General features: G+C 72.8%; 54 protein-coding genes and 1 riboswitch (1 of these 55 cut by a window edge). Of the genes, 35 read left to right on the forward strand and 19 right to left on the reverse strand.

Annotated elements, in window-relative coordinates; genetic code table 11:
• Positions 1–550: 550 nt before the first annotated feature.
• Positions 551–2,773: a primosomal protein N' gene (locus ACH4U8_RS21940; RefSeq protein WP_395779563.1), complete on the forward strand. Its 2,223-nt coding sequence runs from the start codon at positions 551–553 to the stop codon at positions 2,771–2,773.
• Positions 2,774–2,855: 82 nt separating this feature from the next.
• On the opposite strand, the gene ACH4U8_RS21945 is transcribed toward ACH4U8_RS21940, so the two are convergent.
• Entirely contained in the window at positions 2,856–3,992 is a 1,137-nt protein-coding gene (locus ACH4U8_RS21945; RefSeq protein WP_395779565.1) for a hypothetical protein, read from the reverse strand.
• Positions 3,989–4,597, reverse strand: a complete 609-nt coding sequence (locus ACH4U8_RS21950; RefSeq protein WP_360318498.1) for a sigma-70 family RNA polymerase sigma factor — start codon at positions 4,595–4,597, stop codon at positions 3,989–3,991. The genes ACH4U8_RS21945 and ACH4U8_RS21950 overlap by 4 nt, the downstream gene beginning before the upstream one ends.
• Before the next feature lie 274 nt (positions 4,598–4,871).
• Between ACH4U8_RS21950 and def the strand changes: the two genes are divergently transcribed.
• The 5 genes from def to ACH4U8_RS21975 all read left to right on the forward strand — a co-directional run bounded on the left by def (position 4,872) and on the right by ACH4U8_RS21975 (position 9,736).
• A complete protein-coding gene (gene def, locus ACH4U8_RS21955) occupies positions 4,872–5,417 on the forward strand; it encodes a peptide deformylase (protein ID WP_395779567.1) in 546 nt (181 codons plus the stop codon).
• Between the two features lie 6 nt (positions 5,418–5,423).
• Positions 5,424–6,356 (forward strand): methionyl-tRNA formyltransferase, encoded by a 933-nt coding sequence (fmt, locus tag ACH4U8_RS21960; RefSeq protein WP_360318504.1) that lies wholly within the window; start codon positions 5,424–5,426, stop codon positions 6,354–6,356.
• Entirely contained in the window at positions 6,353–7,756 is a 1,404-nt protein-coding gene (locus ACH4U8_RS21965; RefSeq protein ID WP_379989684.1) for an RsmB/NOP family class I SAM-dependent RNA methyltransferase, read from the forward strand. The genes fmt and ACH4U8_RS21965 overlap by 4 nt, the downstream gene beginning before the upstream one ends.
• A gap of 182 nt (positions 7,757–7,938) precedes the next feature.
• Positions 7,939–8,718 carry a hypothetical protein gene (locus tag ACH4U8_RS21970; protein WP_395779569.1) on the forward strand — a complete coding sequence of 260 codons (780 nt, stop codon included), beginning with the start codon at positions 7,939–7,941 and terminating at the stop codon, positions 8,716–8,718.
• A gap of 178 nt (positions 8,719–8,896) precedes the next feature.
• Complete coding sequence (locus tag ACH4U8_RS21975) at positions 8,897–9,736, forward strand: class I SAM-dependent methyltransferase (protein ID WP_360318513.1); 840 nt, start codon at positions 8,897–8,899, stop codon at positions 9,734–9,736.
• A 97-nt stretch (positions 9,737–9,833) separates the two neighbouring features.
• Here the strand turns inward: ACH4U8_RS21975 and rpe are convergent, their stop codons facing one another.
• Positions 9,834–10,508: a ribulose-phosphate 3-epimerase gene (gene rpe, locus ACH4U8_RS21980; protein WP_360318515.1), complete on the reverse strand. Its 675-nt coding sequence runs from the start codon at positions 10,506–10,508 to the stop codon at positions 9,834–9,836.
• A gap of 187 nt (positions 10,509–10,695) precedes the next feature.
• Positions 10,696–10,842, forward strand: a riboswitch (FMN riboswitch).
• A 120-nt stretch (positions 10,843–10,962) separates the two neighbouring features.
• On the opposite strand from rpe, the gene ribD reads away from it, so the two are divergent.
• The 8 genes from ribD (at position 10,963) to ACH4U8_RS22020 (ending at position 17,204) form a co-directional block, all read left to right on the forward strand.
• Positions 10,963–12,081: a bifunctional diaminohydroxyphosphoribosylaminopyrimidine deaminase/5-amino-6-(5-phosphoribosylamino)uracil reductase RibD gene (gene ribD / locus ACH4U8_RS21985; RefSeq protein WP_395779571.1), complete on the forward strand. Its 1,119-nt coding sequence runs from the start codon at positions 10,963–10,965 to the stop codon at positions 12,079–12,081.
• A 3-nt stretch (positions 12,082–12,084) separates the two neighbouring features.
• A complete protein-coding gene (locus ACH4U8_RS21990; protein WP_360318517.1) occupies positions 12,085–12,711 on the forward strand; it encodes a riboflavin synthase in 627 nt (208 codons plus the stop codon).
• Entirely contained in the window at positions 12,708–13,370 is a 663-nt protein-coding gene (locus tag ACH4U8_RS21995; RefSeq protein ID WP_360318519.1) for a nicotinamide mononucleotide transporter family protein, read from the forward strand. Before ACH4U8_RS21990 ends, ACH4U8_RS21995 begins: the two co-directional genes overlap by 4 nt.
• Entirely contained in the window at positions 13,367–14,722 is a 1,356-nt protein-coding gene (locus ACH4U8_RS22000; protein ID WP_395779573.1) for a bifunctional 3,4-dihydroxy-2-butanone-4-phosphate synthase/GTP cyclohydrolase II, read from the forward strand. Before ACH4U8_RS21995 ends, ACH4U8_RS22000 begins: the two co-directional genes overlap by 4 nt.
• A gap of 183 nt (positions 14,723–14,905) precedes the next feature.
• Positions 14,906–15,397, forward strand: coding sequence for a 6,7-dimethyl-8-ribityllumazine synthase (gene ribH / locus ACH4U8_RS22005; RefSeq protein ID WP_360318523.1), 492 nt, complete (start codon positions 14,906–14,908; stop codon positions 15,395–15,397).
• A gap of 59 nt (positions 15,398–15,456) precedes the next feature.
• The gene (locus tag ACH4U8_RS22010; protein WP_379989683.1) at positions 15,457–15,720 is read left to right on the forward strand and encodes a phosphoribosyl-ATP diphosphatase; all 264 of its coding nucleotides are present in this window, start codon (positions 15,457–15,459) and stop codon (positions 15,718–15,720) included.
• Between the two features lie 84 nt (positions 15,721–15,804).
• Positions 15,805–16,668, forward strand: a complete 864-nt coding sequence (hisG, locus tag ACH4U8_RS22015) for an ATP phosphoribosyltransferase (protein WP_360318525.1) — start codon at positions 15,805–15,807, stop codon at positions 16,666–16,668.
• A 71-nt stretch (positions 16,669–16,739) separates the two neighbouring features.
• Positions 16,740–17,204, forward strand: coding sequence for a PH domain-containing protein (locus tag ACH4U8_RS22020; protein WP_379989677.1), 465 nt, complete (start codon positions 16,740–16,742; stop codon positions 17,202–17,204).
• 18 nt (positions 17,205–17,222) lie between these two features.
• Here the strand turns inward: ACH4U8_RS22020 and ACH4U8_RS22025 are convergent, their stop codons facing one another.
• Positions 17,223–18,965, reverse strand: a complete 1,743-nt coding sequence (locus tag ACH4U8_RS22025) for a pyruvate dehydrogenase (protein ID WP_360318529.1) — start codon at positions 18,963–18,965, stop codon at positions 17,223–17,225.
• Positions 18,966–19,072: 107 nt separating this feature from the next.
• Positions 19,073–20,872: an AAA family ATPase gene (locus ACH4U8_RS22030; protein WP_395780073.1), complete on the reverse strand. Its 1,800-nt coding sequence runs from the start codon at positions 20,870–20,872 to the stop codon at positions 19,073–19,075.
• Between the two features lie 681 nt (positions 20,873–21,553).
• Here ACH4U8_RS22030 and ACH4U8_RS22035 point away from each other — a divergent pair.
• The 5 genes from ACH4U8_RS22035 to ACH4U8_RS22055 all read left to right on the forward strand — a co-directional run bounded on the left by ACH4U8_RS22035 (position 21,554) and on the right by ACH4U8_RS22055 (position 27,601).
• A complete protein-coding gene (locus ACH4U8_RS22035; protein ID WP_379989675.1) occupies positions 21,554–22,720 on the forward strand; it encodes a PucR family transcriptional regulator in 1,167 nt (388 codons plus the stop codon).
• Positions 22,721–22,855: 135 nt separating this feature from the next.
• Positions 22,856–23,965: a CaiB/BaiF CoA transferase family protein gene (locus ACH4U8_RS22040; RefSeq protein ID WP_395779575.1), complete on the forward strand. Its 1,110-nt coding sequence runs from the start codon at positions 22,856–22,858 to the stop codon at positions 23,963–23,965.
• Positions 23,966–24,222: 257 nt separating this feature from the next.
• The gene (locus tag ACH4U8_RS22045) at positions 24,223–25,080 is read left to right on the forward strand and encodes a DUF3050 domain-containing protein (RefSeq protein WP_360318536.1); all 858 of its coding nucleotides are present in this window, start codon (positions 24,223–24,225) and stop codon (positions 25,078–25,080) included.
• A gap of 48 nt (positions 25,081–25,128) precedes the next feature.
• Positions 25,129–26,244: a Xaa-Pro peptidase family protein gene (locus tag ACH4U8_RS22050; protein ID WP_360318538.1), complete on the forward strand. Its 1,116-nt coding sequence runs from the start codon at positions 25,129–25,131 to the stop codon at positions 26,242–26,244.
• Positions 26,245–26,452: 208 nt separating this feature from the next.
• A complete protein-coding gene (locus tag ACH4U8_RS22055; RefSeq protein ID WP_360318540.1) occupies positions 26,453–27,601 on the forward strand; it encodes an acyl-CoA dehydrogenase family protein in 1,149 nt (382 codons plus the stop codon).
• Here the strand turns inward: ACH4U8_RS22055 and ACH4U8_RS22060 are convergent.
• On the reverse strand, positions 27,570–27,914 hold the full coding sequence (locus ACH4U8_RS22060) for a hypothetical protein (protein ID WP_395779577.1): 345 nt from the start codon (positions 27,912–27,914) through the stop codon (positions 27,570–27,572). The two genes, ACH4U8_RS22055 and ACH4U8_RS22060, sit on opposite strands and share 32 nt — an antisense overlap.
• A 114-nt stretch (positions 27,915–28,028) precedes the next feature.
• On the opposite strand from ACH4U8_RS22060, the gene ACH4U8_RS22065 reads away from it, so the two are divergent.
• Positions 28,029–28,520: a MarR family winged helix-turn-helix transcriptional regulator gene (locus ACH4U8_RS22065; protein WP_360318544.1), complete on the forward strand. Its 492-nt coding sequence runs from the start codon at positions 28,029–28,031 to the stop codon at positions 28,518–28,520.
• A 28-nt stretch (positions 28,521–28,548) separates the two neighbouring features.
• Here the strand turns inward: ACH4U8_RS22065 and ACH4U8_RS22070 are convergent, their stop codons facing one another.
• Positions 28,549–29,451: a nitroreductase/quinone reductase family protein gene (locus tag ACH4U8_RS22070; RefSeq protein ID WP_379991485.1), complete on the reverse strand. Its 903-nt coding sequence runs from the start codon at positions 29,449–29,451 to the stop codon at positions 28,549–28,551.
• A 218-nt stretch (positions 29,452–29,669) separates the two neighbouring features.
• On the opposite strand from ACH4U8_RS22070, the gene ACH4U8_RS22075 reads away from it, so the two are divergent.
• Positions 29,670–30,191 carry a GNAT family N-acetyltransferase gene (locus tag ACH4U8_RS22075; RefSeq protein WP_395779579.1) on the forward strand — a complete coding sequence of 174 codons (522 nt, stop codon included), beginning with the start codon at positions 29,670–29,672 and terminating at the stop codon, positions 30,189–30,191.
• Between the two features lie 22 nt (positions 30,192–30,213).
• On the opposite strand, the gene ACH4U8_RS22080 is transcribed toward ACH4U8_RS22075, so the two are convergent.
• Both ACH4U8_RS22080 and ACH4U8_RS22085 read right to left on the reverse strand, forming a co-directional pair.
• Positions 30,214–30,591 carry a hypothetical protein gene (locus ACH4U8_RS22080; protein ID WP_360318551.1) on the reverse strand — a complete coding sequence of 126 codons (378 nt, stop codon included), beginning with the start codon at positions 30,589–30,591 and terminating at the stop codon, positions 30,214–30,216.
• Positions 30,592–30,774: 183 nt separating this feature from the next.
• The gene (locus ACH4U8_RS22085) at positions 30,775–31,710 is read right to left on the reverse strand and encodes a tyrosine-type recombinase/integrase (RefSeq protein WP_379991488.1); all 936 of its coding nucleotides are present in this window, start codon (positions 31,708–31,710) and stop codon (positions 30,775–30,777) included.
• A gap of 74 nt (positions 31,711–31,784) precedes the next feature.
• Between ACH4U8_RS22085 and ACH4U8_RS22090 the strand changes: the two genes are divergently transcribed.
• Both ACH4U8_RS22090 and ACH4U8_RS22095 read left to right on the forward strand, forming a co-directional pair.
• Positions 31,785–32,225, forward strand: a complete 441-nt coding sequence (locus tag ACH4U8_RS22090) for an Lrp/AsnC family transcriptional regulator (protein WP_360318556.1) — start codon at positions 31,785–31,787, stop codon at positions 32,223–32,225.
• Between the two features lie 144 nt (positions 32,226–32,369).
• Entirely contained in the window at positions 32,370–33,992 is a 1,623-nt protein-coding gene (locus ACH4U8_RS22095; RefSeq protein WP_395779581.1) for an amidohydrolase, read from the forward strand.
• Between the two features lie 34 nt (positions 33,993–34,026).
• Here ACH4U8_RS22095 and ACH4U8_RS22100 read toward each other — a convergent pair whose 3' ends face one another.
• Positions 34,027–34,635 carry a YitT family protein gene (locus tag ACH4U8_RS22100; RefSeq protein WP_395780075.1) on the reverse strand — a complete coding sequence of 203 codons (609 nt, stop codon included), beginning with the start codon at positions 34,633–34,635 and terminating at the stop codon, positions 34,027–34,029.
• Between the two features lie 168 nt (positions 34,636–34,803).
• On the opposite strand from ACH4U8_RS22100, the gene ACH4U8_RS22105 reads away from it, so the two are divergent.
• From ACH4U8_RS22105 to ACH4U8_RS22120, 4 genes are all read left to right on the forward strand, one after another.
• Positions 34,804–36,291, forward strand: a complete 1,488-nt coding sequence (locus ACH4U8_RS22105; protein ID WP_360318561.1) for a PLP-dependent aminotransferase family protein — start codon at positions 34,804–34,806, stop codon at positions 36,289–36,291.
• Between the two features lie 788 nt (positions 36,292–37,079).
• Positions 37,080–38,840 carry an apolipoprotein N-acyltransferase gene (lnt, locus tag ACH4U8_RS22110; RefSeq protein ID WP_395779583.1) on the forward strand — a complete coding sequence of 587 codons (1,761 nt, stop codon included), beginning with the start codon at positions 37,080–37,082 and terminating at the stop codon, positions 38,838–38,840.
• Positions 38,837–39,682, forward strand: coding sequence for a polyprenol monophosphomannose synthase (locus ACH4U8_RS22115; RefSeq protein ID WP_395779585.1), 846 nt, complete (start codon positions 38,837–38,839; stop codon positions 39,680–39,682). The genes lnt and ACH4U8_RS22115 overlap by 4 nt, the downstream gene beginning before the upstream one ends.
• Before the next feature lie 4 nt (positions 39,683–39,686).
• Positions 39,687–40,250, forward strand: a complete 564-nt coding sequence (locus ACH4U8_RS22120; protein ID WP_360318569.1) for an FxsA family protein — start codon at positions 39,687–39,689, stop codon at positions 40,248–40,250.
• A 126-nt stretch (positions 40,251–40,376) separates the two neighbouring features.
• Here ACH4U8_RS22120 and ACH4U8_RS22125 read toward each other — a convergent pair whose 3' ends face one another.
• From ACH4U8_RS22125 to ACH4U8_RS22145, 5 genes are all read right to left on the reverse strand, one after another.
• The gene (locus tag ACH4U8_RS22125) at positions 40,377–40,751 is read right to left on the reverse strand and encodes an RNA polymerase-binding protein RbpA (RefSeq protein WP_360318572.1); all 375 of its coding nucleotides are present in this window, start codon (positions 40,749–40,751) and stop codon (positions 40,377–40,379) included.
• A 268-nt stretch (positions 40,752–41,019) separates the two neighbouring features.
• Complete coding sequence (locus ACH4U8_RS22130) at positions 41,020–43,542, reverse strand: SpoIIE family protein phosphatase (RefSeq protein ID WP_395779587.1); 2,523 nt, start codon at positions 43,540–43,542, stop codon at positions 41,020–41,022.
• Positions 43,543–43,811: 269 nt separating this feature from the next.
• The gene (locus tag ACH4U8_RS22135; RefSeq protein WP_395779589.1) at positions 43,812–45,395 is read right to left on the reverse strand and encodes an ATP-binding protein; all 1,584 of its coding nucleotides are present in this window, start codon (positions 45,393–45,395) and stop codon (positions 43,812–43,814) included.
• Positions 45,396–45,549: 154 nt separating this feature from the next.
• Positions 45,550–45,744 (reverse strand): DUF2304 domain-containing protein, encoded by a 195-nt coding sequence (locus ACH4U8_RS22140; protein ID WP_360318579.1) that lies wholly within the window; start codon positions 45,742–45,744, stop codon positions 45,550–45,552.
• Positions 45,745–45,767: 23 nt separating this feature from the next.
• Positions 45,768–46,130, reverse strand: a complete 363-nt coding sequence (locus tag ACH4U8_RS22145; RefSeq protein WP_395779591.1) for a hypothetical protein — start codon at positions 46,128–46,130, stop codon at positions 45,768–45,770.
• Between the two features lie 325 nt (positions 46,131–46,455).
• Between ACH4U8_RS22145 and ACH4U8_RS22150 the strand changes: the two genes are divergently transcribed.
• Entirely contained in the window at positions 46,456–46,911 is a 456-nt protein-coding gene (locus tag ACH4U8_RS22150) for a flavodoxin family protein (RefSeq protein WP_395779593.1), read from the forward strand.
• Between the two features lie 521 nt (positions 46,912–47,432).
• Here the strand turns inward: ACH4U8_RS22150 and ACH4U8_RS22155 are convergent.
• Both ACH4U8_RS22155 and ACH4U8_RS22160 read right to left on the reverse strand, forming a co-directional pair.
• Complete coding sequence (locus tag ACH4U8_RS22155; protein ID WP_395779595.1) at positions 47,433–47,750, reverse strand: HK97 family phage prohead protease; 318 nt, start codon at positions 47,748–47,750, stop codon at positions 47,433–47,435.
• A gap of 48 nt (positions 47,751–47,798) precedes the next feature.
• Positions 47,799–47,948 (reverse strand): hypothetical protein, encoded by a 150-nt coding sequence (locus ACH4U8_RS22160; RefSeq protein WP_395779597.1) that lies wholly within the window; start codon positions 47,946–47,948, stop codon positions 47,799–47,801.
• Between the two features lie 50 nt (positions 47,949–47,998).
• On the opposite strand from ACH4U8_RS22160, the gene ACH4U8_RS22165 reads away from it, so the two are divergent.
• The 6 genes from ACH4U8_RS22165 to ACH4U8_RS22190 all read left to right on the forward strand — a co-directional run bounded on the left by ACH4U8_RS22165 (position 47,999) and on the right by ACH4U8_RS22190 (position 51,133).
• Positions 47,999–48,520, forward strand: a complete 522-nt coding sequence (locus ACH4U8_RS22165; RefSeq protein ID WP_395779599.1) for a hypothetical protein — start codon at positions 47,999–48,001, stop codon at positions 48,518–48,520.
• Positions 48,498–48,722, forward strand: a complete 225-nt coding sequence (locus ACH4U8_RS22170) for a DUF6879 family protein (protein ID WP_395779601.1) — start codon at positions 48,498–48,500, stop codon at positions 48,720–48,722. The genes ACH4U8_RS22165 and ACH4U8_RS22170 overlap by 23 nt, the downstream gene beginning before the upstream one ends.
• Positions 48,719–49,657 carry a helix-turn-helix domain-containing protein gene (locus ACH4U8_RS22175; RefSeq protein WP_395779603.1) on the forward strand — a complete coding sequence of 313 codons (939 nt, stop codon included), beginning with the start codon at positions 48,719–48,721 and terminating at the stop codon, positions 49,655–49,657. The genes ACH4U8_RS22170 and ACH4U8_RS22175 overlap by 4 nt, the downstream gene beginning before the upstream one ends.
• Positions 49,658–49,765: 108 nt before the next feature.
• Positions 49,766–50,326: a hypothetical protein gene (locus ACH4U8_RS22180; protein ID WP_395779605.1), complete on the forward strand. Its 561-nt coding sequence runs from the start codon at positions 49,766–49,768 to the stop codon at positions 50,324–50,326.
• 11 nt (positions 50,327–50,337) lie between these two features.
• Complete coding sequence (locus ACH4U8_RS22185) at positions 50,338–50,616, forward strand: hypothetical protein (RefSeq protein WP_395779607.1); 279 nt, start codon at positions 50,338–50,340, stop codon at positions 50,614–50,616.
• 64 nt (positions 50,617–50,680) lie between these two features.
• Positions 50,681–51,133, forward strand: coding sequence for a hypothetical protein (locus ACH4U8_RS22190; RefSeq protein ID WP_360318598.1), 453 nt, complete (start codon positions 50,681–50,683; stop codon positions 51,131–51,133).
• Positions 51,134–51,640: 507 nt separating this feature from the next.
• Here the strand turns inward: ACH4U8_RS22190 and ACH4U8_RS22195 are convergent.
• Positions 51,641–53,404, reverse strand: coding sequence for a glycosyltransferase 87 family protein (locus ACH4U8_RS22195; protein WP_395779609.1), 1,764 nt, complete (start codon positions 53,402–53,404; stop codon positions 51,641–51,643).
• 258 nt (positions 53,405–53,662) lie between these two features.
• On the opposite strand from ACH4U8_RS22195, the gene ACH4U8_RS22200 reads away from it, so the two are divergent.
• A complete protein-coding gene (locus tag ACH4U8_RS22200; RefSeq protein ID WP_395779611.1) occupies positions 53,663–54,982 on the forward strand; it encodes a bifunctional folylpolyglutamate synthase/dihydrofolate synthase in 1,320 nt (439 codons plus the stop codon).
• A 44-nt stretch (positions 54,983–55,026) separates the two neighbouring features.
• Here the strand turns inward: ACH4U8_RS22200 and ACH4U8_RS22205 are convergent, their stop codons facing one another.
• Positions 55,027–55,603 carry the 3' end of a hypothetical protein gene (locus tag ACH4U8_RS22205; protein ID WP_395779613.1) on the reverse strand. Its footprint extends 746 nt past the window's final position, so only the last 577 of its 1,323 coding nucleotides appear in the window; its start codon lies beyond the right edge, outside the window — the gene reads right to left on this strand; its stop codon occupies positions 55,027–55,029.

Below are 55,603 nucleotides of genomic sequence, written 5' to 3' on the forward strand. Positions count from 1 at the left end.
CACGAGCGAGGGGCCACTTTTTTGTGGAGGAGCCTGCGACGGAGCAAAAAAGTGGTGCCTCGCGAGCCGGCGCCGAAGGCGCCCAACTAGAAGCAGCGCTGCATCGCCGAAAGCTGCCCACCCGCTCGCTGCTCTCGCGACCCGGGTCGGTGGTGCTCGCGTCTCCGCGACCCCGGTGGGCTGAACGTGCCCCGCCCGCGACCCAGCCCGCCCCGGCCTGCCGCCCCAGACCGGGCTGTTGCGGGCTCCGCCCCGCCCACGGCACCGTCCGACCACTCTCGCCGCGCCCGCGACTTCGGCCGCCCGCGCCGGCCGCGTCCCCGATCCTGACGGGCCGCCCCCAGCCGCGCCGACGGCCCCGCCCGTGCCCGTCGAGCCCGACTCGCGAGCGCGCCGGCCTGCCGTACCCGCGACTCCGGCCGCCCCCTCCGCGCCCCAAGGCGGGAGACCGAGTCGCCCGACCACCCGCGTTCGGAGCTGCCGTGGTCTTCCCCGGCTCGGGAGCTGGGCGGATTCGTCGTAGGCGTCTGTCAGGATGCCTGGTGTGGCGATGAACGATCCGGGTGTGGGCGGCGAGGAGGAGGGGCAGCTCACGCTTGGGGTCGAGGACGCGCGGCGGGCGGTGCGGGGGGCGCGGGGGCGTAGGGCGAAGGCCAACACGGCGGCCGACTCGTTGCCGGTGGCGCGGGTCGTGGTGGACAAGGGGCTGGTGCACCTGGACCGGCTTTTCGACTATTCGGTGCCGGCCAAGCTGGCCGAGGTGGCCCAGCCCGGGGTGCGGGTGCGGGTGCGGTTCGGGGCCAAGGTCGTGGACGGCCGGCGGCAGGGCGGCGGGCTGATCGACGGGGTGATCGTCGAACGGGTCGAGCGCAGCACGTACGGCGGCCCGCTGGCGCCGTTGGCGAGCGTCACCTCGCCCGAGATCGTGCTCGCGCCGCCGATGATCGAATTGGCCCGTGCGGTCGCCGACCGGTACGCGGGAACCCTCGCCGACGTGGTCCAGATCGCCCTGCCCGCCCGGCACGCGCGCGCCGAGGCGGAGCCGTCGGGCGACCCCCTGATCCGGCCCGCGGCGCCGGCCCCCGGGCCCTGGACGCGCTATCCGGCCGGCGCCGCGCACCTGGCCGAGTTGGCCGCCGGCGAGTCGCCACGCACGGTGTGGACGGCGCTGCCCGGGCCGCACTGGCCGGACGAGATCGCCCGGGCGATGGCGGCGACCCTGGCCGGCGGCCGTGGCGCACTCGCGGTGGTCCCGGACGCCAAGTCGGTCGAGCGCGTGGACGCGGCGCTGACCGCCCTGCTCGGCCGGGGCCGGCACGTCGCGCTGACCTCGGGCCTGGGGCCGGAGGAGCGTTACCGACGCTGGTTGGCGATCAACCGCGGGAGCGTACGCGCGGTGGTCGGCACCCGGGCGGCGATGTTCGCGCCCGTGGTGGAACTGGGCCTGGCGCTGGTCTGGAACGACGGCGACGACTCGCACGCCGACCCGAACGCGCCCTACCCGCACGTGCGCGAGGTACTGGCGATGCGGGCCGCGCGCGAACACGCCGGGTTCACCGTCGGCGGGCACGCCACCACGGTCGAGGCCGCCCAATTGGTGCGCTCCGGGTGGGCCCGTCCGCTGGACGCCGGCCGCGCGGCGGTGCGCGCTGCGGCCCCGCTGGTACGCACCACCGGCAGCGATCTGGACCTGGCCCGGGACGAAGCCGCCCGCGCCGCACGGCTGCCGAGCCTGGCGTGGGACGTCGCCCGCAAGGCGCTGCAGACCGGCCCGGTGCTGGTCCAGGTCCCACGCCGGGGCTACCTGGTCCGCACCTCGTGTCTGCGCTGCCGCGAACCCGCGCGCTGCGCACACTGCTCGGGACCGCTCGAACTTCCGTCCGGAGACGGCGTGTTGACCTGCGGCTGGTGCACCCGGCCGGCGCCGCACTGGCACTGCCGGGTGTGCGGCGGCGATCGCATCCGGGCCGGTGTGATCGGCGCGCGTCGCACCGCGGAGGAACTCGGCCGGGCGTTTCCGACCGTGCCGGTGCGTACCTCCGGGCGGGACGCGATCCTGACCACCGTGCCGGACCTGCCCGCGCTGATCATCGCCACGCCCGGCGCCGAACCCGTCGCGCCCGGCGGCTACGCGGCGGCCCTGCTCCTGGACGGCTGGGCCCTGCTCACCCGACCCGACCTGCGCGCCGGCGAGCAGGCGCTGCGCCGCTGGCTGGACGCGGCGAGCCTGGTCCGGCCCGCGGGGGAGGGCGGCATGCTGGTGGTGGTCGCCGAGTCCACGCTGCGCCCGGTGCAGGCGCTGGTGCGCTGGGACCCGCAGGGGTACGCGCTGACCGAACTGGTCGAGCGGGCCGAATTGAACCTGCCGCCGGTGTCGCGGATGGCGTCGGTGACCGGTCCGCCGGCCGGCATCGCCGACTTCCTGGCGGTACTTCGGCTGCCCGACGGGGCCGACGTGCTGGGGCCGGTCCCGGTCCCGGTCGCACCGGCCGCGCCGCGCACACCGGCCGCGCCGCCGCCCAGGGCCGACCCGCGCGCCGCCGAGACCCGCGCCGAACTCACCCGCGCCCTGTTCGGCGACACCCCGCCGCCGGGCCGCCGGCAGCCCGCGCGCCCCGCCCCGCCGCCCCACCACGAACGTGTCCTGCTGCGCATCGAACCCGGCCGCGGCGCCGAGCTGGCCCACGCCCTCAAGGCGGCCCAAACCCTCCGCCTGGCCCGCGCCGCGAACGATCCGGTCCACATCAGGATCGACCCACCGGACATCGGCTGAGCCGCCCGCGGCGCGCGACGCACACCGAGGCGGCCGAGCACGCCCGGCCGCCTCGACGGAACTCTCCTTCACCCGGGGACCCTCAGCCCCAGTGCGTGCGGCTCCCGCAGGACGCGGCCGACGGAGCGTCCGCGCAGCCCAGGGATTCGCGGGCGGCGGTGCGTTCGTCGAGCAGCGTGCCGGCCGCGTCGTAGGCGCGGATCCGGGTCGGCTCGGTGTCGCTGTTCGGCACGCTCGCGAGCCACACGCCGTTGCGTACCACCGCGCCCACCGTCGTCCCGTCGGGCAACTCGACCACGACCCGCGCCACCGCGCCGGTCGTACGGCCCCACCAGGTCGTCGAGGAGAGCAGGGCGATCCGAGGCGGTTCGACCGTGGGCGGCGTCCAGGCCAGGGTCCGGCGTACCTCGAACGCCCCGGCGAGCAGGCCGTCGGCGGCCTTCGGCGTCGGAAACTCCGGCAGGGACAGTTCGCCGTGGCATACGACCAGGCCCGGCTCGCCGGCCTTGCCCAGCACGAACGGGCGCAACTCGCCGTCCCCGACCAGCTCCCACGCGGTGAAGTACGGCTTGAACGCCGTGTCCGGCTCGCGTACCTGCCACAACTTCGGATCGGGCTTGGCCGAGGCACCGGGCGGTCGCGCACTCGATCCGGGCGGTGCGATCGACCCCTGCGTCGGCCACCCCGGGGGAGTCGCGGTCGATCCCGTCGGCAGGCCCTTCTCCGGCATCCGCGTCGGCATGTCGCCGGTGTACACCGCAGAGGCCGGCGGCGTGCCCGGCGGCGGGGTGTACCCCATGCTCGGCGGCGCGGCCGTCCCGGGCGCACCCGATCCCGGCGGCGACATCGTCGGCGGTGGCGCGGTGAATCCGGTCGGCTGCGGCGGCGGGACGGCGGCCCGCCGTCCCTGTGCCAGACACGCCGTCAAGGTCCGGGTCGCCACGTCCCACGGCACCGGATCGCCCGGCTTCGCCATTTCCCTGGCCACGCCCTGGGCCGGATCCTGTCCGACCACCGGGCCGGCCGGCGTCGGATGTTGCGGGTCGCGCCACGGCTGCGCGGCCAGGATCGCGCCCGCGCACACCACGAGCACCGCCCCCGCCGCGACGCCCGGCAGCAGCGCCCTGGTCCGCGACGGCCGATCCGTGTCCAGCATCGCGAGCAGCTCGCGCCTGCGTTGTTCGTGTCCCGGCAGTCGATCCTCGCCGTACGGGCTCACCGTGCCTCCTCGATGCCTCGGTACGTACTCGCGTGCACGCCCTCTTCGGCCAGCAGGCCGCCCAATCGTTTGCGCGCCCGGTGCATCCGCGCCTTGACCGTGCCCAGCGCGACGCCGAGGGCCGTCGCGGCCGCCTGCTGGTCCAGGCCGCCCCACACGCACAACTCCACGACGTCGCGCTCGTGTCGGGGCAGCCGCGCCACCGAGCGCCGCAGCGCCCGTGCCGCGTGCTCCTCGTCGATCCGCCGGGCCACCTCGTCCGCATGGTCGGGGACGTCCCGAGGCAGCGGTACGCGCGCGGCCAGCGCCCGATAGCGCTTGAGCGCGCGGCGCCGGTTCGCGAGCGTGCGGTTGGCCGTACCCAGCAACCACGGCAGCGCGCTGTCCCGGTCGAAGGTCACCTCCGCGCGCCGGCGCCAGGCGGTCAGGAACACCGCCGACGTCAGGTCCTCGGCCTCGGCTCCGTCCCCGATCCGCCGCAGCACATGCCCATACACCGCCCCCGCGTGTCGGTCGAACACCACCGCGAACGCATCGCGATCCCCCGCCCGGACCCGGGACCACAACACGTGATCCCCGTCCTCCTGCTCCTGATCCGTCGTCACACCCCGAGAGTGTCCGCCGCGCGCCCCGAGGTTGCCGCGCCCCCGAGCCGATTCCCGGCCCGCCCCGAGCCCGCCCCGAGCCCATTCGCTCCCGCACGCCCCGGGCCGCGACGCGTGCGGGGAGCGGGCCCGGCCGCTCAGTAGACTTGCCGCTCTCCGGTTCCGCTCGACCGGCGCCACCGCGCGGCCACCGCGCCGGAACGCCGCCGCGCGCCGGCGACACACTCGGCAGTACGTCCGATCACCGCCCGACCACCGATGGGGGAGCACACCCGTGGCAGTCCAGCCGATCCGCCTGTTCGGGGATCCCGTCCTGCGGAGCAAGGCCGACCCGGTCACCGTGTTCGACAAGGAGTTGCGGCGACTGGTCGCCGACCTCACCGACACGATGCGCGACGCGCCCGGCAGCGGCCTGGCCGCGCCGCAGATCGGGGTCGCCCTGCGGGTGTTCACCTACCAGGTGGACGGCGAGGTGGGACACCTGATCAACCCCGACCTGGACCTGTCCGAGGACGAACAGGACGGCCCCGAGGGCTGCCTGTCGCTGCCGGGCCTGCGCTACGACACCAAGCGCGCGTACGGCGTGGTCGCCAAGGGCTTCAACATGCACGGCGACCCCGTCACCATCGAGGGCACCCGACTGCTCTCGCGCTGCATCCAGCACGAGACCGACCATCTCGACGGCATTCTGTTCATCGACCGGCTCGACCGCGAGCAGCGCAAGGCCGCACTGCGTGCGCTGCGCGAGGCGGAGTGGGCCGGTCGGCCCGCCCCGCAGGTCAAGTTCTCCCCCCACGGCACCTTCGGGAAGGCCCTCTAAATCCCCATGCGCCTAGTCTTCGCCGGCACCCCCGAGGTCGCCGTACCCGCGCTCGAAGCCCTGCTGGAATCCCGGCACGAGGTGGTCGCCGTCGTCACCCGGCCGGACGCGCCCGCCGGCCGCGGTCGCAAGCTCGTCGCGAGCCCGGTGGCCGAGCGCGCCGCCGAGGCCGGGATCGAGATCCTGCGCCCGGCCAGGCCGCGCGAGCCGGAGTTCCTGGCCCGGCTCGCCGAGATCGCCCCCGACTGTTGCCCCGTGGTCGCCTACGGCGCGCTGCTGCCCAAGGCCGCGCTGGAGATCCCGGCCCAGGGCTGGGTCAACCTGCACTTCTCGCTGCTGCCCGCGTGGCGTGGCGCGGCGCCCGTACAACACGCGGTGCTGGCGGGCGACGACATCACCGGCGCGTGCACCTTCCTGATCGAGCAGGGCCTGGACTCGGGCCCGGTCTACGGGACGGTCACCGACGAGATCCGCCCCACCGACACCAGCGGCGACCTGCTGGAACGGCTGTCCCGGTCCGGCGCGCGCCTGCTCGTGGCGACCATGGACGGGATCGCCGACGGCAGCCTGGAGGCCCGCCCCCAGCCGCCGCACGGGGTCACCCTCGCGCCCAAGCTGACCGTCGAGGACGCCCGGGTCGACTTCACCGCACCCGCGCTGCGGGTGGACCGGGTGGTGCGCGGCTGTACACCCGCCCCCGGCGCGTGGACCACCTTCCGCGGCGAGCGCCTCAAGCTCGCCCCGGTCCGGCTGCGCGGCGGCGACAACGCGCTGGCCCCCGGCGAGATCGCGGTGGAGAAAAAGGTGGTCCGAGTGGGTACCGGCAGCCACGCGATCGAACTCACCCAGGTCCAGCCCCAGGGCAAACGCATGATGGCCGCCACCGACTGGGCCCGGGGCGCACACCCCGAGCCCGGTGAAACCCTCGGCACGAACTGAGCACCGTGACCAACGCCCCCGCCGCACGCCCCTACCGCCGCCCGCGTCCCGACGCCGCGCGGCTGGCCGCCTACGACGTCCTGCACGCGGTCGGCGAACGCGACGCGTACGCCAACCTGGTGCTGCCCGCGCTGCTGCGCGAACGCCGGATCATCCCGCGCGACGCCGCCTTCGCGACCGAGCTCGTGCACGGCACGCTGCGCCGCCAGGGCACCTACGACCGGATCGTGGCGGCCTGTACCGACCGGCCGATCAAGGAGATCGACCCGCCGGTGCTGGACGTGCTCGCGCTCGGCGTGCACCAGTTGCTGAGCATGCGCACCCCCGTCCACGCCGCCGTCTCGGCCACCGTGGAACTGGCCCGCGCGGTGCTCGGCGACGGCCGCGCCAAGTTCGTCAACGCGATCCTGCGCCGGGTCTCCAAGCAGGACCTGGACACCTGGCTGCGGCAGATCGCGCCGCCCTACGACGAGGACCCCGAGGGCCACCTCGCGGTCCTGCACTCGCACCCGCGCTGGATCGTGCAGGCCCTGTGGGACGCGCTGGGCGCGCGCGGCAACCCGCACGACCGCGCCGCGATGGAGGCGCTGCTGGCCGCCGACAACATCGCCCCGACGATCTCCCTGGTCGCCCGCCCGGGCCGGGTCGAACTCGCCGAACTGTACGAGGCCGGCGCCACCCCCGGCCGCTGGTCGCCGTACGCGGCCACCCTCCCCGAGGGCGACCCGGCCGGGATCAAGGCGATCCGCGACGGCCGGGCCGCGGTCCAGGACGAGGGCAGCCAACTGGTCGCCACCGCGCTGGCGAACGCGGAGGTCGAGGGCACCGAGAGCCGCTGGCTGGACCTGTGCGCGGGCCCCGGCGGCAAGGCCGGCCTGCTCGCCGCGATCGCCACCGGCCGCGACGTGTCGCTGCTCGCGGTCGAGCGCCGGCAGCACCGGGCCCGCCTGGTCCGCAACGCGATCGGCCACCTGACCCACCATCAGGTGATCACCGCCGACGGCACCCGGCCCGCGTGGCAGCCCGGCGGCTTCGACCGGGTGATCGCCGACGTGCCGTGCAGCGGCCTGGGCGCGCTGCGCCGCCGACCCGAATCCCGCTGGCGCCGCAAGCCCGAGGACATCCCCGAACTGGGCGAGCTGCAACGCGCGTTGCTGCGCAGCGCGGTGGCCGCGGCCCGCCCCGGCGGGGTGATCGCGTACGTCACGTGCTCGCCGCATCCGGCGGAGACGCGCGTGGTGGTGGACGACGTGCTGCGCGCGGGCGAGGCCGAGCTGTTCGATGCCCGGCCGCTGTTCCCGGGTGTGCCGCACCTGGGCACCGGGCCGGACGTACAACTGTGGCCGCACCTGCACGGCACCGACGCGATGTACCTCGCGCTGCTTCGTCGTACCGGCTGAACCACTCGTGGGCGCGCCGCGGATCACCCGCACGAATGGGGTGATACGCGGCTGAATCACTCCAAAGTGGGGGATAACGGCGTGGGTGGTCGGCACTCCGGGCTCGACCGCACCGGTCGCCCCTCGGATCGCAGGAAATCCGAGGGCGATCGCCGGTCGTCACCGCAGGAGCCGCCGTACCCATGTCCTCGCCCGCTCGCCGTGTTCCGCGTCCCGGTCCGCTCGCCCGCACGGGGGGAGCGGTGCGCGGCGAGTGGCGCAGGCTCACCGCGGTCCCGGTGCGCGAACTGCGCGCGCACGGCCTGCTGGCCATCCCGCTCACGGTGTGCACGGTGCTGCTGACCCTCGGCTTCTGGCTCGCCTGGCGCACCGCGTGGGGCGGCGACGTGGTGCGCGTGCTCGGCGGGGTGAGCGCGGGCATCCCGCTGCCGCTCGCGTTGTTGCGGACGCCGGTGTCGCTGTTCGTGCCCGCGCCCGACCTGCCGGTGTGGGGCGCGCTGATCCAGGTGCTGATCCTGTTCGGGCTGGCCGAACTCGACCTGGGTGCCCGCCGCACGCTGGTGATCGCCTACGTGGCCACGCTGTGCGGCACGCTGTCCGCGCGGGTGATGGTCGGGCTCGGCCCGGACCACCTGCTGGGCATCGACGCCCGGGACGGCGACATCCTGGACACCGGTCCCTCGGCCGCGGTGGTCGGCCTGGTGGTGTGCATCGCGATGGTGCGCCGTGCGCCGATCCTGTTCGTCGGCGTTTGGACCCTGATGATCGCCGAGGTCGTGGTCAAACCGAACCTGGCCGGCCGCGAGCACATCGCGGCGATGACCGGCGTCACGGTGTGCACCGGCGTGTACCTGGCCCGGCAGCGCCGCCGTATCCGGCTCGACCGGGCCGGCGACCCTCCGGGCCGGCCGGACGGCGGCGACCACCCGCGACCGAAGGAAGTCGCCCGCGATCGCCGGTGATGTTCGCCGCCGATCCTCGGCGAGGATCCAGAGGAATCCGAGGAATCGGAGAGCCCCGAGGGCGCGAGGACCCGAGGATGCGAGGACCCGAGGACCAGAGGACCCTTGAAGGGTCGTCTCGTCTTCAAGTATCTTGATATCGAGATATACCGAACGCGGCTCGACCGGAAGGGCGGCCATGCCCATCGACTTCCACAGCGACGCCAACCGGCTCACCTACGCCCGGCGCACGGCCGGCGAGGAATGGGCGCGCGTGGTGCGTGAGTTGGTCCGGCCGGCCGGCGCGCGTGTGCTGGACGTGGGCTGCGGAGGCGGGGTGTACACGACGAAGTGGCTGGATCTGGGCGCGGCGAGCGCGGTCGGGGTGGACTTCTCCGCCGCGATCCTCTCCGGCGCCCGGGAGCGGGCGGGGCGGCGCCCCGGCCTGTCCTTCCACCAGGGCGACGCGTACGCCACCGGCCTGCCGGACGGCGCGGCCGACATCGTCTTCGAGCGGGCCCTGATCCACCACCTCGACGACCTGACCGGATGTTTTCGCGAGGCCCGCCGGCTGCTCGCGCCCGGCGGCACGCTGATCGTCCAGGACCGCACCCCGGCCGACGTCACCCGCCCCGGTTCGCCGACCCACCTGCGCGGCTGGTTCTTCGAGCGATACCCGGCCCTGCTGGGCATCGAAGCCGCCCGCCGACCCATCGCGGCGGCGGTCGAGGCGGCGCTGCACGCGGCCGGCTTCGGTGCCGTGCGCACCACCGCGCTGACCGAGACCCGCCGCGAGTACGCCGACGCCCACGAGGTGGCCGCCGACCTGCGCGCCCGCACCGGCCGCTCGATCCTGCACGACCTCACCGACCCCGAACTCGACGACCTGGCCGCCTACATCCAGGCCCGGCTGCCCACCCGGGGCCCCATCCACGAAACCGACCACTGGACCCTCTGGTCGACCACCCGCGAACCGAAGGCAAAGGGCCTCCCGCCCCGGCGAGGACGACGAGAGGCCCAATCCATTCACTCATTGTGACGAAGCTCGCGCGGCCCCGGGGACTCCACCCGAGCCCGAAATCCGCCGCCCGACTACCCAATGCAACGGGCGGGCGGGCACGCGGAACCCGTCCGCCCTAGTGAGCGCAGCGCTCCGCGGCCCCCGTCGCCAACGCGCGCAACCGGTCCACCGCCGCACCCGGATCGCGCCCGTCGAACACCGCCGACCCGGCCACGAACACGTCCGCGCCGGCCTCCGCGCACATCTCGATGGTCTTCGCGGACACCCCGCCGTCCACCTGGAGCCACATCTGCAGGCCGTGCTTGGCGATCAACTGCCGGGTCCGGCGGATCTTGGGCAGCATGATGTCCAGGAAGCTCTGCCCGCCGAAGCCCGGCTCGACGGTCATCACCAGGAGCATGTCCAACTCCGGCAGCAGGTCCTCGTACGGCTCGATCGGGGTGGCCGGCCGCAGGGCCATCGACGCCCGTGCGCCCTTGGCCCGCAGGTCCCGGGCGAGCTTGACCGGGGCGGTCGCGGCCTCGACGTGGAAGGTCACGCTGCCCGCGCCGGCTTCCGCGTAGGCGGGCGCCCAACGGTCCGGGTCCTCGATCATCAGGTGCATGTCGATGGGCGTTTCGGTGGCCTTGATCAGGCTCTCGACCACGGGCAGGCCGATGGTCAGGTTCGGGACGAAGTGGTTGTCCATGACATCCACGTGGAGCCAGTCGGCGTTGCGCACCTGCGCGACCTCGTCGGCGAGGCGGGCGAAGTCGGCGGACAGGATGCTCGGATTGATCTGCACGGTCATGCGCACAGAATCTCATCGTCGGGACAGTCCTTCGGCACCGCCTCGACCGTCGAGCTGACGATACGTCAGATCATCCACACCGCAGTCGCGTTCGGATATACGAACGCACCGTGACGGACGGCACAGGTTGGCCAAGGTCAACGTTGTCGGCCGCCGTGGCACACTTCGAGGTGTACGAAAGTCACGTACGCGCGCTCCGGGGTCGGTGAAAATCCGAACCGGCGGTTACAGTCCGCGACCCGGTCGATGCCCCACAGCACGTGGAGCGACGGCCGGCTGAACCGGTGGAATTCCGGTACCGACGGTTAAAGTCCGGATGGGAGGCAGCGCGCGGCGAGCGACTGCGGCATGTCCGCGTACCCACGGTGCGCCGACATCCCCGCCCGTCGATTCGTCGTGCCGTCCTGCCCGGAAACACCCCGGTGCCCCGCGTCGCAACGCGAGGAGGCACGAGGTGCAGGGCAACACCGTCCCGCCGGTCGACGAGGCCACCGCGATGCGCCGCGCCGTCGCCCTGGCAAGCCGCGCCCTCGGTCACACCAGCCCCAATCCCGTGGTCGGCTGCGTCGTGCTCGGCCCCGACGACACCGTGGTCGGCGAGGGCTTCCACACCCGCGCCGGCGCCCCGCACGCCGAGGTCGAGGCACTGCGCGCGGCCGGATCCGCGGCCCGCGGCGGCACCGCGTTCGTCACCCTCGAACCCTGCTCGCACACCGGCCGCACCGGCCCGTGCACCCAGGCCCTGATCGACGCCGGCATCCGCCGGGTGCGCTACGCGGTCGCCGACCCCAACCCGGCCGCGGCCGGCGGCGGTGCGGTGCTGCGCGCGGCGGGCATCGACGCCGAGGGCGGCCTGCTCGCCGCCGAGGCCGAGGCGGGCAACCGGGCCTGGCTGACCGCGACCCGACTCGGCCGCCCGCACGTGACCTGGAAGTACGCCGCCACCCTGGACGGGCGCAGCGCCGCCGCCGACGGCAGCAGCCGCTGGATCACCTCCGCGGCCTCGCGCGCCGACGTACACACCCTGCGGGCGAGCGTGGACGCGGTGCTGGCCGGCTCCGGCACGCTGCTCGCCGACGATCCGCACCTGGCCGTGCGCGACGTGCCCGGCGCCCGGCAACCGCTGCGGGTGGTCGTGGACACGCACGCGCGTACCCCGGCGACCGCCCGGGTCCTGGACGACGCGGCACCCACCCTGATCGCGGTCGGCCCCGACGCGGACGCCGACCACCTGCCCCGGGCCGTCGTACTGCGCGTACCGCGCGCCGAGACCGGCCTGGACCTGCCCGCGCTGCTGAAGGAGTTGTACGCGCGCGACGTGCGCGCCGTGCTGCTCGAAGGCGGCCCCACCCTCGCCGGCGCGTTCGCCGCGGCCGGCCTGATCGACACCGTCGTGGGCTATCTCGCCCCGGCCCTGCTCGGCGCCGGACCCACCGCCCTGGGCCCGGCCGGAATCGGCACCATCTGCGAGGCGTTGCGACTGGACGTCGAAGACGTCGCCCGCCTCGGCACCGACATTCGCATCACCGCCCGCACCCGGCCGGAATCCGCCGGCCGAACGAAGGAGTCCTGACGCATGTTCACCGGAATCGTTGAGGAACTCGGCGAGATCGTGGCCATCGAGCGACTGACCGACTCGGCCCGGATCACCATCCGCGGCCCGGTCGTCACCACCGGTGCCCGGCACGGCGACTCGATCGCCGTCAACGGGGTGTGTCTGACCGTCGTGGACGACAAGGTCGACCCGGCCGAGGCCACCTTCACCGCGGACGTGATGCAGGAGACGCTGGACAAGTCGAGCCTGGGCGCGCTGACCACCGGCGCGCGGGTCAACCTGGAACGCCCGATGGTGCTCGGCGGGCGACTGGGCGGCCACCTCGTCCAGGGTCACGTCGACGGCACCGGCGAGATCCTCGCCCGCACCCCCGGCGAGGAGTGGGAGATCGTCGAGATCGCGCTGCCCGCGCACCTGGCCCGCTACGTCGTGGACAAGGGCTCGATCACCGTGGACGGGATCAGTCTCACCGTCGTGCGGGCACACGACGCGAGCTTCACCGTCAGCCTGATCCCGACCACGCTCGCGCTGACCACGCTCGGCGTCAAGACGGTCGGCGACCCGGTCAACCTCGAAGTCGACATCATCGCCAAGTACGTCGAACGGCTGGGCACGCACGGGCCCGGTACACAGGTGAGGGCATCGTGATCGGCTGGCTCAACGACGCCGCGTTCACCGTCGCCGACAAGCCGGTGCCGTGGTCCGACCTGCTCGGCCAGATCGCGTCGCTGGCCACCGTGGGGCTCGCGCTGCGCCGCAACCTGTGGGCGTGGCCCGTGCAGATCCTCGGCGCGGCCCTGCTGATCGCCGCCAACACCTCGGTGCACCTGGGCGGCAGCGCGATGCGCAACGTCGTCATCATCCTCGCGGCCGCCTACGGCTGGTGGCGCTGGGCCCGCGGGCGGCGCGACAGCGGCGAGGTGGAGATCCGCTTCGGGACCGGGTACGAGCGCATCGCACTGGTCGTGCTGATGGCGGCCGGCACCGTCGGCTTCGCGCTGCTGCTCGAACACACCGGCATCTCGTGGGCGCCGTGGCCGGACGCGTACATCTTCGTCGGCTCGGTCGTGGCGATGCTCGCCCAGGCCCGCGGCCTGTTCGAGTTCTGGCTGGTGTGGATCGCGGTCGACATGGTCGGCGTACCGCTGGCCTGGCAGCACGGCCTGGTGTTCAGCGGACTGGTCTACGGCGTCTTCTTCGTGATGTGCGTCGCCGGACTCGTCGACTGGTGGAACCGCTCCCGGCGGTACCGGGACAAGGGGGCTGCCCGCGTGGCAGATCGGCACCTGGAAGGGGCAACGGCGTGAAGACCAGCAGAGAAACCACCGACATCGAGGTGCCGGCGCAGAAGGCGGCACCGGACGAACTGGTGCTCGACACGATCGAGGACGCGATCAAGGCGATGGCCGCCGGCGAGGCGATCGTGGTCGTCGACGACGAGGACCGGGAGAACGAGGGCGACCTGATCTTCGCCGGCGAGTTGGCCACGCAGGCGCTGATGGCGTTCACGATCCGCTACTCCTCGGGCGTGGTCTGCGTGCCGATGCGCGGCGCCGACCTGGACCGGCTCAAGCTGCCGCCGATGACCGCCGTCAACGAGGACCGCAAGGGCACCGCGTACTCGGTCTCGGTGGACGCCAAGGACGGCGTGGACACCGGCATCTCGGCGGCCGACCGTACGCACACCGTGCGCCTGTTGGCCGACCCGAACACCTCGGCCACCGAGCTGACCCGACCCGGCCACATCTTCCCGCTGCGCGCGGTCGAGGGCGGCGTGCTGGTGCGCCCCGGGCACACCGAGGCGGCCGTGGACCTGGCCGAGCTGGCCGGCCTGGCCCCGGTCGGGGTGATCTGCGAGGTGGTCAACGACGACGGCACGATGGCCCGGCTGCCGCAACTGGTCCCGTTCGCGCGCGAACACGGCCTCAAGATCGTCACCATCGCCGACCTGATCGCCTACCGCCGGCGCACCGAACGCACCATCGAGCGGGCCGCCGAGACCCGGCTGCCCACCGAGCACGGCACCTTCCGGGCGATCGGCTACCGCAGCACCGCCGACGGCGTCGAGCACATCGCGCTGGTGGCCGGCGACATCGGCGACGGCGAGGACGTGCTGGTGCGGGTGCACTCCGAGTGCCTGACCGGCGACGTGTTCGGCTCGCTGCGCTGCGACTGCGGTCCGCAGTTGGAGGCCGCGCTGGAGCGGGTCACCACCGAGGGCCGGGGCGTGGTGTTGTACATGCGCGGCCACGAGGGTCGCGGCATCGGGCTGATCCACAAGCTCCAGGCGTACCAACTCCAGGACGCCGGCCACGACACCGTGGACGCCAACCTGGAACTGGGCCTGCCCGCCGACGCCCGCGACTACGGCACCGGCGCGCAGATCCTGGTCGACCTGGGTGTGCGCTCGATGCGGCTGCTCACCAACAACCCGGCCAAGCGGGCCGGCCTGGAGGGCTACGGCCTGGAGATCACCGGCCGGGTCGCACTGCCGGTGCACGCGACCGCGGACAACCTGCGCTACCTGCTCACCAAGCGCGACCGGATGGGGCACGACCTGCCCTGGCTGGACCCCACCGACGAGGCCGCGACCGCGCCCTCGGTCGGCGAGGTCGCCGACGTCGTCGACGCGAAGGGCCACGCGGTCAGCACCGCCTGACCGGGCCCGACCTCACCCGTACCGGTGAAACGCGCGCGGCGCCGTCCCCGCCGCGCCGATAGGTTCGACCTGCTCGACGCGGCGGAATCGATTCGCGGAATTCGATCCGCGGAAGTTCGATCCGCAGCACTCCACCACCGCATCCAGGCTTCCAGCCGTTCCAGCCGAAGGACACCGACAGACATGAGTGGCGCAGGAGCCCCGAAACTGACCGTCGAGGGCTGCCGTGACCTGCGCGTGGGCGTGGTCGCCGCGCAGTGGCACACCACCGTGATGGACGGGCTCGTGGACGGGGCCCTCAAGGCCCTGAGCGAGCTGGGCATCACCGAACCCACGCTGATCCGCGCTCCCGGCGCGTTCGAACTGCCCGTGCTGGCCAAGGCGCTGGCCGGGCGCGGCTACGACGCGGTGATCGCGCTCGGCGTGGTCATCCGCGGCGGCACCCCGCACTTCGAGTACGTGTGCTCGGCCGCCACCGACGGCCTGACCCGGGTCGCGCTGGACACCGGCGTGCCGATCGGCTTCGGGGTGCTCACCTGCGACACCGAGGAGCAGGCCCTGGACCGGGCCGGCCTGTCCGGCTCGCACGAGGACAAGGGCCGCGAAGCGGTGGAGGCGGCCGTCGCGACGGCGATGGCGTTGCGTACGCTCTCCGAACCGTGGCGTTCGGCCTGATCGGTCGCACCGACCGGGCGTTCACCCGCCACGTCACCCACAACCACGCGATGGGCACCATGAAGACGTTTGAACAGCTTTTCGACGAGCTGCGGGCCAAGGCCGCCTCGGGCCAGGAGGGCTCGCGCACGGTCGAACTCGTCACCGCCGGCGTGCACACGATCGGCAAGAAGGTCGTCGAGGAGGCCGCCGAAGTGTGGATGGCCGCCGAGCACGAGGGCGCCGACCGCACCGCCGAGGAGATCTCCCAGCTCCTCTACCACCTCCAGGTGATGATGGTCGCTCGCGGCATCTCGCTGGAGGACGTATACGCTCACCTGTGACGGCCGCCGTCTCCGGCCCGTGGCCCGGGCCGGGGACGCCGCCGTACCCGCAACCTCGTTCGGCACTTCCCGAAGGGTCATTTCATGCTGCGCATCGCCGTCCCCAACAAGGGTTCCCTCTCCGAGCCTGCGTCGGCGATGCTCCATGAGGCCGGCTACCGCCAGCGCAAGCACTCCAAGGAACTGGTCCTCACCGACCCCGACAACAACGTCGAGTTCTTCTTCCTGCGCCCGCGCGACATCGCCATCTACGTCGGCTCCGGCCGGCTCGACGCCGGCATCACCGGGCGCGACCTGCTGATGGACTCGGGCGCCGAGGCCGAGGAGATCCTGCAACTGGGGCTGGCCCAGGCCACCTTCCGCTACGCCGCGCCCGCCGCGCTGGCACGCGAGCTGGCCGGGCAGGGCAAGAAGGGCCTGGCCGGGCTGCGGGTGGCGTCCTCCTACATCGGGATCGTCGAGCGCGACTTCGCCGAGCACGACATCGAGGCCGCCGCGCTGGTCAAGCTGGACGGCGCGGTGGAGACCGCGATCCAGCTCGGCGTCGCGGACGTGATCGCCGACGTCGTGGAGACCGGCACCACGCTCGCGCAGGCGGGCCTGGAGGTGTTCGGCGAGCCGATCCTGCGCTCGGAGGCGGTGCTCATCCGGCGCGCCGGCGCGGAGAGCTCGCCCGCGCTGGAACAACTGGTGCGCCGGCTGCGGGGCGTCCTGGTCGCACGCAGCTACGTGATGATGGACTACGACATCCGGGTCGAGCGGGTGGAGGCGGCGGTCACGCTGACCCCGGGCCTGGAGTCGCCCACGGTCAGCCCGCTGCACAACGAGGGCTGGGTCGCGGTGCGCGCGATGGTCCCGCGCAAGAACGCCCAGCAGATCATGGACGACCTGTGGGAGATCGGCGCCCGCGCGATCCTGGTCACCGGCATCCACGCCTGCCGCCTCTGAACCCGATCGGTCCGTCACCGCGTGCGGTGGCGGACCGATCACCCTCTCTCACCCCGGAGAACCGTTCCGCCATGAGCACCCCCACCCCCGCCGCCGACCTCCCGCGCACCTGGTACGCCCGGCGCAGTCGGCTCATCACCGCCGTGCTCGGCGTGGTCATCCTGGTCGGGCTCTGCGTGCTCGCGGTGATGTTGCCGGAAAAGGGCGGTTGGGGATTCGGCTCGCGGCTCGGCGTCGCGTGCACCGGGGTGCTCGGACTCGCCGCGATGATCATGCTCGGCCGGCCGAAGGTGGTCGCGGCGGCGGGCGGGGTGACCGTGGTCAACCTGCTGCGCACCACCCATCTGGAGTGGGCCCAGGTCGTCCGGGTCTACCTGCGCCAGGGCGACCCCTGGGTCTACATCGACATGTCCAACGGGGACACCCTGCCGGTGATGGGCATCCAGACCTCCAACGGCAAGGCCGAGGCGATCACCGCAGCGCGCGAGCTGCGCTCCCTGGCGGAGAAGTACGGCACCGCCCCGAGCACGGCGTAGTAGGCCCCGTCCCGCGCGCTACGGCCTGGGCACGTTGCGCAGGTTCGACCGGGCCATCTGGACCATCCGGCCGACGCCGCCGCTGAGGACCGTGCGGCCCGCGCTGAGTGCGAAGCCCTGGATCTGCTCGGCGGTGACCTTGGGCGGGATGGACAGCGCGTTCGGGTCGGTGACGATGTCGACCAGCGCCGGGCCCTTGTGCGCGAACGCGTCCCGCAACGCGGCGCGGACCTGCTTCGGCTTTTCCACCCGCACCCCGAACGCACCCGCCGCCCGGGCGATCGCGGCGAAGTCCGGGTTCTTGTTCGTCGTCCCGAACGGTTCGAGCCCCGCCACCATCATCTCCAGCTCGACCATGCCCAGCGACGAGTTGTCGAACAGCACGATCTTCACCGGCAACTCGGACTGCACCAGGGTCAACAGATCACCCATCAGCATCGAGAAGCCGCCGTCGCCGGAGATCGACACGACCTGTCGGCCCAGGTCCAGGAACTGCGCGCCGATCGCCTGCGGCAGCGCGTTGGCCATCGAGCCGTGCGAGAACGAACCGATGACCCGACGCCGCCCGTTCGGGGTCAGGTAGCGCGCCGCCCACACGTTGCACATGCCGGTGTCGACGGTGAAGATCGCGTCGTCGGCGGCCTCCTCGTCCAGGATCGAGGCGACGTACTCCGGGTGGATGGGCACATGCCTGTCCACCTTGCGGGTGTACGCCTTCACCACTCCCTCCAGGGCGTCCGCGTGCTTCTTGAGCATGCGATCCAGGAAGCGACGGTCGGTCTTCTCGCGCACCATCGGGGTCAGCGCGCGCAGCGTCTCGCGCACGTCCCCCCACACCGCGAGGTCCAGCTTGGTCCGTCGACCCAGGTGCGCGGGCCGGACGTCCACCTGCACCGTGGACACGTCCTGCGGCAGGAACGCGTTGTAGGGGAAATCGGTGCCCAGCAGGATCAGCAGATCCGCCTCGTGCATCGCCTCGTAGGCGGCGCCGTAGCCCAGCAGACCCGACATGCCCACGTCGAACGGATTGTCGTACTGGATGTGTTCCTTGCCGCGCAGCGCGTGCCCCACCGGCGCGTTGACCCGGTCGGCGAACGCCATCACCTCCTCGTGCGCGCCCGCCGTGCCCGCGCCGCAGAACAGGGTGACCCGCTCGGCCTCGTCGATCATCCGGGTCAACGTGGCCAGGTCCGCGTCACCGGGGCGCACCGCCGGCAGCGACGTGGGCAGCGCGACCTGGTACGTCCGCTCCGGCGCGGGGCGGTCCGCCACATCGCCCGGAAGGGTGACCACCGACACCCCGCCCAGGCCCACCGCGTGCTGGATCGCCGACTGGAGCACCCGGGGCATCTGCTCGGGCGTGCCGATCATCTCGCTGTAGTGGCTGCACTCGACGAAAAGGCGTTCGGGATGCGTCTCCTGGAAGAACGCGGTGCCGATCTCGCCGCTGGGGATGTGCGACGCGAGTGCCAGCACCGGCGCGTGCGAGCGGTGCGCGTCGAACAGGCCGTTGATCAGGTGCAGGTTGCCCGGGCCGCAACTGCCCGCACAGGCGGCCAGCCGACCGGTGAGCTGCGCCTCGGCGCCGGCGGCGAACGCGGCCACCTCCTCGTGCCGCACATGCACCCAGTCGATCGCGGCGTTGCGCCGAACGGCGTCCACGATCGGGTTGAGGCTGTCGCCCACCACGCCGTACAGCCGACGCACGCCGGCATGGGCGAGGATGTCCACGAACTGCTCGGCGACGCTCTGCTTGGCCACGGGAGACCCTTTCGTCCTGCTCGACCGGCGGGCCGGGCGCGTGCTGCCGCGCTCGCCCCTCGGCGGACAAACGATGACCGGATCAGCCCTACCCGCGCGCCGCCCGGCTATCCCCGGCCGTCCGCCAGATCCCCGTACGCCTGGAACAGGTCGGACAGGCGCAGCGTGGTCAACTCGGCCAGATCCGGCCCCTCCGGCAGCTCCACCAGGCGCACGTCGCGATACATACAGCACTTCTCGTACAGGGTGCGCACGAAGCGGGCGTTGCCCAACTCGTCGATCCAGCCCTGCTCGCGCACGTGGCCGGTGATGCTGCGCAGCTCGGCCGCCGCGTCCTCGTCCCACGTGTCGCCGCCGGCGGCCGCCATCACCTCGGCGATCCGGGCCAGGTCCTCGGCGCCGTAGGAGGGGAACTCGACCCGGGTGGTGAACCGCGACATCAGGCCCGGATTCGAGGTGAGCAGCCGATCCATGCCCTCCGGGTAGCCGGCCAGGATGATCACCAGCCGGTCCCGGTCGTCCTCGGCCCGCTTGAGCAGCACTTGGAGCGCCTCGTCGCCGTACGCGTCGCCCTTGGAGTAGCCCACGTTGGTCAGGCCGTACGCCTCGTCCACGAACAACACGCCGCCCAGCGCCGAGTCGATCAACTCGCTGGTCTTGACCGCGGTCTGGCCCAGGTACTCGCCGACCAGGTCGGAGCGCTGCGCCTCGACCAGACGGTCGCTTTCCAGCAGGCCCAGTGCGGCGAAGACCCGGCCGAGCAGTCGGGCGACGGTGGTCTTGCCGGTGCCGGAGGGGCCGGAGAAGACGAAGTGCCGCTTGGGGGCCTGTGCGGGCAGGCCCTGGGCCTCGCGCAATCGGGCCATCCGCATCTGCGCGGACAACGCGCGCACCTGCCGCTTGACCGGCTCCAGGCCGACCATCGACTCCAGTTCGGCCAGTACCAGGGCGAGTTCCTCGGGCGCGGCGGCCGGGCGCATCGGCGCGGATCGGCCGGCCGCGCGCACGTCCGCGTCGGGCTGCGGGTCGAGGTCGGCCTCGTCCGGGATCGGGTCCGGCTCGCGCTCGACCTCGGCGGCGGGCGGTGGGCCGGCGGGTGGGGGAGCGGTCGCGGGTATCGGCGGCAACACGTCCGGGAGCGGGCCCCGGCCGACCACGGGACCGGCCAGGCGTGCGGTCATCCCGCCGTACTCGTCCAGCGGTTCGCCGGCCGCCAGCGAGGACAACCGCGCGGCGGTGTCCATGAACGAGGGGTCCGCCTGGTGCACGGCTCGATACAGCGGCAACGCGGCCGGGGTGCGGCCGGTCTCCTCGTACGCGCGGGCGAGCCAGTAGCGCAGCTCCTTGCGCTGCGGGTGCTCCGAGCGGCAGCGCACCAGGGCGGTGGCGAGCACCTGTTCGGCCTTGGCGTACAGACCCAGGCGGACCCGGGCCATGCCGGCGAACAGGCCCGCCTCCACGCCCAGCAGCGCGTCGTCGTCCAGGCCCGCGGTGTGCCGGAGCAGTTGTTGCCAGTCCTTGCCCAGGTAGGCGCGGCAGGCGAGGAGGAAGCGGGTGGCCGCGTCCTGGTCGGCGGGCGGGCACAGGGCCAGCGCGGCGTCCAACTCGGGCAGGTGGCGCCCGTCCAACCAGTGCGAGGCGTGCGTGAGCGCCAGGTCGCGCGGGGTCTCCAGGACCAGTTGCACCCACCAGCCCAGCCAGTACCAGGAGTTGAGCGGCCGGCCGTATTTCGCGCGTTGCTCGCCGAAGCGTTCTCGATGGGTGTGCATGGCCACCACGGCGGTGGCCACCTCCACCTTGAGCGCATGCAGCCCCAGCCAGGCGTCGGCCATGCCCGGGTCGGCCTCGACCGCGGCCCGGAACTGCACCTCCGCCTGGCCGTATTCGCCGGCGACGTAGGCGTCCATGCCGCGCAACCAGGCCAGTTCGGCCGGACTTCCGGTGCGTGCGCCACGTTCGGTCTGTCCCACGGTGGACCCCCCTTCCCCCGGCCGGTCCTCTCCGCGTGCCCGTGTCCCCGAGGGGACTTCGAGAGGATGTCGGCCCGCTGCCGATGAATCCCGGTGCGTCCATTCCGCCCGATCGGCGACGCCCCTTAGAGCCTCTCCCGTTCCGCTGCCCGTCACGCCGACTCGCCGGCGGTCACGGATGGTGTCCGCGCCGCCACGCGTTCGTCCCCGCGCATCGTACCGAGCGGGACCCGGCAATCCGAGGGGCGAACGGTATTTGGGGTGGTGAGGTGTGCCCTCGGCGGCGAACGGGAGGGTGCCCGGGGACCCGAACGCCCCGGGGGCGGGCGCCGATCCGAGCGGCGCGAGACGAGGAAGCCCCCGGTCGCGGGGGAACGACCGGAGGCTTCGTCTCGACGCGGGGCCGGGGGAGGAATCGGCCTTCCGTCGGACCGCAAGCTATGGCGATCCGGACACAACGGTCAAGCACGCCACGCCGGGAAATCTCCGGACGCAATGCGAACTCCCCTGAACGGTCGACGGATCGGGGATCGTGCGCCCCGCGCACTCCGGGGGTGCACTGCCCGCACGCTCTCCGCGATGCTGACGCGCTCGTGTTCGTGACGCTACGGTCGGTGGATGGGCAACCTCGGGGACGCGGGCGGAACGGCAACCGGGGGCGAACCACCGCTTCGTCCCGGTGACAAGAGTGGCGGCGGGAGCGGCAGCGCGCGAGCGGTGGTGGCCGGCGCGGCCCCGCGCCGGCTGCCGCCGCGGCGCCGCAAGGCGGTGGGCGGCGGGGCGAGCGCACCCGAGCCGACCTCGGTGCCGCAGGCCCGGGTCGCGGGGGCGTCGACGGCGTGGGACGCGGGCGAGGACCCGCACCCGGCGTCGGGTTCGGCCGGGGGGTCGACCGGCGCCCTGGCTCCGGCGGCTCCCGCACCGGCGAAGGTCCCGCGCCCGGCCGGCCGGCCGATCGTGGAAACCGCGGTCGGGCTCGCGGGTCGACTCGCCCAGGCCGCGTCGGACGCCAAGTACCGCAGCGACCTGATGCGCGACCTGCTGACCGGACGCGGCACCGACCTCACCGGCTGGACCGCGTTGCCCGGCGGCCCGTTGCTGGTCGTGGTCGCCGAGGCCGACCCGGCCGCGGCGGGCGGCGACGCGCGGGCCGTCCGAGCCGGGCAGGAGGCACTGGCCCTGGCCTGGTCCACCGCGCTCGCCGCCCGGGCGCCCGAGGCGGCCGTCGCGGCGTATCCGCGCGAGGTGGTCGCCCTGCTCGGCGCGCCCGACGACGGGCAATCCGCCCGGCTGGTGGCCGAACTCGCGGCGGTGGTGCACGCGGAGTGCGCCGGCGTGATCCGCTCGTTCACCACCGGCATCAGCCGACCGGCGCACTCGCTGGACGCGTTGCCGACCGCGTACGAGCAGGCCCGGCGTGCGGTGGCGGCGGGCCGGCGCATCCATGGGCCCGGCGCGGTGGCGGACTTCGATCGACTGGGGGTCTTTCGGCTGCTGAGCCTGATCCCGGATCCGAGCGAGCTGGACCGCTTCGCGCGCGAGGCGCTGCGATCGTTGGCCCATCCGCGCGATCCGGAGGCGGCGGACCTGCGGAACACGTTGCAGGCACTGCTGGACACCAACCTCAACGTCGCCGAGACCGCGCGCCGGCTCTACGTGCACTACAACACGTTGCGATACCGGATCACCAAGCTGGAGCGGTTGTTGGGACCGTTCACCCAGGATCCGCATCTGCGGCTGAATCTGATGATCGCGCTGCAGATCGTGCGCATGCAAGGCGGCTGAGAGCGCCCGCAGTTGCCGCCCGTCGGGCGCCCTCGGCGTGGCCGGCCCGGTTCGTGCGCACGCGAGCGGCGCGCCGGCGACGGGTCTGCTTGACTGTGCACGATATTCGGGCACGGCGTGGTGTGGGGAGTGGGCATGGGTGCGCTGGATGGCGTCAAGGTGGTCGAGCTGGCCGGGATCGGACCCGGGCCGTTCGTCGGAATGATGTTGGCCGACGCGGGCGCCGAGATCGTTCGGGTCGATCGGCCCGGCGGCGCGACGATGCCCTCGATGGTGGTCGGGCGCGGGCGGCTGGGCACGCTGGAGGTCGACCTCAAGGATCCGGCCGCGCGGGACTCGGTGCTGCGCCTGATCGCCGGCGCCGACGTGCTCGTCGAGGGCTTCCGCCCGGGTGTCGCCGAGCGGCTCGGCCTGGGGCCGGACGTCTGTCTGGAGCGCAACCCCGCCCTCGTCTACGCCCGGATGACCGGCTGGGGGCAACACGGGCCGCTCGCGCCGCGGGCCGGGCACGACATCAACTACATCTCCATCTCCGGGGTGTTGCACTCCTTCGCGCGCACCGGCGAGCGCCCGGTGCCGCCGCTGAACCTGGTCGGGGACTACGGCGGCGGTGCGATGTTCTGCGCGTTCGGCATCCTCGCCGCGCTCGTGGCCGCGCGCACGTCCGGACGCGGCCAGGTCGTCGACGCGGCGATGACGGACGGCTCGGCGCTGCTCAGCGCGTTCATCCACGGCATGCGCGGGCTCGGCGGCTGGGCGGGCGAGCCGGGGAGCAACCTGCTCGACACCGGTGCGCCCTTCTACGACGTGTACACCACCGCCGACGGCCGGCACCTCGCCGTCGGTGCGATCGAACCGCAGTTCTACGCCCTGCTGTTGGCCGAACTCGGGCTCGCCGACGAGGAACTCCCGGAGCAGATGGACCGGGCCGGCTGGCCGCTCCTGCGCGAGCGGTTCGCCGCGGTGATCGCCGGTCGCACCCGGGACGAGTGGGCGGCGCTCTTCGAGCCGCTGGACGCGTGCGTGACGCCGGTGCTGACCTGGGAGGAGGCCGCCGAGCACCCGCACAACCGGGCCCGGGAGACCTTCGTCCGCCCCGACGGCATGCTGCAACCCGCCCCCGCGCCGCGCCTGTCCGACACCCCGTCGACCGCCGGCGTCGCCTCGGACCGCATCGACCCCGCGATCCTCGAAGCCTGGGGTCTCGCCCCGGAAGAAGCCAAGAACCTGACCCGGGGCACCTGACCCGACAAGCCTCGCGCGGGGCCGCGAGGCCCCGCTCGGCGACCCGCGGCACCCCGGCCTTCGGCCCGAAAGGCAGCGGGTGGTGCGGGCGGAAACCCCCGCCCAAGCCACCCCCCCCGGCCCACCCCAAGCCGGACCGCAACAGCGAATCATGGCACGCCCCATCGACCCGTGCCCGAAATTCCGCAACAAATGTTTCACCGCGTAGCGATCTCTCTACCATCGGTAGCCGCTGCTGCCGACCCACGCGAGGAACCATGGACACCACCGCACTCACCAGCCCCCTCGACGGGGCCTCCCTCCCGCGCCCCCGCGCAACCCCCACCGACGATCACATCGCGCGGCTGCTCGGCGAGACCGCTCCGGTACGGCAGCGCGTGCTCCGCCACACGGTCTACCGGGATCTCACCGACATCACCGCGATCCGGGTGTTCATGGAGCATCACGTGTTCGCCGTCTGGGACTTCATGTCCCTGCTCAAGAGCCTGCAACGGCGCCTGACCTGCGTCGAGATCCCCTGGGTGCCGCGCGGGGACGCGGAGATCCGGCGGATGGTCAACGAGATCGTGCTCGGCGAGGAGAGCGATACCACCTCGCTGGGCCCGCTCAGCCACTTCGAGCTCTACCTCGCCGCGATGGACGCCGCCGGCGCCGACACCCGCCCGGCCCGCCGCTTCCTGGGCCTGCTCGTCGACGCGGTCCCGGTGCCCGAGGCGGTCGCCGCGTGCGGCGCGCCCGCCGGTGCCGCCGCGTTCGTGACGCGAACCTGGCAGGTGGTCGAACACGCCCCGCTGCACTGCATCGCCGCGTCCTTCGCGCTCGGCCGCGAGGAACTCATCCCGCGCATGTTCGATCACCTCACCGCGCTGGACGACGGGTACGAGGGCCGGCTCGCGGTGTTCGGCGAATACCTGGCCCGGCACATCGAGGTGGACGGCGACGAGCACGGCCCGATGGCGCTGCGGCTGCTCGACCAACTGTGCGCCGCCACCGCCGACCCGGCCCGTGCGTGGCGGGAGAGCGCCGGCACCGTCACCGTCTCGCTGCGCGCCCGCGCCGACCTGTGGGACGCGGTCCGCGCGGCGATCGACGCGAATCGTTCTGCGGCCTGCTGATCCGGTTCCGACCGCCCGGAGCCGTGTGACGTGTCATATGTTGGGCGCGTGACCCACGACGCAGCCCTCTACCCCACAGACCGCCTCGGCCGCGCCCAGAAGGCAGCAGCCGACGCGGGACTGGACGCCCTGCTCATCTCGCCCGGCGCCGACCTGCGCTATCTCACCGGCTACGAGGCACTCCCGCTGGAGCGCCTGACCTGCCTGGTGGTGCCCGTCGGCGCCGATCCCTTCCTGGTCGTACCCGGCCTCGAGAAGCCCGCCGCCCTCGCGTCACCCGCGGGAGCGCTCGGCATCGACGTGGTCGGCTGGGCCGAGACCGACGACCCGTACGCGCTGATCGCCGACCGACTGCCCGCGGGCGTGACCCGGGTCGGCCTGGACAACCACATGTGGGCGGAGAAGGTGCTCGCCTTCCGCGCCGCCCTGCCCGCCGCCGAACAGTCGCTCGCCGGCGATGTGTTGCGCGAGCTGCGGATGCGCAAGTCCGCCGCCGAGGTGGCCGCGCTGCGCCGGGCCGGCGCCGCGATCGACCGGGTGCACGCCCGGGTGGGCGACTGGCTCCGGGCCGGCCGTACCGAGCGCGAGGTCGGCGCGGACATCGCCGACGCGATCATCGCCGAGGGCCACGTCCGAGTGGACTTCGTGATCGTCGGGTCCGGCCCGAACGCCGCGAGTCCGCACCACGAGCTGTCCGACCGGGTGATCGAGACCGGCGACGTGGTCGTGGTCGACATCGGCGGCACCACCGAGGACGGCTACTGCTCGGACGAGACCCGCACCTACAGCATCGGCGAGCCGCCCGCCGAGTTCCGCCGCTACTACGACGTGCTGGAGCGCGCCCAGGCCGCCCAACTGGCCGCGGTGCGACCGGGGTTGACCTGCGAGGCGCTCGACGCGGTCGGCCGCGACATCATCACCGAGGCGGGCTACGGCGAGTACTTCATCCACCGCACCGGCCACGGCATCGGCCTGGAGAGCCACGAGGAGCCGTACATCGTCGCGGGCAACAGCCTGCCCCTGGAGCCGGGCATGGCGTTCTCGATCGAGCCCGGGATCTACCTCCCGGGCACGCACGGCGCCCGGATCGAGGACATCGTGGTCTGCGGCGAGGAAGCCGGCGACCCGATGAACCTGCGCCCGCACGGCCTGGTCGTGTTGTAGCCGGGTGCGGCGGTCGACCCGTCCGGCCCGCGGCCGGCGCGGGTCGACCGCCGCGACGGGCGTCGGCACGGCCGCGTCGGTGCCGGGCCGGCGCGGGTGGGTCGCCGTACGATCGTGCGCAACGGCCGGGGGGTGAACCCCACCCGGTTCGCCGCCGCCGGTCTCCGCCGGGTCCGGCCACCTCCGGACCGCACGGAAGGACGTTCCCATGTCCGTCACGCGCACGTTGCCCACCGACGAGTCCCGTGCCCTGCTCGATCTCACCCGGGAGATCACCGCTCGCGAGATCGCCCCCCGGGCCGCCGCCGACGAGGCCGCCGGACGCTTCCCGCGCGAGTTGTTCGAACTCCTGGGCGCCGCCGGACTGCTGTCGCTGCCCTACGCCGAGGAATACGGCGGCGGCGCGCAGCCGTACGAGGTCTATCTGCAGGTGTTGGAGGAACTGGCCGCCGGGTGGCTGGCGATCGGCCTCGGGGTCTCGGTACACACCCTCGCCTGCCATCCGCTCGCCACGTTCGGCACGGCCGAGCAGCGGGCCGAGCACCTGCCCGCGATGTTGTCCGGCGACCTGCTCGGCGCGTACTGCCTGTCCGAGCCGCACTCGGGCTCGGACGCGGCGGCACTGAGCACCAAGGCGGTGGCCGACGCCGACGGGTACACCCTCACCGGCACCAAGGCGTGGATCACCCACGGCGGCGTGGCCGACTTCTACACCGTGCTGGCCCGTACCTCGGCGGAGGGTTCGCGCGGGATCAGCGCGTTCCTGGTCGACGCCGGGACAGCGGGCCTGGCCGCCGCCGCGCCCGAGCACAAGATGGGGATGCGCTCCTCGCCCACCGCGCAGATCCACCTGGACGGCGCCCGGGTGTCGGAGCGCCGCCGGATCGGCGCGGAGGGCCAGGGCTTCCCGATCGCGCTCGCCGCGCTCGACTGCGGCCGGCTGGGCATTGCCGCCTGTGCCACCGGAGTGGCCCAGGCCGCGCTGGAGTTGGCGAGCGACTACGCCAAGAACCGCTCGCAGTTCGGTGGCCCGATCGCCGACAAGCAGGGCATCCGCTTCATGCTCGCTGACATGGCCACCGCGATCGAGGCGGGCCGGGCGCTCTACCTGTCCGCGGCCCGACTGCGCGACGCGGGCCTGCCGTTCGGCCGCCAGGCGGCGATGGCCAAGCTGTTCTGCACGGACGCCGCGATGCGGGTGACCATCGACGCGGTGCAGATCCTCGGCGGCTACGGCTACACCACCGACTTCCCGGCGGAGCGCTACCTGCGCGAGGCCAAATGCCTCCAGATCGTCGAGGGCACCAACCAGATCCAACGCATGGTCATCGCCCGGGACCTGCTCCGCAACGGCTGAGCGCGATCAGCGCCGCGCGGCCGGTGAACCGGCCGCGCCGGCCAGGGCCCAGGCGAGGGTGAACGCGGCCAGGCCGATCCGGAACACCCGCAGGGCCCGGCCGATCCCCCGGACGCGCGCCGGTGAGCAGGCCCGCCGCGAAGGTGAGCGGGTAGCCGGCGATCGCCCATTCGAGCCGGGTGCTCGACGCGGGCAGCGCGACGTTGAGCACGCTCGCGTCGACCGGGTCCACGAGGGGCGCGGACAGGGTCGGCGCGAACGCGGCCCAGCGGTGCGGGGAGTACGCGGTCGGCGGGGGAGCGGGGGTGGGCATGGCGGTTTGTGCCTTTCGGGGGCCGGTGGCGGGGGTCGGGTACGGTTGCGGGATTCGGGGAGTCGCGCTGCGTACCCGAAGCGCGAACGGGTCGAGGGCGAGGAGGCGGCGGGCATGACGACGGAGCGCGTCGCGGGCGCCGATGCCGAGGACGGGCTGAGCACGGACGAGGCGATCCGGGCGATGTTGTTGCTGATGCCGAGGGTGGCCGCGCGGCTCAAGCGCACCCGGATCCCCGAGCGATTGCGCTCGATGAACCTGGCCCCGCGGCACCTGTCGTTGCTGGCCTATCTGCTCTTCGACGGCCCGCTGTCGGTCAATCAACTGGCCGCGCGGCTGGAGGTGGCGCCGACCACGGTCAGCCTCATGGTCAGCGACCTGGGTCGGCAGGGCGTCCTGGAGCGGCACACCGATCCCGTCGACCGGCGCCGGTCGATCGTGGCGATCACCGAGGATCCGCAGACCCGGACGGCGATCGAGAACTGGCTCGCCAACGGCGCCGACGCCTGGCGCCGAGCCTTCGACCCGCTCTCGCCGGAGCAGCGGGCGATCTTCGTGCGGACGATGGGCGCCTACGAGAACGGGGCCGTGCGCGAGCCGGAGTGACTCGCGCCCGTGGGCGAACCGCCGGCCGCTACCCGCCCAGTGCGGGCAGCAGGTGGGCCTCCTCGTAGGCGAAGTGCTCCTCCAGGCCGGCCAGCACCCGTTCGAACTCGGCGCGCAGCCGCCGCGCCGTCGCCCGGGTGCCGGCCTCCGGCGCGGCGGCCCGGTCCAGGATGGCCTCGAAGTCGACCAGGGCGCGTTCGACCAGGGCGTGCTCCGCACGCAGCCGCTCGATCGCCGGGACCAGGTGCGGGAATTCGCGCTCGAAGGCCGAGAACGCGCCGTCCTCGCGGGTGTGGTGCAGGCGCAGCGACCAGCAGAAGGTCAGGCAGTGTCGGCGCAGTTGCTCGGCCGGGTCGGTGTCCGGCCGGTCGGGGTCGGCCGGCTGTGCGGTGCCGGCGAGGACCTGTTCGAGCCGCTCCCGGACCCGCTCGATCTCGGCCCGCAGGTCCGCGTGGTGGCGTACCAGTTGCTCGCCGATCAGCCGGCCCCGCGTCGGGTCGCCGGACAGGTCGAGGGGGTGCAGCGCGACCACCGGGATGGTGCGGGCGGTCGCGGCGGCGTAGCCGCGAAACGCCGGGTCCCGGGTGCACTGGAGGTCCCACAGGTGCGCGCGCTCGTCACCGGTGAGCGGGACGGCTCGGGTGGCGAACGGCTTGACCCGGCCGTCCTCGGTGCCGATCTCCATCGTCACCTGGGGGTTGGCGAGCAGATTGAGGTACCACTGCGGATCCCGGGGCGCGCCCCCGTTCGAGCCGAAGATCACCTGCCGCGCGCCGTCGCGCAGCGCGACCACCGGGTGGGTGTGCGGGCGGCCGGTGCGCCGCCCGGCGGTGGTGATCAGCACCAGCGGCACACCTTCGAACATGCCGCCCACACGACCGTTGTGGGCCCGGAAGTCGGCGATGACCCGGGCGTTCGTGTCGTTCTTCACGGGAGTCGGCCCTTTGCAGTCGAGAACACATATATCTTTGCTTTGAAAGCAAATCTATTTGCAGGCTAGTCATCGCCCCGAAGCACTGTCAACGCCCGTGCGGGATCCCGCCGCACACCGAACACGCCTGCCGGCCGGGCCACTTCACCGCATGGGCGGACCCCACGCGGCGGCCTCGCGCGCGGAACCGTCCGAGCCCGGCGGACGTCTCGTCACCCATGACGCCATCCCAGCCGGCCGCCCGCCTGCGCCCCGCGCGGCCCGACGACCTGGACGCGATCGTCGACCTGCACACCCGCGCCCGCGCCGCCTACTACCGGACGGGGGGAGCGGCCGAGCACGAGATCGAGGACCCGACCCACCCGGACCCGCTCGCGAGCCGCCGGGACGCGTGGCGGCGGGCGGTGGACACCGACGCCCGCACGGTGGTGTGCGCGATCGCCGGCGACCGGGTGGTGGGCGTCGCGGCGATGGGCCGGGTAACCGGGCCGGCCGGCGAGCTGTACCAGATCCACGTGTCGCCGAAATGCTGGGGACAGGGCATCGGCACCGCGCTACACGCCGAGTTCGTGCGCTTCCTGGACCGGGAGCGGCTGTCCGAGGGACGCGTGGAGGCGTGGCGGCGCAACGAGCGGGCGATGGCCTTCTACGCCCGCCACGGCTGGTCCCCGAGCGGCGAACACCGGCCGGGACCCGCCGGGGGCGACTATGTCCGGATGCGGTTGACCGCGACCGGGTGACGGGACGGGCGCACCCGCCGGCTCACCCGGTGTGCGAGAACGGCTGGGCCCGCCAGTCCAGGCCCGCCGGGAGCACCGCGACCACGGGCGGAGGCGACACCGCCGGCGCCGGCGGCGGGACGGCGGCCCGATCGGCCGGGTCCGCGAACACCGCGCCCGACCCCGGACAGGCACGAATCCCGAACGGGTCCCGCGCACTGGGGCACACCGCGTGGTCCGGCACCACCGACGCGTCGTCGGCGCCGACCACGACCAGCACCACGCCGCACTGCGGGCACGCCCGGCGGACGCCGGCGACGGCGGTCGGGTCCACCTCCAGGCCGAACTCGAACGCGTCGTCGAAGTCCTCGACGAGAACCCGCGGTCGACCGCCCGCGGGCGCGTCTACGGCGATACTCATGGGGCTCCCCCTGTCGCCACAGCGCCGTGATGACGGCGCGCTCCGCCGACGATAGTGCGCCCGACCGGAACGTTGCAGTACCCATCCGAGCCCAATCGACACGATGCGGGAATCGTCCCCAATCCTCCCGCCGTTCGGGGCTTCCGCGCCCTCCCGCCGCGTCGCGTCGGGCCGGGACCGGCGCTACTCCTGCGGCGCGGCGTCCACCGCCCGGCGCAACTGCTCCAGCCGATACGGCACCGGCTCCCAACCCGGCCGCCCGGCCATGTCCACGTTCAACTGCACCACCGTGCGCGTGTACGCCCGCGCGAGGCCACGCGGCATCAGCGGCATCCCGGCGGGCCGGCGCCGGGAGTTGCCCTCCCGATCCGGCACCCCGGAGTGGTTGCCCCGGACCGACACCCACACGGCCTCGACCGATCCCTGCACGTGTCGCACCAGTTCCTCGCGAGCGTCCAACCAGCGGCCCAGCGCGGCCCGGGTGGGGCCGGACAGCGGCAGCACCTCGACGATCGCCGGATTGACCGAGCGCGCCTGCGGGCGCCGCACGATCCGCACCGTGCGTTCGTCCGGATCCAGGTCGGTGAGCCGCAGCGCGCACAACTCGCCGACCCGCGCGCCGGTGTCCAGGACCACCCCGATCAGCGCGAACAGCCGGATTCGACCCGGGTCGCCACCGCCGCGCTCGGCGTGCGCGGTCAGCCAGTCCAGCATCAGCGACCGCTGCCGGGCGCCCACCGGCGGCTTGAGCTCGGGCATCGCCGGTCGCTCCGGAAGCACGACCGGCACCGAACCCGCCCGGGCCAGGATCTCCAGGCAGTCCATCCGCACCCGCATGCTCGCGGTGGTGGAGACGCCGGTCCCCGCGGCCGCACGAGTACGCAGTCGACCGCTCTGCGCGAGGTCCAGATAGCGCCGCATCGGATCGGCCGACAACAGCTGCGCGAGCGAGCCGCGGGCCTCGGCCGGGAACCCCTCCTGGACCAGCGCGCGGCGCAACTCTCCCACCACCCAACGCAGTTGCCGAGCCCGCGCGGCCGAGGTGTCGGCCCGCGCGGTGACCCGAAGCAGGGCACGGTCGAGCTGGTCGAGCGCTGGGGCACGGTCCTGGGCGGCCATGGGGGCACTGTAACGACGGCCACCGACGCGGCACCGGGACGCCACACCCCACCCCGATGCCCTAGGTTCATCGTGTGGAGGACCTCGACCGACAGATCGTCAAACTGCTCCTGCAAGACGGGCGGATGAGCTACACCGACCTGGGCAGGGCCACCGGCCTGTCCACCTCGGCCGCACACCAACGGGTGCGCCGACTCGAACAGCGCGGCATCATCCGCGGCTACGCCGCCGTGGTCGACACCGAGGCCATCGGCCTGCCGTTGACCGCGTTCATCTCCGTCAAACCCATCGACCCCAGTGCGCCCGACGACGCGCCGGAGCGATTGGCGGACCTGGAGGAACTGGAGGCGTGTCACAGCGTGGCCGGGGACGAGAGCTACATCCTCAAGGTCCGGGTGCCGACGCCGGGGGACCTGGAGACGTTGTTGGCCCGGATCCGGCTCCAGGCGGGCGTGTCCACCCGCACGACGGTGGTGCTGTCCACCCCGTACGAGGCGCGCGCGCCCCGGTTCTGAACCGCCGACGCCGCGGCACGGGTGCGATGTCGGTCGCACCGTGCCGCCCCGCGCCCGATCCCCGGAGTGGGCGCGGCGCGCGTCACACCCCCGAAGGGGTGACCTCCGGCCGGGGGTTCGCTCGGGGCGGGCCACACTGGAGTCATGACCACGCTCCTCCTGCGCAACGGCGCGGTGCACAGTCCGGCCGATCCCTTCGCGACCGCCATGGTCGTCGAGAACGACACCATCGCCTGGATCGGCGCCGAGGGGGCCGCCGCGGCCCACGTCGACGCGGTCGACGCGGTGCTCGACCTCGCGGGCGCGCTGGTGACGCCCGCGTTCGTGGACGCGCACGTGCACGCCACCGCCACCGGCCTGGCACTGACCGGGCTCGACCTGACCGGCGCGCCGTCGTTGGCCTACGCGCTCGCCGCGCTGGAGGACCACGCCAAACGGCGCGGACTGTACGGCGCGGGCCACGTGTTGCTCGGCCACGGCTGGGACGACACAGGCTGGCCGGAGGGACGCCCGCCCACCCCGGCCGAATTGGACCGGGCCACCGGTGGTGCCACCGTCTACCTCTCCCGCACCGACGTGCACTCCGCCGCGTGTTCGCCCGCGTTGCTCGCGCTGGTCCCGGGCGAGCACGGCGACGCGCCGTTGATCGGCGCCGTGCACCACGCGGCGCGGGCCGCCGCCAACGCCGCGCTGACCCCGGCCGACCGGCTCGACGCACAGCGGGTCGCGCGGGCCCGGGCGGCGGCGCTGGGCATCGGCACGGTGCACGAGTGCGGCGGGCCGGAGATCGCCGGCGAGGCCGACTTCCGGGCGCTGCTGGGGCTGGCCCGGGACGAGGCCGGCCCGGATGTGGTCGGCTACTGGGGCGCGCTCGCCGACGACCCCGAGCACGCCCGCGCGCTGCGCGCCGACCTGGGCGCGCACGGCCTCGGCGGAGACCTGTTCGTCGACGGCTCGCTCGGCTCGCACACCGCGTGCCTGCACGCGCCCTACCTCGACGACCCGGGCGCCGGCACCGGCCTGACCCACCTCGTGGTCGAGCAGGTCGCCGCGCACCTGTCCGCGTGCACCCGGGCCGGCGTCCAGGCCGGCTTCCACGCCATCGGCGACGCCGCGATCGGCGCGGTCACCGACGCCGCCCGGGAGCTGATCCAGGGCCCGCACGGCGCGGCCTTCCGGGCGCTGCGGCACCGGGTCGAACACGCCGAACTGCTCGACGCCCAAGCGGTCGCGGCCTTCGCCGAACTGGGCCTGACCGCCTCCGTACAGCCCGCCTTCGACGCCGCGTGGGGCGGCCCGGACGGCATGTACGCCCGCCGCCTGGGCGCCGAACGCGCCGCCTGGATGAACCCGTTGGCCGCGCTCAGCGCCGCCGGCGTACCGCTCGCGTTCGGCTCGGACGCGCCGGTGACCCCGCTCGACCCGTGGGGCACCGTGCGGGCCGCCGCGTTCCACCGCACGCCCGAGCAACGCATCAGCGTGCGCGCCGCGTTCGCCGCGCACACCCGAGGCGGGCACCGGGCGGCCGGCCGGGACGACGTCGGCGTGCTGGTTCCGGGCGCACCCGCCACCTACGCGGTGTGGGACACCACGGAGTTGGTCGTTCAGGCGCCGGACGGTCGGCTGTCCGGGTGGTCCACCGACCCGCGGTCGGGCACTCCCGGACTGCCGGACCTGGGTCCGGATCTGCCGCTGCCGCAGTGTCTGCGGACCGCGGTGCGGGGCACGACGGTGTTTGCCGCGGAGGGGAGCCTCGGGCAGGAGTGATCCGGGGCGGGCCGGGGGCGCCGACGGGCCGGGGTCAGCCGAAGTGGGGCTGCTCCGCCACCGGGGCGGCCCCGCCCGCCCGGCCCGGTTCCCCGGCGGCGACCGGCGAGTGCACCGACCGTCGTTCGGGGACGGTCAGCAGGGGGAGGAAGACCTGGACCAGGGGACCGATGGTCAGGGCGTACAGCACGGTGCCCAGACCCAGTGACCCGCCCAGGAGGAAGCCGACCGCCAGGACGGTCACCTCGATGGCGGTGCGGATCAGGCGGACCGAGCGGCCGGTGATACGGACCAGGCCGGTCATCAGGCCGTCGCGGGGGCCCGGACCCAGCCGGGCACCGATGTAGGCGCCGCCGGCTATCGCGTTCAGCACCACTCCGGAGACCAGGAAGGCCAATTGCCAAGCCAGGGCGTCCGGGGCGGGCAGCCAGTGCAGGGAGGCGTCCACGGCGAGGCCGATGACGAACACGTTGCTCACCGTGCCCAGGCCCGGGCGTTGTCGCATCGGCCACCACAGGAGCAACACCGCGGCGCCGACCACGATCGTCACCACGCCGAAGCTCCAGCCGGTGCGCTCCGCGAGGCCCTGGTGGAAGACGTCCCACGGGTCCAGGCCCAACTCGGCCCGGATCATCAACGCCATGCTGAACCCGTACAACGTGAGCCCCGCGTACAACTGGAGCAATCGCCGGACCCACGACCAAGCCACCGTGCACCTCGTTCTTCACCTGACTGCCAATAAAGAGCCAACGGTGAAACAATCGCTCACACCGGATCACGGATCCATAGCCAATTCGACAGGAGTGGACTGATGAGCGCGCCTCACCTGACCGTCAGCAGCACCCGCCTCGCCGACCTCCTGCACCCCTGGACCACCACCACCCAGTCCGCGGCGCGCACCGGCCCGGCGTACCGCACGCTCGCCGAGCGCATCCGCGCGCTGCTCCTGGACGGCCGGATCCCGCTGACCGCCCGCCTGCCCGCCGAACGCGGCCTCGCCGACCGATTGGGCATCAGCCGCACCACGGTCGCCGCCGCCTACGAACTCCTGCGCACCGACGGCTACCTGACCAGCCGCCGCGGCTCCGGCAGTTGGACCACCCTGCCCGGCACGCACACCGAGATCCCCACCCGAGGGCTGAGCCCGAGCACCACCACCGGCGTGATCGACCTCGGCGTCGCGGCCCTGCCCGGCCCCGGCCGAGCCCTGCACCAGGCCGTCGCCGACGCCACCGACTCGCTGCCCACCTACACCACCGGCCACGGCTACCTGCCCGGCGGCCTGCCGGTCCTGCGCGACACACTGGCCCAGCGCTACACCCGCCGCGGCGTGCCCACCACGCCGGACCAGATCCTGGTCACCCCCGGCGCGCTGGCCGCGGTCACCCTGGTGCTGCGCACCCTGGCCGGCCCCGGCGACCGGGTCGCGGTGGAATCGCCCACCTACGCCAACGTGCTCGACGCCATCCGGCAGGCCGGGAACCGGCTGGTCCCGGTGCCGATGACGGACACCGGCTGGGACGTGCAGACCTGGCGCGACACGCTGCGCACGGCCGCGCCCCGGCTGGCCTACCTGATCCCGGACTACCAGAACCCGACCGGCCACCTCGCCGACGCCGGTGTCCGCCGCACCCTGGTGGACCTGGCCCGCAACACCGGGACCACGCTGATCGTCGACGAGACGTGCTTCGACCTGGCCCTGGACATCGACCCGGTGGACCGACCGCTGCCGATGGCCGGCTTCGACCGGACCAACAACGTGGTCACCATCGGGTCCACCTCGAAGACCTTCTGGGGCGGCCTGCGCATCGGCTGGATCCGGGCCACCCCGGACCTGGTCCGGCGGATCGCGGCCACCCGCGCGTCCTTCGACGTCGGCGCGCCCGTGCTGGACCAACTGGTCACCCACCACCTGATCACCGACCACGAGGACGCCATCCTGGAAAGCCGGCTGCCCGCGCTGCGTGCCGCCCGGGGCGCCCTCGCCGACGCGCTCGCCGACCGGTTGCCCGACTGGACGTTCGCGATGCCGGTCGGCGGCCTGTCCCTGTGGGTGCGCACCGACGGCACCTCCAGCCTGACCCTGGCCGAGGCCGCGGCCCGGCACGGCGTACGGATCGCGGCGGGCACCCACTTCGGCACGGACGGCACCTTCGAGCACCACGTGCGGCTGCCCTACGCGCACGACCCGGCGACGCTGACCGAGGCGATCCGCCGATTGGCGGCCGCCGTGGGCGAGACCGAACGCAGTCGGCCGAGCGCCTACACGGGCCTGTCCGGAGCCGCCTGCCTGGCCTGAGTCGGCGGCCGATCCCGGCCGCACTGACCGATGTGGGTGAACGCACCCCGGGTGCTCGCTCGCGCGGTGGGCCCCGACCCGTGTACAACACCATGGGAGCCCGCAACGCGCGCGACACGCCGACATCGCCGCTGCCCCGCCCCGGGCCCGATCGCCGCGCGAGCGATTCGACCCAGGGGTACGGAAGCCTCGACAAGACCCATTAGGGGAGCGATTGCGCCACCCGGCGGGCGCATACCACCCACACCAGTGCCGCACCACCCTGGCCGCTGACCTGCGCCGATACCGTATCCGTGCAGGTCAGTGCGATGTTGACACCGCGCCCGTATCGACCAGTACGTTCGACCCGGTCCACCGTAGGACGACCGGCAGGAGAACACCCTCCCCGAGCACGCGCACGCCTCCGGGCCACAGGTGGCACAGCCACCGGGCGCCAGGTCCGGAACCGACGTGACACGCGCCCGGGAGGCCGCCCCACGCGGCCACGAACGGCAGAGCGGCACCCGTGCAGCCGCCCCGCCGGACGCGAGCACACCCCGTGCCGGAAGGTGAGACCGCGGCAGAGCCCGGTCGCCCAGTAGACAACGACCACCGCGACCGACAGCCAGCCGGTCCGGGGCCGGCCCGAAGGGCGACCGAGCTCCCGCCGCCACCACCCCACCGCCGAGCACGAGCCGAAACCGAACTCCCACCTCGAACGTTGTAACGTCACTGCATCACCCGACCGGCGCAACTCCGTGCCGCGCGCGGCAGCAGCGATCGCAACGACCCGACGAGGGGGCCCCACGGTGCCGCAGCTCGACAGCACCACAGCGCCCGCGGGCAGCCCGCCCACGGCGCCGGCACCCGCTCGCAAACAGCGGCTGCGCCGCACCCGCGCGACCGCCGTGAGCATCTACCGGCGCCCCGCCCGCCCGGTCACCGCACTCGTCAGCGGCCTGCTGCTCGCCCTCGCGTTCCCGCCGTACGACCTGTGGCCGCTGAGCATCCTGGCGGTGAGCGCGCTCAGCGTCGCGGTGCACGGACAACGTACCCGCACCGGCTTCGGCTACGGCCTGCTCTTCGGCCTGCCGTTCATGTTGTGGCTGCTCAAGTGGCTGCGCGTGGTGGGGCCGGACGCGTGGATCGTGTTGTCCGTGGTGCAGGCGCTGTACATCGGCGCGTTGGCCGCCGCGCTGACCCTGATCGGCCGACTGCGACTGTGGCCGCTGTGGACCGCGTGCCTGTGGGTCGCCGAGGAACTGGTGCGCGACCGCGTCCCGTTCGGCGGCTTCCCGTGGGGCCGGCTGGCGTTCGCCAACACCGCGACGCCGTTCACCCCGATCGCCGCGCTCGCCGGCGCCCCCGGGGTGACCTTCGCCGTCGCCCTCTCCGGCGCGCTGCTCGGCTGGGCCGCGCTGCGCCTGTACGGGCTCTACGCGGGTCGTAGCGACACCTCGGCCGCCGAGCCCGCGCAGAGCGCCCGTACGCCGCGCAACGCCCTCCCGCTGGCCCTGGGCGCCATCGGCCTGGCGATCGCCGTCCCCGCGAGCGCCTACGCCGTCCCGATACCCACCGGGGGCGACGCCGCCGGCCCCGACAGCGCGACCATCGCGGTCGTCCAGGGCAACGTCCCGCGCACCGGCCTGGACTTCCTCGGCCAACGGCGCGCCGTCCTGGACAACCACGTCCGGCAGACCCACAAGCTGGCCGCCGACGTGCGCGCCGGCAAGGTCAAGAAGCCCGAACTGGTGATCTGGCCGGAGAACTCCTCCGACCTCAACCCGTTCGAGGAACGCGACGCGTACGCGCTCATCGACGGCGCGGTCAAGGACATCGGCGTGCCCGTGCTCACCGGCGTCCTGGTCGCCGGCCCCGACGCCACGCACATCCAGAACCAGGGCATCGTGTGGGACCCGGTCACCGGCCCCGGCGCCTCCTACACCAAGCGCCACCCGGTGCCGTTCGGCGAATACATCCCGATGCGCGAACTGCTCACCAAGTTCATCAGCCGGCTCGAACGCGTCCCGCGCGACTTCTACCCCGGCAAGACCGTCGGCGTCATGCAACTGGGCCCGGCCCGGATCGGCGACGTGATCTGCTTCGAGATCGCCTACGACAACGTCACCCGCGAAGCGGTCACGCACGGCGGCCGAGTCCTGGTCGTGCAGACCAACAACGCCACCTACGGCCGCAGCGGACAGCCCGAGCAACAACTCGCGATGTCCAGGCTGCGCGCGATCGAGCACGGCCGCGCGGTGCTGATCGCGGCCACCTCCGGGATCAGCGCGATCGTCATGCCGGACGGAAAAGTGGTCGAACGCACCCGCGAATTCACCGCCGACACCCTGGTCATGGACGTTCCGCTGCGCGACGACCGCACCCTCGCCACGCGACTCGGTTCGGCTCCCGAGTGGATCCTGGCTATCGTCGGTCTTCTCGCCTGCGCGTACGGCATTCTCCGCCGTCGGCGCAAGCCCCCGATCACCACCCCCGGCATCCCGCCGACCCCCGCCGACGCCGGCGTCGACAGCCTCGCCGACGCCAACGCCATCAAGGAGATGATGTGACCGACAGCGAGCAGACCAGCTTCGCCGACCTCGGCAAGGTGCTCGTCATCATCCCCACCTACAACGAATCGGAGAACATCGAGCCGATCGTCGCCCGGCTGCGCGCCGCCGTGCCCGACGTCGACGTGCTCATCGCCGACGACAACAGCCCCGACGGCACCGGCGACATCGCCGACACGCTCGCCGAGCACGACCCGCACATCCAGGTGATGCACCGGGCCGGCAAGGAGGGCCTGGGCGCCGCCTACATCGCGGGCTTCCGCTGGGGCATCGACCGCGGCTACGACATCCTGGTGGAGATGGACGCCGACGGCTCGCACCAGCCCGAGCAACTGCCGCGCCTGCTCGAAGCGGTGCGCGACGCGGACCTGGTGCTCGGCTCGCGCTGGGTCCCCGGCGGCGGCGCGGTCAACTGGCCCGGACACCGCAAGCTCATCTCCAAGGGCGGCAGCACCTACTCGCGGCTGATGCTCGGCGTCGACATCCACGACGTCACCGGCGGCTTCCGCGCCTTCCGCCGGGACACCCTGCTCGGCATCGGCCTGGACGAGGTCGCCTCGCAGGGCTACTGCTTCCAGGTGGACCTGGCCTGGCGGGCGATCCGCAAGGGCTACCGCGTCCTGGAGGTGCCGATCACCTTCATCGAGCGCGAGCGCGGCAACAGCAAGATGAGCAACTCGATCGTCGCCGAGGCGCTGTGGCGGGTCACCGCGTGGGGTGTGGGCCGCAAGGTCGGCAAGTACCCGAACGAGAGCACCCCCGAGACCGCCGCCGCCCACCCCGAGGGCACCGGCGACACCGGGAGCGCCGGCGGCACCGGTACCACCCCGCCGAGGACGTGATCGCGTGAGCACCTCGCTGCGCCGAGCCGCCAAGCTGCTGCCGATCGTCGCGCTGCCACTGGCCGAGATCTACGTGATCAGCCGGGTCGGCGCCGCGATCGGGGCGGGCCGGACCTTCCTGCTGATCCTGGCCGGCGTCGCGCTGGGCTCGTTGGTGATCCGCTACGAGGGCCGCCGGGTGCTGACCCGACTGCGCGCGCTCGGCGAACAGGCGCAGCGCGAGGGCCAGAACGACCCGACCGTGCTCGCGGCGCAGGGCAAGGAGGCGACCAAGGCCGCCGCCGACGCCGGCGTGGTCATCCTGGGCGGCATCCTGCTGATCATCCCCGGGTTCATCACCGACGTGCTGGGCCTGCTGTGTGTGTTGCCGTTCACCCGGCCGCTGATTCGGCGACTGATCGGCACGGTGGTGGCCGCTAAGGTGGCGAACAGCCCACGGTTCTCCGGCGCGGTGCGCGAGGCCCGGATCCATCGCCCGGACGGCAAGATCGTGCCTGGCGAGGTGATCGACCCCAAGGACGTGCGCCGGGACGACGACCCGCCGCAGCCGCCGCGCGAGCTGCCCTGACGGCGCCGTTCGCACACGGCACGACGCCCGGGGCGCCGCGATCGTGAGATCGTCGGCGCCCCGGGCGTCGGTGCCACCTGTCGACGGGATCCGCACGCGCCCCGAGCGGGCTCGTGCGGTGCTCGCTCAGGCGCTCTTGCGGTTGTTGCGCGGATCGTGGTGGAGGTTGATCCCACCCGACCGCAGTACGGCGAGGCGCTCGGCGAGCACCTCTTCCAGCTCTTCCCGGGTACGCCGCTCCATGAGCATGTCCCAGTGTGTGCGCGTAGCCTTGTTCTTCTTTTCCTCCGGCGGCGCGCCGTCCACCAACTGCGCGACGGCACCGCAGCTACGGCACTCCCAGGTGGAGGGGATCTCCGCCTCGACGGAGAACGGCATCTCGAAGCGGTGCCCTCTGGGGCAGTCGTATTCCACGGTGCGACGCGGCGCCAGATCGATACCGCGATCGGTCTCGTAGCTGGTGGCGCCAAGGCGTGTGCCGCGGAGAGCTCGCTCACTCATGAATCGTGCCTCCTGGCTTGTCTACCCACATCGACAGGTCTTGCTGTCTCGTCCGATTGCAGAACGCGTGACGGGCCCCGAAGATTCCCGACCGAGGGGTCGGTGGGCAGGAGACGGGGTCCGTGACGGTGGGTGGCTACCCGAAAACGGATGATTCATCACATCGGCGGGAGAAAGTGACATAAAACTCGCCTGATCGGCCCGGGGTGGTGCGGATGATGCCGGTGTTACGGGGCGGTGGGCGATTCCGACGGCCGGGGGCGGGGCGTCAACGGTCACGGATCTCCGCCCAGACGATCTTCCCGGTGTCGGTGGGGCGCACGCCCCAATCGGCGGTCAGACCGGCCACGATGCACAACCCCCGGTGTCGCTCGTCGTGGCCGGGCGAGGCGATCTCCTTGGGCAGTCGGCCGTCGTGGTCGACCACCTCGACGATCAGCCGGCCGGGGTGGTGGCGCAGCCGTAGCTCCATCGGGGTGCGGGCGTGCTCGGCCGCGTTGGAGACGAGTTCGGTGACCACCGAGCAGGTGGTGTCGTTGTGGTCGGTCAACTCCCAGCGACCCAGTGTGGCGCGCACGAAGTCGCGGGCCTCGCGGGCCGAGCGCGGCGTCGGCGGCAGATCCAGGCCCGCGGTGCGCTCGATGCTGTGCCGCGCGCGGACCAGGAGCAGTGCGACGTCGTCGGGTTCCTGGCCGGTGAGCATGGTCTTGGTGACCAGATCGGCGACGTCGGCGACGTTGTAGGCGCCGCCGGTGGTGCTGTCGATCTGCTTGGTGAGTTCCTGGAGTCGGTCGGTGAGCGAGGCGTCGTGCGACTCGACCAGGCCGTCGGTGTACAGGAGGAGTTGGTCGCCGGTGTCGAAGCCGACCACCGCGTCGTCGAAGGTGGTGCCGTCCAGGCCGAGCGGGACCCCGAGGTCGTCCTCCAGGAGTTCGACCTTGCCGTCGGCGCCGATCAGGGCGGGCGGCAGATGGCCGGCGTTGGACCAGTGCACGGTGGCGTCGCCGGGGTCGTAGACCGCGTAGACGCAGGTGATGATCTGGTCCTCGCCGCCGAGCCCGGTGACCAGCCGGTTGAGGTGCCGCATCACCTGCCCCGGCGGCAGGTCCATCACCGCGTACGCCCGCACCGCGGCGCGGAGTTGGCCCATCACGGCGGCGGCCTGCAGACCTCGGCCCATCACGTCGCCGACCACCAGGGCGATCCGGCCGGCGGACAGCGGGATCACGTCGAACCAGTCGCCGCCGACCTGTTGGCCCTTGGCGCCGGGGAGGTAGCGGAAGGCGATGTTGAGTTCGTCCAGGTCGGGCGGGACCTGGGGGAGCAGGCTGCGTTGGAGTTCGACGGCGGTGTCGCGGACGCTGCGGAACAGTCGGGCGTTCTCGATCGCGGTGGCGGCCTGCGCGGCGATGCCCAGGGCCAGTTGTTCGTCGCGTTCGGTGAACACGTCGGCCCGGGTGTGGCAGAAGGAGAACGCGCCCAGGTCCTCGCCGGTGGCGGTGGTCACCGGGATGGTCAGCAGGCTGCGTACCGGCGGTTGCCCGTCGGTGCTGATCCGATAGGGCAGCAGCCGACCGGCGGCGGCGGGGTCCTCGGTGAGATCGCCGCGGCGCACGGTGACCGGTTGCGCGGTGGTGGTCTGCGGTCGGCTGCGCGCGGCCAGGGTGGGCCGCGGCCGGGGCAACCGGTCGATCAGCGTGGGGTCGGGGCTGGTGACCGCGTAGCGGGTGTCCGCGACGCCGCCGGTGTCGTAGTCGACGTAGCGGAAGATGCCGTGCTCGGCGGCGATCACCGAGGTGGCGGCGTCGGTGGCGGCCTGGACCAGACGTTCGAGGTTGAGTTCGCGGGTGAGCTTTTGGCCGACGCTGTACAGGGTCTCGACGATGCGGGTTTCCTGGTCGAGTCGGCGCTGTTTGTGGGCGAGTTGCTCCTGTTGCGAGCGGACCCGGTCGCGGGCGTCCTCGGCGACCAGGGCCTGTTGCGCGGTGGTGCCCTCGTGTGCGGCGAGGAGTTGTTCGAGGGCGTCCAGGCGCGCGGCGGCCACGTGGGTGGTGGGCGTGTGTTGGGAGGGGCCGCCGGCGAACGTCGGCGCGGTGTCGAGCGGGAGCAGGGCCAGCCGGGTGGACACCGCGACGGTGCGGAAGAGTTCGGCGATCCGGGCCGGGACGTGTACGCGGGTGAACATCAGCACGGTGAACAGTTCGCCGTCGGGGAGTTTGCCGGCGTAGCCGATCACCGACTTTATGCCGCTCGCCCGGATGAACTCCTTGTCCGGGACCGCGGCACTGGTCAGCGCGTCCGGGATGTGGTGGATGTCGTGCCGGTCCCATTCGTTGTCGGTGGGCAGCGGGCCGGCCACGATGTCCTCGGGGGTGACCCCGAGTTGGTCGAGCATGGCGCTGATCATCGGGGCCCGGCGGACCGCGTTCGCGTTCGGGAAGGCGACCACCTGGTGCTGGCGCGATCGGGTGCGGTCGCACCACTCGGGCTGATCGCCGATGGTGGCCAACAGGGTGAGGCAGCGCAGGTCGGGATGCGGGACGAGGTCGGGTTGCCGGCGCAGCGCGCGCTGCTCCAGGTCGGGGGTGAGGTTGCGCCAGGCCATGGTCTGGAACAGGCGGACGAGGACGAGTTGGGGCTGCCCGGTGTGCGGGTCGCGGAAGGTGGTGCGCAGGTGCTGCACGATCGCGCGGGCGGCGTCCTCGGTGGTGGCCGAGTCGGCGGTGACCTGGCGCAGTTCGGAGCTGCACACGACCATGTCGCTGACGGTGAAGTTGGCGAGGTCGAACACTGGGCGTCCACGTCCTCCGTGGGGGTGCGGGCCCCCATCATGGCGCGCGAGGGGGGACGGAGTGGTGCGTTTTGGGTATTTGCCGGCGGGTCGGGCGTACGCCGAGGCCCCCCGGGCGGGCTTGCTCGGGGGGCCTTCGTGGGAGGCGTGGTGGGCTTCGCGGGGGCATCACCGGGGTCGTCGCGAGGGGCGGCCGGGTGCGGGTGCGGGGCCTCGTGGGGCGGTGCCGGGCCTCGCGAGAGGGCGGCGCGCGGGGTGGGTGCCGGGCGTCAGCCGGTGGGCTCGGGCTCGCGTTCGGGTGTCTTGGCGAGCGAGATCGAGGGCAGGTCGACGGGGAGGTCGTCGATGTGTCGCGGGAGCAGCGCGAGCAGGCGTTGGCGGTCGGCCTCCGGGGTGTCCTCCTCCAGTGGGTCGGGGGTGTGCGGGATCTGGATGCGCACCACCGGACCCATGCCGATCCGGATGTAGCCGCGGCCGGGGGGCATGCCCTCGCCGCCGGAGATGCCGGGGCCGGAGCCCAGCACGGTGAGTGTGGTCTCCGGGTCGAGCGGGCCCAGTACGACCCGGGTGTGCGTGTCGGCGATCAGTGCGGGGCGCAGCCGCTCCAGGTGGGTGGGGCGGGCGCTGGTGATCACGCCGATGTGCGCGGCGCGACCCAGGCGCAGCGGGAGGTCGAGCAGTTCCTGGGGGTCGGTGGTGCCCTGGCCGGCGGCGAGGTCGGAGAGTTCGGTGATCTCGTCGAGGATCACCCACAGGGGGCGGCGGGCGTTGTCCGGGACCGGGGTGCCGTGTTGCTTGGCGTAGGTGACGGCGGCGATGCGGCGTTCGGTCTCGTGCCGCAGCCAGGTCAGGGTCTCCAGGGCGCCGTGGTAGCCGGTCTCGATCCGCAGGATGTTCCGCCGGCCGGCCAGGCACGCGTAGTCGCCGGAGCCGCTGCCGTCGATGACCACGATGTCGCCGTCCCGGGCGGCCTGGAGGGCGATGGTGCGCAGCAGGTTGGACTTGCCCGCGCCCGGGGCGGCGACGGCGAGCAGGTGCGGGTCGGTGCTGCGGTTGCCGGTGCGCCAGATGACGGGCGGGAGTTGGCGGGTGGTGTCGCCCACGTACACGGGGATGCGGCGATTGGTGCTGCCGGCGTCGGTGATGCCGAGCAGGATCTCGCGCGGCGCGGTGACGAACTGCTGGGCCGGCACGGCCGCGGGCAGCGGGGGCAGCGCGGCCAGGGTGAGGTGGTTGGTCTCGGTGTCCCACTCGTAGAGGTATTCGCGGCCGCGGCCGGTCTTGGCCTGGAGCACTCGTTCGATCCGGGCCCGGGCGGCGGGGTCTTCGTCGGTGAAGTAGGGGCTGTAGGTCAGTTCCAGGCGGACGATCCGGTCGTCGTCGAGTTCCCAGTGCCGAAAGGCGTTCTGGTACGGGCCGCCGGGATGGAACAGTCGGGCGGGGTCGTGGTCGTCGGCGAAGTAGGGCACCAGGCCGTTGTAGACGGCCTGGAGTTTGACGTCGGTGGGGTCGGGGCCGGGCTCGGGGGCGGGGGGTTTGTCCTTGTGGCCGAGCCAGGCGGCGCCGGCCAGGATCAGGAGCAGCGTGATCAGCGGGGCGTAGGGCACGAAGTAGAGGGCGAGCAGGGCCGCGGCGGCGCCGGCGGCGCCGGCCTTGCGCTTGTCCGCCGAGGCGCCCTTCCACCAGTTGCGCGCCCACGCGAATTGCCGGTTCAGACCTCGGCTGAGGGTGAACACGGGCGACAGGGTGTCCCGCGAGAGGTGGGTGAAGCGGTGGGCGCGGGTGCGGGTGTTGCCGATGCCGTCCTTGGCGCGCCGGGCGATGGCGGCGAGGGATTTGGGGCCGGGGGACATGCGGTCTCCGTGAGGGATTGGTGCGGGTAGGCGACAGGCCCCGGTTCGGGGGATGAGCCGGGGCCAGGGCGTGTCTTCGAACGCCCGCCGGGGACGCGGCCGTTCGGCGGGGGATCGAGGACACGCCCTGGCGGCGGTGAAGACGGGGAGCTGATCAGAAGTTGAGGCCGCTGAGCAGGTTGGCGATGCTGTTGCCGCTCGCGGTGATGTGCGGGGCGATCGAGCTGCCGGCCAGGTAGAACCCGAAGAGGGCACAGACGAGTGCGTGCGGGAGTCTCAGCCCGTCCTTGCGGAAGAAGATGTAGGCGATGACGCCGAGCAGCAGGACGCCGGAGATGGACAGAACCATGGGTGCTCCTTCGGGCGGCGCACTCAGTGCGTTGGGTGCGCGGTGAGGATCCCGCTGCGGCCGAGGCCGTACAGGACCAGGAGGGTGGCGCCGAGGCGCCCGGGGGTGGACAACGCCCAGAGGGCGGCATGGAGGGCGATCACCAGCGGGAGCGTGGCGAGCGCGTACACGGTGTGGAAGGTGCGGGACTGGACGGTGCCGGCGCGGGTGGCGGGGGCCAGGGTGCGGCGGACCACCGAGACGAGAGAGGGCGGCGCGGGGGTGGAGGCGGGAGTGAGGGTGGGGGGAGCGGGCGGCGCCTCGGCGAGGGGGAACGGGTCGGGGCCCGGGGCGGTGGGGGACTTGGCGCGGGGATAGGGCAGCAGTCGCATGTGGGTGAGGCGCATGTGGGTGGTTCTCCCCGAGGTGCCGGCCGGTTGGCCTATCAACGTATTACCTAAAGTTCTCTTATCGTCACAAATGGTGCACACGTGGCAAAGCATCAAACGGGTGGAATCGCCATCTCTTTTCCGGCGGTCCACTCGTACGGGTGATCCGGTTGGTCCGTACGCACAAGCGGGAGGCGGGAGTTGCGGCAGCTCGGGTGGGGACTGCGGACTCCGTCGCGGCGGGGCGTATTCGAGGTCGATTTCCCGGCAAACTCACCCATTGGAGTGGCTGCGAGCGGGCGGGGCGTTTCGACTCCGGCCTCGGTTCTGGCAGCGTGAGGCCATGGCCATCCTGCTCGTCGTGCACCACACGCCCTCGCCCACGCTCGCCGAGATGCTGGAGGCAACCCTCGCCGGCGCCCGCGACCCGGAAATCGAGGGCGTCGAGGTCCGCGTCCGGGCGGCACTCACCTGCTCGCCGGTCGAGGTCCTGGAGGCCGACGGCTACCTACTGGGCACACCCGCGAACCTGGGCTACATGTCCGGGGCGTTGAAGCACTTCTTCGACACGGCCTACTACCCGTGCCTGCACGAGACGGTCCGCCGCCCGTACGGCCTGTACGTACACGGCGGCAGCGACACCACCGGCGCGGTCCGCTCGGTCGAATCGGCGACAACCGGCCTGCAATGGCGCCGAGTCCGCCCACCGGTGGAAGTAGCGGGCCCGCCCACCCGGGAAACCCTCGCGTCCTGCACCGAACTGGGCGCAATCGTGGCGGCCGAGCTGATGCCGCAGTAACGGTGTGGCCTGGGCGGGGGCCGGACCCTGTGCCCGCCGCTGCGACGGGCACGGCTAGGCGCTGAGCGGTGAACGCGGGGCTCGGCACGGGCCGGGCATGAATTGGCTTCCGGGCGTTGATGCCGGCGACGGTGGCCGGGCCGATCTCGGCGGCGAGGGCCTTCGCCTGGTCGAGGATCGACGTGTCGTTCTTCAGCGCGGTGATCGACGGCGCGATGCCTTCGCCTTGCCGAACACGGCGTCGAAGTCGGCGCGTTCGGCGTCCGTCATCTCCGTCCGGCGTCGACCGCGGCCTGGGTGGTGGGGGGCAGCCCGTCAGGGCCTGGGTGAGCTGGTCGAGGTCGGCGAATGCTGTGCGCGCAACGGCGGCCTTGGTGTCGTTGTCCTGGTCGGCCTTGCCGAGCGCGGCCAGGACTTGGCCGATGGACTCGTACGCGGTCCTCAGCGCGTCCTCGTTCTTCGCCGAGAGCACGCGGCCGACTTGCCCTCGACATCGTCGAGTGCGCGCGTCAGCCGGTGCATCAGCGCGACGACGTCGCTGCCGGCTTTGACGTCGAAGGGCTCGGTTGCCTGCTCGCGCCGATCAGGGTCGGCCCCACCTCGTACAGCTGGAGCTTGCGCAGCTCGAACACGTAATCACCGTCGGCCTTCGCGGGCGCGCCGTCGAGGACGGCGTGCGAGAACGAGAACTGCGTCACGCGCCGCTTCCGCAGTAGCTGGTGAACACGCGCGGTGGTCGGATTGTCGGCGACATCGAGCGACGCCTTGATCCACAGCCCGTCGCCGGTCTCGTTCGCCTCGCCGACCTCGCCGGTGTGGTTGTTCGGGTCGGCGTACATGTTCGACCAGATCGCCGGGATCGGATCGCCCCGCTCGGCCCACTCGGCTCACTCGGCCAAGGTGTCGGCGAATGCTCCGGGCAACACAACGTCGCCGTGGCTGTCCTTGTTGCCGAGCACGCTGACCAAGGCCTCGAACTCGCCATCGCCACCGTCGCTCTTGACCTTGACTTGAGCTGCGGCGGACTTCATGCGCATGAGGGGACTCCCTGGGCTGAAAGGGGCTGCGGCGCCCTACCGTGGGCCGCATGGAAACGGTTCGGCTATGGCTCATCCCGGGAATCGCCTTCCTGGCGATTGCGGTGTCGGTGTTCACGCTGGTGCGCTCCGTACGGCGTGACCGACGGGAGGACGCCGACAAAGAGGAAGAACGGCGTACCGAACAGGCTGTTCGTGTCGCGGCCTGGACCGGGGACCACCAGGCCGATTGCCCGTCGGGGAGCCAGTATTCGTACCATCCGCATCACTGCTTGACGCACAACGGCAGCCAACTTCCGGTGTACGACGTCATCCTGCACGTCGTCGCTCCGCTAGCCGAGCTGCTGCCCGGCGAGGACCCTGTCGCCATGATTGCGATCGGCCTCGTTGCACCCGGTGAAACGCTCGTCACCGAGGTATCACATTGTCTGGGCGTCGACAGCCAGGGCCGGATGCCAGTGGGTGTCTGGTTCACCGATATGCGAGGAACGCGCTGGTACCGCAGCCCCGCCGGAGACTTGAGCGAATGGACCGACAACGAAGTCTCAGTTGGAGTCCTCGTCACGCACTAGCTGTGCCCTGCCCTCGGGTGACTTCTGGCTGTTCGACTCGCGCATCCTCGGGCGGTTTCACTTCGACGGTGATCGCTCGCTCGGCATGGAGTTGACGGACCACCCGACCGATGTCTTGATCGGATGCCAGGTACGCGACGCAGCCTGGCACTTCGCTTTGCCGTACGACACATTTCATACGCGGGTACCGTCGCGCCCGTGACCTCCGATTTCCAACAGGCCCGGGTGTCCCTCGGCGCGCGGTTGCGCGAACTGCGCACCGAGGCGGATCCGACCGGGCGCGAGATCGCGCGTCGTCTCGGGTGGCCCCCTTCGAAGGTGTCGAAGCTGGAGACCGGGCGGCAGACCCCTACCGGCGCGGATCTCGACGCGTGGGCCCAGGTCGTCGGTCGGCCTCACGTTGCCACCGAACTCAAGGCGCGCCTGTCCGGGTTCGAGACGACGTACCGAACCTGGAAACGACAACTCGCCGCCGAGCACCGTCTGCGTCAGGAAGCGGGCATCGTCGAGATGAGACGAACCCGAGCCCTCCGCGGCTTCGAGGCCGGGGTGATCCCGGGCATCTTCCAGACCGCCGACTACGCCCGCCACGCCGAACTGCGCCGCACGCCACGCGACATCGAGGCGGCGGTGGGTGCACGTATGCGACGTCAGGACTTTCTCTACGAGCCCGGACGACAGATTCACGCCCTCGTCTGGGAGGCGGCGCTGCGGGTACGTGTCTGCCCGCACGACGTGCTGGTGGGCCAACTCGACCGGCTCGGCGGTGTTCTGGGCCTGAACTCCGTATCCCTCGGCATCGTTCCGTTCAATGCGGATCTGAGCGTCGCGCCCGGTGACGGTTTCTGGATCTACGACGACCGCCTCGTCATCACCGAGACGTGGACAGCCGAGATGTGGCTCGAAGACGCCGACAGCCTCGCTTTGTTCACGACGGTCTGGGACTCCCTGAACGAATCCGCAGCCTACGGCCGAGCGGCTCAGCGGCTCAGCGGCTCATCGCACGGGCGCAGGCCGCGTTTTCCTCCGGCTGAGAAGCAGCGAGTCACGTTTGTTGCCCTCGGAGAAATCCGGAGAAGCACCCCCGGTTCGGAGAAGAACCGCCGCCTACCGTCGGTGAGTGGGCGGGTCCGGTAGGGGAGTCGGTCATCCTCCGGATCCTGTGCCGTGCCGTGCGGCAGCCGGGCTCGGCCTCACCGAGCGACCTCTTCCGACGCGCAGTTGTTCGCACACCATGGAGCGCACGTGAGCGATATCGAGGCAACCGGCGAAACCGTCACGTTGCCCGCCTGGAGCATCCATCTCGTGCCCGTCAATCCGCCCCGACCGTGGAGACTGGCCGTCGTCTCAGCCGGGTTGCGCGCTTCGGCGATGCAACTGGACCGCGCTGCGGTTCACTTGGCCGATGACGAGGTGGCATCGTTGGCCGAGACGCTGCTTCGGCCCCGGTGCTCGGATGAGGCACGGCCGGGGCGGGCGCGCCTTGTTCGCGATGGGTACGGGCTGTTGTTGCGCATCCTGGTCGAGGCGGCCGACGGCGAGCCGGGCCTGGTCGTGCATGTCGAGGAGCACCATCGTGTGGTCCTCCTGGACGACATCGGCCGGCATCGGCCGGACCTGATCCCCACGGCCCTGGCGCCCGAGCCGAGGTTGTGCCTCGATCCGACGCCGGTGACCGGGCTGAGCATCGATCAGGTCGCCGAGTTGCACCGGCGCCTCGGGTGGGGGCTCGACAGCGAGGGCATCCGGGCGGCGATTGCCGATCGCACCATCGCCCGGCGCGTGGCGGCCGGTGCGGGCCGGTGAGGGAGCGGACCGTGGGCGGCTCGACCGGCGACCCCGGCGCCGACGCGTTGCGGGTCGATGCCCTCGACCGCCTGGCCCAGGCCCTGCGCATGCGCCGGGCCTACCGGCACGTGCAGCAGCAGTTCGATCCGCGATCGCCCGTGCACGCCATCGCAGGCGAGCTGCACGACCGTGCCGACGCCCGCGTGGATCGGGCGGTGCGCGACGCGTCCGACGCGGGTGCGAGCACGGCCGACCTTGCCCGGGTGGTCGGGGTGAGCGGCTGGGCCGTCCGGGGGACGAATCCGTGAACTGATCGGCGGGGACGACGGCTTGGCGGCTACGGTCCCTCGGGTACACACCTCTGGGGGGAACATGCGCACCATCACAGCCATCGCCGGTGCGACGGCCGTGCTCGCACTCGTCGCGGGATGCAGCGACAGCAGCAGCGACGACGGAAAGAAGGCCACCGCCGCACCCGTGGCCGGTACCGCCGCCGGTCCGGCCGGCACAGCGGAGCAGACCGACCGGCAGGCACTCGACGCGGCCGTCCGCAAGTACACCGTCGCGTTGTTCTCCGGGGACGGCGGCACCGGCTACGCGATCCTGTCCGCGCGCTGCCGAGAGAAGATCAGCCGCGCGGAGTTCGACACGCTCAGCAAGCAGGCCGCACACGACTACGGTCCGCAGGCCATCAAGACGCTGACGATCGACCAACTGGCGGGCGACCTCGCTCGTGTGTCGTACGGCATCGGCGTCCCGCAGTTCGAGCGCAAGGCTCAGCCGTGGGCCCGCGAGGCCGGCACGTGGCGATGGGACGCGTGCTGAGTCCGAGTACGGCCGGCGCGGCGGCCGAGTCCCACGCGGGACCGTGAAGGAGTAGTCGACCGGAACCATCGCGGCTTGCACCCAACGGCGTTCGGTCGCCGCCACCGAACCGATGCCGGACGAAAGCGCGGCTCGGCCCCCACGGGAGGCCGAGCCGCACCCGCCCGCCACCCTGCGGCGGGCCCGGCCGGTCGCAGCAACGACGGCCACGCACAGCATGCCGGGCCGGACCGACACGGAAAAGCCCCATGCGCGATTCGCGACCCGAGCACGCGGCCGCATGGCGTGCCCGGTCGATCGATACCGCGCCGGGTGCCGGGGCAACGGCCGTGATTCGGTGGGCGAGTTCGATGCCGGGTTCGGCCGCCGCCCGTTCTCGGCCGCGTCTCCATGGGCGGAACATTCCTACCTGCATGGGAACTTCGCCCCGCACGGCGCCGGCCCGGTCCGCGTGACCGGTTCACCCCACCCACGTGGGGACTTCGGACCGCGGATTCATCGACCGGATCAACCCGTGCGAAGTTTGGTGCCCCCGTCGCCGATCAGTTTTCCGTCCCGTCCGTAGGCCAGGAGCAGGGCGTGGTCGGTGTTGGTGGCGGCTATGGAGAAACCTCGGGCGCCGGGGAGGCGACGGTCCTCGATCGGTCCGGACACGATCGTGCCGGGGGGTACCTGTTTGGGAGGGCGCACGGGGCCGCTGTCGGGACCTTCGGGCCGGAGAGGGACGTCGAGAGCCCTGGTGCCCTCGACGGGGATGAAGACCAGGCGTGCCACCTCCGGGCCGACCTGACCATGAATCGTCACCATCCCGGACGGACCGCCCCATCCGCCACCGAAGTTGAGTTGTCGTCCGCCCACCGGATCCACCATGCTCTGGCACACGAAGGCGGCCGTGCCGTCCGCCCGCGGCACCGACCCGTACCCCGAGCATCCGTCCGTCGGTGGCCCCCACAATGCCTCGTCATGCCGGTCGGGCGTCTCGAACCGCACGGTGATGGGCGATTCCCGGACCAGGAGCACCACCGCGCCGGCGGCCACCGCGACGACACCCGCGTAGGCCATGGCCGTGCGCGGGCGGACCACCAACCGCACGCCCGGCAGGAGCCCCACCGTCGCCGGGGCCCGGTCCCGCAGCGGCGCGAGCCCCCACGTGCACACCGCGAGCGCCGCGAGCAGTCGCACGTTCTCGCGCGCGAAGCCGCCCGGAAGCCACCCGCCCACGCTGACCGTCATGGTCACGAGCAGCACGACGCCCCATGCCACCCGCGCCTTGCGCGGGCCCGCGATCAACAGGAGGCCCGCCAGGACCAGCCACACCTGGTGGTGGGTCCACGACACGGGCGAGGCCACCACCGTCGCGCAGCCCACGACGACCACACCCCGCGCGGGGTGGCCCTCGCGGTGGCATTGGCGCGCACCGACCAGCGCCACCGCGCACACCAGGGCGGACAGGGCCAGCCATGCCGCGGCGCGTTCGGGCGGGACCACCCCGACCCGGATCAGCGCGCCGTTGAGGGACTGGTTGCCGGCCGCGGCCAGGTTCCCGATGCGCGAGGTGCTGAAGATCGCGTCGGTCCAGAACGTCGTCGAGGCGGCCGGCCACAACGCGTGGGCCAGACCCGTACACGCCACGAACGACGCGCCCGCGCGCATCGCGTCGCGGCGCCGACCGGTGACCCACAGGTAGGGCACGAACAGCAGCGGGGTCAGTTTGATCGCGGACGCCACCCCGATCAGCACTCCGCGCACCGGACGCGGCATCAGATCGAGCGCGTCGACGAAGGCCAACACCACCAGGAAGACGCTGACCTGACCGAACCGCAGATTGCTCTGGATCGGCGCCGACACCAGCAGGACCGCGGCCGCCACGAGCGTCAACGCGACCTGGCGACGTCGCCCCGCGATCCCCCGCCGCGCGGTGAGCGCGGCCGCGATCGAGACCACCGCGACCAGGGTGGCGGCCAGCCACACCACCCGCGCGACCGGTTCGGACACCCACCCCAGCGGCCGGAACGCCACGAGCGCGAACGGCGGATACGTGAAGGGATCACCGTTCTCCGCCACGTACTGGTACAGCGGCACCCCGTTCCCCACCGCGCGCACCGCACCGATGTACACATGCAGGTCCATCTGCCGATCCCACGACGGCAGATGCCATGCCGACCACAACGACCACACCGCCGCGAGCACGAAGCACAACGCGGCCCCGGATAACGCGAGAACCCGCGTCGACCACGACCCGCGCGCATCCACGACACTCGGTGAATCCACCCTGTCACCATTCATGACACCGGATTCTGTCGTCTCCGCAGCCCACCGCCCACGCGGGGTGACGGGTAGTCAGGTCCGGTGCCCACAGGGGCGGGCAAACGACGTGCACCCGTCGAGTCCACCCGCGGAAGCACCCTCGACGGTCGTCCCCGTTCTCGGCGCCGGGACTGCGACGGGTGGTGCACGTGATGTCCCCTGTTGCATTGCCGGCCACGCAGGGTGGTCGACGGGCGGCCCGGGGTGACACGATCGGCGGTCATGGACTATCGGGAGTGCGCCGAGGTGGTCGGCGAATTGCAGCGGGCGCGGGCGGATGGCCGGTATCTGCCGGAGTTGTTGACCGCGCTGGGGGAGCCGGCGCGGGGGCTGCGCGGGATGCAGGTGGTGGGTACCAACGGCAAGGGGTCCACGTGCGCGTTCGCGGTCGCGGCGCTGACCGGGATGGGGCTGCGGGTGGGCAGCCTGCCGAGTCCGCACCTGCAGGAGCCGCGTGAGCGGATCCGGGTCGGCGGCGTGCCGGTCTCGGAGGCCGAGTACGTCGCGGTCCTGGAGGAGGTGCTTGCCGCCATGCGGGCGACCGGGCGCACGTTCAACGCCTCGTCCCTGCACGCCGCCGCCGCCGCGCTGCACTTCCGGCGGGCGGATGTGCGGTTCGTCGCGGCGGAGGCCAACATCGGCGGGCGGACCACCGCGGTGGGGTCGTTCGGCCTGGACGTCAAGGTCGTCACCGGCGTCGGCTTGGACCACACCGACCGGCTGGGCGCGACCGAGGCGGAGATCGCCCGGGTCAAGGTCGGGGTGGCCCGGGACGGCGACCACGTACTGCTCGGCCGATTGTCGGCGCAGGCGCGCGAGGCGGCCGACGAGGTGCTGGCCGGCCATACGGGGCTGACCGTGTGGCGGCTGGGCCACGAGATCCGGGTCGAGGCGCGTACGGCCGCCGACGGCGGCACGTTGCTGGAGGTCCGGACACCACAAGGGGTGCACCGCGACCTGGTGTGCACGCTGCCCGGCGCGCACCAGTACGACAACCTGGCGCTCGCGGTGGCCGGGGTGGACGCGCTCGTGGCGCGGGGCCACGTCGCCGCCGACCGGGGCGGGCGGTTGCGGGCCGGGCTGGCGCGGACCCGCTGGCCCGGGAGGCTGGAACTGGTCCCCGGTGCCCGGGTGCGGGAGTGGTCGGGGCGGGTGCTGCTGGACGGGGCGACCAACGAACAGGGGGTGGCCACGGTCGCGCCCGAGATCGCCCGGCACGTGCGCGCGTCGGATCGGGTGCCCGCGGCGGTCGTGTTCGGCGTCATGCGGGGCAAGCCCGCCGCGCGGATGTTGGCGGCGCTGCCGTCGGGTTGGCCGGTGGTGCTCACGAGGACCTCGTCCTCGGACGCGGCGGATCCGGACGTGCTGGCCGCTTTGCCGCGCGGGCACGGGGACGATCGACCCACCTGTGTCGAGCCGGACGTGCGGACGGCACTCGGTCGAGCCGGGGAACTGGTGGGCCCGGGCGGGCTGGTGGTCGTACTGGGCTCACACAAACTGGTGGGCGAGGCCCGGACGGCCCTCGGCCTGCCGCCGGCCTGAAGAGCCCTCCGGCGCCCGTGCGGCCCGCCTCCCGCCGCCATTGGTCACCGTGGCGGGGCCCAGTGCGGGGGGTGGGTTCGGGCGGATTGCAGGGCGGCGGGGGTGGGGCGTTCCACCGTGTCGGGGACGGCTTCCAGGGGGATGGCCAGGGCTCTGGCCCAGGTGCGACGCCAGCCGAGGCGGCGTTGGGCACGGGCGGTTTCGCGGCGGGCACGGGCGGCGGCGCGGCGGGTGATCTCGGCGCGGGCGAGCGTTTGGCTGCGCAGCCACAGGGGGCGGGTGTGCAGGAGTTCCTCGACGTACGCGGTGGTCCACTTGTTGCTGCGCGGGCGCAGGTCCGGGATCAGTTCCATCGGCAGTCCGAAGAGTTCGGCCACGGCCTCGTCGGTCAGGTGGTCGATGACCGCCTCGGCCGCGCGGCACACCGCCTCGGCGCGCCGCTGCTGCGCATGCCATTCGCGATCGAGCCAGCGGGTGACCGCGGCGGTGGCGTGTTCGAGCTCGCGGTCGGCGTGCAGTTCCAGCAGCCAGCGCGGCGGGTCGGTGGCCAACTGGTGCAGCAGGTCGGTGCTGATGTGGTGGTCGATCGACGGGATGCGGTGGGCGATGTCCTCGGCGGGC

The sequence above is a fragment of the Embleya sp. NPDC020886 genome, assembly GCF_044333915.1.
Classification (GTDB): Bacteria; Actinomycetota; Actinomycetes; order Streptomycetales; family Streptomycetaceae; genus Embleya.

What these genes read in the sequence shown, in the direction of transcription:
- ACH4U8_RS21940 (WP_395779563.1), top strand. Translation starts at nt 551, where the DNA reads ATGAACGATCCGGGTGTGGGCGGCGAGGAGGAGGGGCAGCTCACGCTT.
- fmt (WP_360318504.1), top strand. Translation starts at nt 5,424, where the DNA reads ATGCGCCTAGTCTTCGCCGGCACCCCCGAGGTCGCCGTACCCGCGCTC.
- ACH4U8_RS21970 (WP_395779569.1), top strand. Translation starts at nt 7,939, where the DNA reads ATGTCCTCGCCCGCTCGCCGTGTTCCGCGTCCCGGTCCGCTCGCCCGC.
- ACH4U8_RS21975 (WP_360318513.1), top strand. Translation starts at nt 8,897, where the DNA reads ATGCCCATCGACTTCCACAGCGACGCCAACCGGCTCACCTACGCCCGG.
- rpe (WP_360318515.1), bottom strand. Translation starts at nt 10,508, where the DNA reads ATGACCGTGCAGATCAATCCGAGCATCCTGTCCGCCGACTTCGCCCGC.
- ACH4U8_RS21990 (WP_360318517.1), top strand. Translation starts at nt 12,085, where the DNA reads ATGTTCACCGGAATCGTTGAGGAACTCGGCGAGATCGTGGCCATCGAG.
- ribH (WP_360318523.1), top strand. Translation starts at nt 14,906, where the DNA reads ATGAGTGGCGCAGGAGCCCCGAAACTGACCGTCGAGGGCTGCCGTGAC.
- ACH4U8_RS22010 (WP_379989683.1), top strand. Translation starts at nt 15,457, where the DNA reads ATGAAGACGTTTGAACAGCTTTTCGACGAGCTGCGGGCCAAGGCCGCC.
- hisG (WP_360318525.1), top strand. Translation starts at nt 15,805, where the DNA reads ATGCTGCGCATCGCCGTCCCCAACAAGGGTTCCCTCTCCGAGCCTGCG.
- ACH4U8_RS22020 (WP_379989677.1), top strand. Translation starts at nt 16,740, where the DNA reads ATGAGCACCCCCACCCCCGCCGCCGACCTCCCGCGCACCTGGTACGCC.
- ACH4U8_RS22030 (WP_395780073.1), bottom strand. Translation starts at nt 20,872, where the DNA reads ATGGACGCCTACGTCGCCGGCGAATACGGCCAGGCGGAGGTGCAGTTC.
- ACH4U8_RS22035 (WP_379989675.1), top strand. Translation starts at nt 21,554, where the DNA reads ATGGGCAACCTCGGGGACGCGGGCGGAACGGCAACCGGGGGCGAACCA.
- ACH4U8_RS22040 (WP_395779575.1), top strand. Translation starts at nt 22,856, where the DNA reads ATGGGTGCGCTGGATGGCGTCAAGGTGGTCGAGCTGGCCGGGATCGGA.
- ACH4U8_RS22045 (WP_360318536.1), top strand. Translation starts at nt 24,223, where the DNA reads ATGGACACCACCGCACTCACCAGCCCCCTCGACGGGGCCTCCCTCCCG.
- ACH4U8_RS22055 (WP_360318540.1), top strand. Translation starts at nt 26,453, where the DNA reads ATGTCCGTCACGCGCACGTTGCCCACCGACGAGTCCCGTGCCCTGCTC.
- ACH4U8_RS22060 (WP_395779577.1), bottom strand. Translation starts at nt 27,914, where the DNA reads ATGCCCACCCCCGCTCCCCCGCCGACCGCGTACTCCCCGCACCGCTGG.
- ACH4U8_RS22065 (WP_360318544.1), top strand. Translation starts at nt 28,029, where the DNA reads ATGACGACGGAGCGCGTCGCGGGCGCCGATGCCGAGGACGGGCTGAGC.
- ACH4U8_RS22075 (WP_395779579.1), top strand. Translation starts at nt 29,670, where the DNA reads ATGACGCCATCCCAGCCGGCCGCCCGCCTGCGCCCCGCGCGGCCCGAC.
- ACH4U8_RS22080 (WP_360318551.1), bottom strand. Translation starts at nt 30,591, where the DNA reads ATGAGTATCGCCGTAGACGCGCCCGCGGGCGGTCGACCGCGGGTTCTC.
- ACH4U8_RS22085 (WP_379991488.1), bottom strand. Translation starts at nt 31,710, where the DNA reads ATGGCCGCCCAGGACCGTGCCCCAGCGCTCGACCAGCTCGACCGTGCC.
- ACH4U8_RS22095 (WP_395779581.1), top strand. Translation starts at nt 32,370, where the DNA reads ATGACCACGCTCCTCCTGCGCAACGGCGCGGTGCACAGTCCGGCCGAT.
- ACH4U8_RS22100 (WP_395780075.1), bottom strand. Translation starts at nt 34,635, where the DNA reads ATGGCGTTGATGATCCGGGCCGAGTTGGGCCTGGACCCGTGGGACGTC.
- ACH4U8_RS22105 (WP_360318561.1), top strand. Translation starts at nt 34,804, where the DNA reads ATGAGCGCGCCTCACCTGACCGTCAGCAGCACCCGCCTCGCCGACCTC.
- ACH4U8_RS22125 (WP_360318572.1), bottom strand. Translation starts at nt 40,751, where the DNA reads ATGAGTGAGCGAGCTCTCCGCGGCACACGCCTTGGCGCCACCAGCTAC.
- ACH4U8_RS22135 (WP_395779589.1), bottom strand. Translation starts at nt 45,395, where the DNA reads ATGTCCCCCGGCCCCAAATCCCTCGCCGCCATCGCCCGGCGCGCCAAG.
- ACH4U8_RS22140 (WP_360318579.1), bottom strand. Translation starts at nt 45,744, where the DNA reads ATGGTTCTGTCCATCTCCGGCGTCCTGCTGCTCGGCGTCATCGCCTAC.
- ACH4U8_RS22145 (WP_395779591.1), bottom strand. Translation starts at nt 46,130, where the DNA reads ATGCGCCTCACCCACATGCGACTGCTGCCCTATCCCCGCGCCAAGTCC.
- ACH4U8_RS22150 (WP_395779593.1), top strand. Translation starts at nt 46,456, where the DNA reads ATGGCCATCCTGCTCGTCGTGCACCACACGCCCTCGCCCACGCTCGCC.
- ACH4U8_RS22155 (WP_395779595.1), bottom strand. Translation starts at nt 47,750, where the DNA reads ATGTACGCCGACCCGAACAACCACACCGGCGAGGTCGGCGAGGCGAAC.
- ACH4U8_RS22160 (WP_395779597.1), bottom strand. Translation starts at nt 47,948, where the DNA reads ATGCGCATGAAGTCCGCCGCAGCTCAAGTCAAGGTCAAGAGCGACGGT.
- ACH4U8_RS22165 (WP_395779599.1), top strand. Translation starts at nt 47,999, where the DNA reads ATGGAAACGGTTCGGCTATGGCTCATCCCGGGAATCGCCTTCCTGGCG.
- ACH4U8_RS22190 (WP_360318598.1), top strand. Translation starts at nt 50,681, where the DNA reads ATGCGCACCATCACAGCCATCGCCGGTGCGACGGCCGTGCTCGCACTC.
- ACH4U8_RS22200 (WP_395779611.1), top strand. Translation starts at nt 53,663, where the DNA reads ATGGACTATCGGGAGTGCGCCGAGGTGGTCGGCGAATTGCAGCGGGCG.